This is a genomic window from Staphylococcus sp. HMSC069E10, from assembly GCF_001809205.1.
In the GTDB taxonomy this organism is placed as follows: domain Bacteria; phylum Bacillota; class Bacilli; order Staphylococcales; family Staphylococcaceae; genus Staphylococcus; species Staphylococcus hominis.
The window spans coordinates 1-57671 of the sequence record NZ_KV796483.1 but is presented as its reverse complement, the minus strand read 5'-3'; the positions used below and the strand labels follow the sequence as shown (position 1 = coordinate 57671).

Here is a 57671-nt window from a genome sequence, read left to right as displayed (position 1 = left end):
GATTTCATTGGTCAAAATCCTGAATCTATGCACGCAGTATTCTGGGCAATGAGTGATAGAGGTATTCCTAAAAACTTCCGTCAACAAGAAGGTTTTGGTGTACACACATTTAGACTTGTAAATAAAGAAGGTCAATCTTACTTTGTTAAATTCCACTGGAAACCTAAACAAGGTTTAGAAAGCTTAGTATGGGATGAAGCACAAATCTTACATGGTAAAGACATTGATTTCCATCGTAAAGATTTATATGAATCAATTGATAAAGGTGACTATCCTGAATGGGAATTAGGCTTACAAATTATCAAACCTGAACAAGAATTTGACTTTGATTTTGATATTTTAGATCCAACTAAATTATGGCCAGAAGATCAAGTACCTGTGAAAATCGTAGGTAAAATGACATTGAACCGTAATGTAGATAACGTTTTTGCAGAAACTGAACAAGTTGCGTTCCACCCTGCGCATATCGTTCCAGGTATTGATTTCTCTAATGACCCATTATTACAAGGTCGTTTATTCTCTTACACAGATACACAAATTTCTCGTCTTGGCGGACCAAACTTTAACCAAATTCCTATTAACCGCCCAGTTGCAGAAGTTCATAATAATCAACGTGATGCAATGCATCAATCATATATTCATCAAGGTCAAACAGCCTACCATAAAAATGGCTTGAACAATAATAACCCTCATACAACACCTAAAGAACAAGGTGGTTTCGAGCATTATCATGAAAAAGTAGAAGGTTATAAAGTACGTCAACGTAGTGATAGCTTCAAAGATTACTATACTCAAGCTAAATTATATAAAAACAGCTTAACTGAAGCAGAACAGCAACATTTAGCCGATGCCTTTTCATTTGAAATTGGTAAATGTAAATCACCAGAAGTAAAACAAAATGCTGTTAATCAAATTAATAAAGTTGATCGTAAATTAGCTGAATACGTAGCAAACAATGTAGGCGTAGAAGTTCCAGCAGAAAATGAAGAAGTGCAATCAGATGCTAAAGATAGCCAATTAACATTAGAAAAATTTGATATCCCATTAAAAGGACACTCTGTAGCAGTGCTTGTAAATGGTGATATTAGCGCTGAAACATTAAAATCATATGCACAAGTATTTGTTAACAACGACTTAAACTATGCATTTGTTGGACAAACAGCTAAAAACCTTAATGATGACGAAATTGGTATTACTGAAACTTATAGCACAGCAAGTTCAACAGTATTTGATAGTGTAATCGTTCTTTCAGATGGTAAAGAAATGTTACCAGATGCTATAGATTTTGCTGAAATGAGCTATAATCATAAAAAACCTGTTGTAATCACTGAAGAAGCGAAAAATGTATTACAAAGCAATCGTATTGATTTAGATGCGCCTGGTGTTGTAGTATCTAGTGAACCACAAGCTATCCTTGACGCATTCAAACGTTACAGATATTTTGATAGAAAATAAGAAATGATTGTTTGAAAAAGCCTGAGACACAATGCGTTGTCTTAGGCTTTTTTAATATATTGGCAGTCGATGATTGAATTGAACATGCGTTGGTTCCAAATTCGTTTCAATTGTAGTCTCGGTGTCCAACATACAGACTTTCAATAAGAAAGTCTACGTCCAATGCAAGTTGAAGATACGTTACTGAGGTGAACGACAAATTCAAAATGAATTCTGTCTTGCACCTTTTGATTAAGGAGGAGATATGATGAATCGAGGTATTAATCATATTGGTCTTACGGTTCCTAGTATTGAAGAAGCCACTGCTTTTTTTAAACAGGGACTCGATGGAAAAATTGCATATGATAGTCAAACTAAAAAAGATGAGCCAAGAGGTGGCGAATATGTCGAGCATATCTTAGGACTAGAAAAAGGAGCTTCAATTATTCATAAACGCATGATGGTGTTTGGTTGTGGTCCTAATATTGAAATGTTTGAATTCCAACACGCGCAACAACATGAACCACAATTACTACAAGATGTAGGTTTTACACATATTTCTTTTTATATTGAAAGTGACGCATTTGACCATGTATTAGAGCGTGTGAAACAGGTAGGAGGAGAGCCATTATCTGAACCACATTCTAATACAAAATATGAGGATACAGAGAATAATAAAACCGTTTATATTCGAGCGCCATGGGGAAGCTTAATCGAACTTCAAACTGTACCTAATGGTTTTTACTATCCTGATGATAGTGAAGCGAAGGTATTTATTCCTAAAAGCAATGATGAGTAATAAAATGGACTCAATCATGCATAGAGTTTTTCGACAGTGACGATTTTGTGTATTTTTTCTCGAAACAGGGTAATAAACTAGAAAGCCTAGCAAAAGGTTTAATGACAGTTTAAGGGAGTAGAAAAAATGATTGATATTCAAATTCAAAAATGTGACTTAATTGAAGTCATTGGATCAATAATTAATGAAAAAGTTGAAGTTGAAAATCAAGATGCATGTGAATATTTAGCAACTGAAATTGTGAATGGATTGGAAGATTACAATAGTGAAGAAACTCAAGCCAATAATTTATTAGGCTTGAACAGTGAATTACGTCATGAAGTCAAAGAATCAAATCACGCAAAAAAAGTAATCCTTTCAGCAAATGAAGAAGCATTCTCGTCAAACGATAATAATGTAGATGTACATTCACCTAACTAGATTGAAAAACTTACCACACTTTATAACATCATTTTCTTCTAAATTTTACATAATAAAAAGCACTTCCTAACGAGTGAAAATGTCTTCATCTCATTTGGAGGTGCTTTTATTTATATTAAATTAGAAAAATAATGCTTTAACTATTCTGAAGAAAGAACCAAGTAATTGAAAGAAATCACCAGACATTAGACAACCACCTTTCCATAAAAATGATATTAAGCTTCGTTAGTTGACGTTAGCGCTTCTGTTTGAACTAAATCATCAGCTAAATCATACCAAAACTGTTGTAATTCTTCTCGTGTACGTTTTGTATCTGTACTATCTTGACCCACAAAGTCGACATGATCCCAGTCATGTTTAGTAGGTGTTACTTGCCAAATGCCTTTTTGATTTGTATCTGTTGCTTCTGTATAAGCTTGATTGAAAGGATGTTGAGATGAAATAACAGAGACAAGACCATCATTTTCTCTCCATTCTTTTTCAGTAGCTTTACCAATGACATTAGCAGTAACTGTGAATGGTAAGAAGAGATTGTAATCTGCTTTATATTTACCAAATAATGTAGGGTGTGTTGCTTCGCCTGTATATGTTTTATAAACAATATTTGGATTAAGTGACGTTTTGCGATTAAGATCCGTCGCGCCATCACGTGTTAAATCGTATAGAGCATTATCTTTCGTTTGCCATAACTTAGATGTTTTAGTACGTGAAAGGTATGATAAATAAGATTCATCAGGTTGTTGTTTTAGACCCCATTGAGACAGACCGAAGTCTACTCGAGAGTTTTTATTGCCTAGTCGCTTACCTAAATCAAAGGCGATTTGACGAACGATGGCTTCATTACCTATTTTATCAGAGGCATGTGTACCATTATGTGGTGTGCCTAGTGTTGTGATTGAAGAAACCATATTATCATGATTACCTTGGAATAATGGAGAAATGTCGCCTCCGTGTTCTTTTTGGTATTCAATTTCTTCTTGACTACCATTTCTTAATAATTCTTCTAATTGACGAACAGTTTGGCCTCCCATACTATGACCAACTAGATGCACTTTTTGACCAGGTTGCCAATCTTTATAAACACCTTCGTATGTTTTACCATAGCGTTCATGACCATATCTTTCTGCATGTGCAGCACCATAATCTACAGTACCACCTTTAATATAGTAATAAAGTTCAACAGCACGATCATAGTTACTACCAAACGCACTGATACTTGCTTCATAAGCGTTATAACCATTTTGTTCTAAGTCTTGACGAATGTTTAATTTATCGCCACCCCAATAATGTGATAAAACATTAGGATTAATATCATCTGTAAATCCATTAAAACCATGAACAAGAATAATTGGGTCTTGGTTTTTGTATTGACCTTGTTTAGCAACTTTATTAGTTTGATCTTTTGTTTCTGTTGTACCTTGTTGTTGAGATGTATTATTTGTTGTTGCTACTCCATTGTTAGCTAATGTCTCTATGCCGGCTTGTGAATTTTTTTGATCTTTAGCATCTTTATTTCCAATAGTTTCATTTGTTGTACCATCAATTGAGATCGCTTCATCTTTAGTGTTTAAAGTATTCTCTGTAGGTGTAGTAGAATCTGTTGGTTGTTTAGCTGTCACTGTTTGTTGTGTTTCAGTTGTGTCTACAGTATCATTTGTTTTTCCAGTAGACGGCGCCTCTACATCATTATTTTTTATTGCATCCTGATTTACATTTGAATCTTGTTGAGTTTTTGATGGTGTTAATTCTTTACTCTCTGTTAGAGGTGTTGACTGAGATGTTTTTGTTGAATGACTGTCAGTTGTTTTTGAAGTATTGTCTTTTGTAGATGATGTGTTGGTTTCAGCAGTCGTTGTTTGAGTTGTTGAATGGTCATGAGTTGTTGTTTTCTCTTCTGTCGGACTTTCATTTGTCACGTTTTCTGAAGAGTGAGATTGATTTTTAGTAGTTGACGTTTCAGTTGTGTTATCTTTTTTATCTGAAGTGATTGTGTCTTTTTGAATTGTGTCTTTAGTATTATTTTGAGATTGCTCAGAAAACGCTTTGCTCTCTTTTGTTGAAGATGATTGTGATTCATCTGAAGGAGTTTCTTTAGTTAATGCGTCTTCAGATTGATTTGATTGATGTTTAATAGTTTGATCAGTTAGGTTATGTTCAATTGTTTCTTCATTAGTGTTTAATTGATCAGTATCATCTTTAACTTGAGTTGAAGTTTTATTTTCATTATGTAAGCGTTGTGTTTCATTTTCATTAGTTACTGATTGAGATGTAGAAGTAGCTTGTTCGTCAGATTGAACATTGTCTTGTTGTGTTTCTTGATTATCAGATTGTTTTTTATTATCCCCAATAGATTGTGCTACAGCTGATTCAGGATTTCCCTCTTCCTGATGTGTTTCTGCTGCCTGTGCAGCACCGCCTCCCATAAATAGCAATGTTGCTACTAAAATGGATGATGCACCCACACTGAATTTACGAATACTGTATCTGTTTTCACTTTTTTTCATAAATAGCACCTCTATTAATTGTTTTTTGTTATAAAATATATAGATTAAATAAAAATATTAATTATTGAACGTGGAATAAATCCAAAAAGTTTACTAAATATCGCTTTAATATTTTCCAAAGTAACCATCCTTTCTTAACCGACAATTTAGAAAGCGTTTACAAATGTGATGAAAAATTGTCGTATGTAGAACAGAGCTACATACGAGATTTAACCATCAACGTTGTCTATTGAATGTAAATAGATAGTAACGCTATATGAAAGCGTTGTCAATAATCTGTCATAATTACATAGAGTAAATATACATTTTAAGAGTATATGAAATTGAAATGTGTAATAACATCGTAAACTAAGGAGCGAAACCCTAATAAAGTAAACTGTTCCTTAAAAATCATTACTTGTGTGTATTCAAATGTAACTCGGGGTTTTTAGGCGAACGAGGTGGTGTAATACGTCTCCCTTTTCCAAGAGACATTTGAATAATCGATGATACTAACATAATCGAATTGAAAATAATCATTAGTAGAAATACTTTATGATCAGCATCAATAGCAATATCTTTTATACGCTTAATATAAATTGAAGTGTTTGTAATATTTTCTGTATAAACAGATTGTGTTCCTTTTTGAATATTATATTTAATCAGATAGGCAATCACTGGAACAAGAAATGCTGCCGCGTAGTTACGTATTGTGTGCATCGTTTGAGAACGCTGACCAGCTTGAAGTAAATCGCCATCTAATAATGTTGCCATAGCACCACTTACAAGTGTCATACTTGCACCAAAACCAAGTAGGAAACCTTGAATGTAAAGTAAATGAATATTTACGATATCATGTAAAATCATCCAATGAACACTGACATAAAGTAACGCTGATGAGCCTAATGTGCCTAAAACACCAGCTCCTACTGCACTATAGATAAACATTTTAATCAATCCTGTCACAATGACACCTATGAAAAAGAATAAATAAAAGTGTAAAGATATAGTGAAAGGTAATTTTAAGATTCTAATTATATACACATTAATTCCTGCAATACCACATAATAAGGCTAAATGTGAAGATATAGCCATTGTTGCACCAACAAGTGGTTTCTTTGTTAATAACGTTTTAAAGTGAACAAATGGATGTTTTGCTTCATGATTAAAGACTACAAAATTTACAATGAATAAAATTGCTATAATTAGGATAGGCCAGACCCAGAGAGACCCGTACCCTTTTTGTGTAAGCATCCCCATCGGTAGCGTAAGAGCAATCGTACTAAGAACTAATGAAATAATCATAGGACGACTAATATGAATAGGTTCAGAATGTTGATATTCTTCTTTTGTTAAGAATATTGAACCTAAAATAAGACATAAGATAGCTGAAATAATATTAATAATAAAGATCCAATGCCAACGATCTAATTCTAAAGATAGACTACCTGATAGACCTCCCAATGCATTTGCGCCAAATAAACCTACAATAACCATTAATAAGAATACATTGCGGTATTGTTTAGGGAAATTGAGAAAGAGTTTTGGTAAAAGTGTGAAGAATAAAACGCCGGTACTTAAACTTTGTAACCCTTTAGCAATAGATAAAATAATTAAGTCGAAGGAAAAAAGCCCAATAATCGAGCCGATTAAAAATAGAGTTACAAAGAATAAAAAATTACGTCTAAACCCGAATTTGTGTGTCAATGTATGTCCAAGTGGCACGCCAAGTGCAAAGGCAAAGTTAGCAATCACAGAAGGTATAATGAGATATTGAGAACCTATACCAAATGATGTTTGTAAAATACCTTGATTTAAACTATAAGCCAAATTTGAAAAATATTGTGAACCAATGCCGAAGATAGTTAGTATGCCAAGTATTGATATTTCTAGCATTTTTCCTTTTTTAGATGACCAAAAGTCCATTTTTTTCACTCCGATATATGAATATGGTGTATCGTCATTTCGCAACTTAACTATTGTACTCTTATAAATGGAAAAAATAAATAAGAGTGTCTTATATATAAAATATGAAATAAAAAGAAACCTAAGAATTTAATCTTAGGTTTCTTAGATAGCGGAGGGAGAAGGATTTGAACCAACGCGAGCTAAAAGCTCCTACTAACCATAAAATGGTTAGCCTCTTAAGCCAGGCTTGAGTATCCCTCCATAATTTTACTTTAATACTATACTATATATTTTGAAGTTTGTAAAGAAAAATATTTTTTACGTAAATAATTTATAAATGTACATTAAAGTTAAAAATAAATTGTTTTATAAAAAAGACGCATACTGTCCTTTGTTTGTTTTATAATATTGATGTACATATTTTATTTTAAACATAAAACCAATTCATTTTTAAATGAAAGAAAGCAGGGGACAAATTAATGCTAAAATCTAAATTTGGTAAATCATTAGTAGCGAGTGTCGTTATTGGTGCCAGTGTACTAGGATATTCTGCCCAACATCAAGAGGCTAAAGCTGTAGAAACCAACTATTATTATGACGGGATACAAAGAGGATCATATCAAGCGTATTTAAAAGCGAAAAAAATTAGTAACAGCAGTATTTCAATCCAACGCTATCCAAATGCCTCACAAAATAATTTAAAGGCGATTGGCCGTGTATCTAATTTAAATGGCTGGAAAAAAGGCTCTCGCGATGCATCTGTAAGAAAGCAAGATTCTATGGGAACAGGAACAGTGATTGGGGCACATACATTTGTAACCAATGCACATGTTATCGATGATCAATATGGTCGTGCAGCGGCTCCGAAATATATTAAATTTCAAATGAATCGTGATGGAAGTCGTATGCCATATGTTTTCCAAGCAACAGAAGTGATTAAAGTACCACAATATGATATTGCAGTGGTTCACACAAAACAAAATATGTCTAAATATGTGAAACCAGTTAAAATTGCAACGGATTCAGAGATTAAACAATTGAAATTCAATTCGCCACTTTATTCATTAGGATATCCATGGCAATATAACGACAACACAAAAGCGTATTTTAATAAACTTCGTGTAACTCAATTCTCAACAAATGGTACAGAGATTCAAACGAAAGATATTTTTAGATCAGGTGCTTCAGGCTCACCAATGTTAAATAGTACATTTACAAAAATGTATGGCTTAAGAACATATGGATATAACTTAATGGGTGGTTCAACGGATGCTTATGCTAAACAAGAAATGTCTGGTGGCGAATCGTTTAAAGGATATGCTGGTCGTTTCGTACGTCAACATATTAAGTAATTAATATAAAAAGTACATGCTTTAGATAATGAAGTGTGTACTTTTTCATAACGACATACAGTGTCTGTTTAATATTGTAAGTTAAGGTATATATTTTTTTATTTTAAAAGGAGCGAAACAAATGAAGAAACATTACTTAGCTATCGGCGCTATAACGGCGACAACTTTACTTGCAGGTTGTGATTTAGGAGATATGATTGGGCTCAATAATTCTAGTGAAAAATCAGAACATACGACATCACAAAGTAACCAATCATCAAATAAAAACACTTCAGATAATGATAACAATAATACCCAACAAGATAGTAATAAAAGTTCAAATGATAACAATCAACAAGAAAATAAAACAAATAGTAATGTCGACAACTTATCTCAAGCTGAAAAAGTAGCGTTAGCTTTAAATGATCCTTCAGTGTCAGATTATGCTATTAACGCAAATGAATTAAGAAATCATAGTTATCTTGAACAAGGAAATGTGAGTAAAATTCATAAAAATATTGATACATACAAACTAGCTTCTATGGATTATCCTATTAATGGTTCACCATCTGGAATGGTATTTTACAGCGCATCTCCTTCGAGAGGAGCTTTTGTAACAGTTATTGGAGTAAGTAACGATAAAGTACTCGTGGCAGGTACACAATACGATGCAAACTATCAACAATTAAGAGATAACGGTAAAGAATTGGATGTAAGTACATTATATGATAAATATAATAATTCTGATTATGAAGAAATAGCAAAACAAATAGTATTTGCAGGAAGTCAAAGATCGTTAAATACTGATTCTGACGAATCTTCATCTACTGAAAAGGTAACACGTGCAAACGTCATTGATAAGGTAGAAGATTATGAAGGTCATCAATTAGATACAGAGACGTACACATATAAAGAACCAGAACAAGATGAAAACGGAGATTGGGGCTTCTCAATTTTAGATAAAAATGGAGATTTAGTTGGCTCATATATCGTTACTTCTGACGGTATAGTGACAAAATATGATGAACACGGAGATCCAATTGATTAATAAAAAGCAACAGCTGATTTTAATGGTCAGCTGTTGTTTTCTGTGTAAGTACGTTTAATTTCATCTAAACGGTCAATAAAACTATCGATATATGATTCCGGAGCGATAATTTTTGCTAAAGGAGCAAGTTGATAAGCAATGTAATAAGCATCAAACCGTGTGCAATTTACCCATGCCAAAATGGTGTCTTCATTACGTGAAACAATCTCTTTAATTGAAAATTGTTGTTTAAATTGATTCCAAATGGTTGTACTCGTTTCAAATAATACTGCATTATTCGCGAAGTCTTTAGAAAATTTTGTATCTAGAACGTGTAAGGATTGTATCGATTTCAAAGAAACGGTATGTATTTTATGTTGAAATTCGTAAGTAAACCAATAATCATAATGCATATACAAAATAGATAATGGTTTAATAGTCATTTTGTTATGATCTACTTCAATACGCACTCTATGTTTATTGACGATTGCTTTTTGAAGGTCCATTAATATTTTTCCAGGAAGTAAATCATCACGTACTTTGAATTGATGTAACATCGTCATCAAAATATGTTTATCTTCTATTCTGACAGACGACATCGCATGTAAGAAAAATTTGTAAATATCGTAATGAAGAATAGGTGTGAGACTTTGTAACTTAATGAGTAAACTTAGTACACCAAGACTTTGTTTGTTCGTAGTATCATGGGTGAGTTCATAACCACCTAATTGATAATTATAGACAATTTTAGTATGATTGCTTCTCCAAAAATGACTTTCATAAAAAAATGTATTAATTGTATTAATATCACGTTGAATAGATTTTTTGCTGACATTTGTAAAGCGATCTAAGTCTTCTTGAGTGACAACATGACCATTTAATAATAATGTCAAAATATTAAGTATACGTGTTGCTTTATCCAAAGATATATCTCCCTTTTATTAAAGTGAAAAATTTTTCAAAAATAATTATATAGCTTGTAATAGAGTTTGTTACTATATAATTTGACAAAATATTAATAGTTAAACATTGATTTTAACATTAATATTGAATGGATAAAGAATGGTGAGACCGTAATAATGCATAAACTGTATCTAACGATGGCGTAGAGAGGTGATGTGTTCTAGCCTTACGGTAAATAAAACCTTGAATTGCTTCTACTTCAAGGGGCTGATGATTTATAACATCATAATACATACTTGTCCCCATATGATCTGGATAACCAGCATAGATATGCATAATATCTTCAACAATCGTGTCGGGTAATGTAATACCTTCTGCCATAGCGACTTGTTTACCTTCTTCTAATAAGCGTGTGCATAATTGATAGACTTCTGAAATTTTTAAAATTTGTGCAGTGTTGCCACCTAAAGCAGTAATCGAATTAATACCAAGATTGACAAGTAATTTATACCAAATCGTTGTTTCTATGTGATCTTCTAATATAAGTTCTATTTTAGTATGTTCTAAATAGTGTTTAAGTTGTTCAGTACGACGATCATGCTGAATATGCAAACGGTAATCTCTGAAATGGATTACTTCATCGTCTTTTTTCTGCCCACTAATATAGACCACAGCTTGGTAGACATATTTAAATGGTAAAGTTGAACGTAAACCATATCCATTTTGAGCTAAAATAATCGTTGTCTCCTCATGAGTAAGACGGTTTAAGTCTGGAACTAAAGATTCAAGTTGATGCGTTTTGACTGCCACGATAATCACATCGAAGGAGTTAGTCATAGACTTAATATCTTTAACAATGACATGTTGATTTGCAGGTTGAAAGTGAATGGACTTATTTGTTCTTCCAAGTAATGTGATATGAGGTAATACTTGTTGTAATTCGTAGGCAATCGTCGTACCTACAGCGCCTGGTCCAATAATCGCAATACGCATTTATAACTTTCCTTTCTTTAAAATATTACATATAATTATACGTGATATTATTGAGATAATGTTATAGGAGATCGATAAAATAATGAAAAATTTGTCAAAACTTATGGAAATGAAGCAAAATGGTACAAAAATTTCAATGGTTACAGCATACGATTATCCCAGTGCAAAACAAGCGCAACAAGCCAATATTGATATGATTCTAGTTGGTGATTCGCTAGGAATGACAGTTTTAGGTTATGATACAACCACTCAAGTTACTTTAGATGATATGATTCATCATGGTAAAGCTGTTCGTCGAGGCGCCGATGATACATTTATCGTTGTAGACTTACCTATCGGAGCGGTAGGCGTAAGTGCGGAACATGATTTAAATCATGCGATAACGTTATATCAACAAACCAATGCGAATGCATTAAAAGCAGAAGGTGCCCATTTAACTGACTTCATTAAAAAATCGACACAAATGGGTATTCCAATTGTTGCACATCTTGGTTTAATGCCACAAAGTGTCGGTGTTATGGGTTACAAGTTACAAGGTGGTACAAAAGACGCAGCAGAACAACTTATTCGTGATGCACATGCCGTTCAAGAAGCAGGTGCAGTGGCGTTAGTATTAGAAGCTATTCCAAGTGACTTAGCTGGATTAATTAGTAAACAATTAGACATTCCAGTTATTGGTATTGGGGCAGGTAAAGATACAGACGGACAAGTATTGGTGTATCACGATATGTTAAATTATGGCGTAGAACGTTATGCTAAATTCGTAAAACAGTTTGCAGATTTATCTGTAGGCATTGATGGTATGAAGCAATATGATAAAGAAGTGAAAGCAGGAGCATTTCCTGCAGAAGCACATACGTATAAGAAAAAAGTATTAGATGAGGTTAATAAAAATGACACAAGTAATTAATACTGTAAAAGAGATGCAAACAATCGCACAACGCATAAAAGCGTCTGGTCAATCAATAGGTTTCATTCCAACAATGGGTGCGCTTCATGAAGGACATTTAAGTATGATGCGACGTTCAGTTGAAGAAAACGATGTGACAGTCATTAGTGTATTTGTAAACCCATTACAATTTGGACCTAATGAAGATTATGATGCATATCCTCGCCAAATTGATAAGGATGTTTCTTTAGTTAAAGCTATTCATGTCGATTATGTATTCCATCCTTCCGTTGAAGAGATGTATCCAGATGAATTAGGCATCACATTAAAGGTGGGACGTCTAGGGGAAGTCTTAGAAGGCCCACAACGTCCTGGACATTTTGATGGTGTCGTTACAGTAGTTAATAAATTATTTAATATCGTAAGTCCTAATAAAGCCTATTTTGGTAAAAAAGATGCACAACAATTAGCAATTATTGAGAAAATGGTAAAAGATTTTAATCATCCTATTGAAATTGTCGGCGTCGATATAGTACGTGAAGACGATGGACTGGCGCGTAGTTCTCGGAATGTGTATTTAACTGATGAAGAACGTAAAGAAGCGGTTCATTTAAGTAAAAGTTTAACATTAGCAAAAGATATGTATGAAGAAGGTGAACGTCGAAGTCATATGCTTGTAGGTGCAATAAAAACATACTTACAAGAACATACAAGCGGTCATATCGACGAAGTCGCAATTTATAGTTATCCTGAACTTGAAGTTGTTAATGAAATAAATGGGCAAATTTTTATCGCTTTAGCTGTGAAATTTTCTAAAGCACGTTTAATAGATAATATTATTTTAGGGAGTAAATAGAGAAAATGATTAGAACAATGATGAATAGTAAAATTCATAGAGCACGTGTCACAGAATCCAATTTAAATTATGTAGGAAGTATTACGATCGATGCCGATATTTTAGATGCGGTTGATATTCTTCCAAATGAAAAGGTTGCTATTGTAAACAATAATAATGGAGCACGTTTCGAAACATATGTGATTGCGGGTGAACGTGGTAGTGGAAAAATTTGTCTCAATGGTGCTGCATCTCGCTTAGTAGAAGTAGATGATATTGTTATTATTATGACTTATGTACAGTTGGACGAACGTGAATTAATCGATCATGCACCTAAAGTAGCGATTATGAACGAAAATAATGAAATAATTCAAATGATTCATGAAAAAGAAAATACAATAATTAAGTAATTAAGTGAGCGTGCAGTCTTAAAGAGATTATTTTGGAAAGACTAGCACGCTTTTTATATATTAAGAGTATAGAGTTATGAGTTTTTTAGAAAGTTTTGATGCATAGTGATGTTATTATGGGAAAAATAAGAGGAAAACCATCAAACGAAATAAGAATATTAAGAGGTTTTATATGTGTTTATTCTAATTAACGAAGGGTAGATACGAGTAAAGGTAAATAAAAGGGATGATAGAAATGAATTATATAAAATATTTAGAATCAAAAGATGGAACTAAACTCTATACAAAGGTTAATGAAGTTAAAGAAAGTAAAGCAAATATTATAATTGCACATGGTCTTGCAGAGCATCTAGACCGTTATGATGAATTGGTCGCGTTTTTAAATGAGCATCATTATAATGTCGTTCGTTTTGATCAACGTGGTCATGGGCGTTCTGAAGGTAAGAGAGTATTTTATAGTCATGTGGATGAAATCATTGATGACTTGGATAGGATAATTAACTACACTAAGGAGAATTATAGTGGAAGAGTATTTTTAATCGGACATAGTATGGGAGGTTACGCGGTAACTTTATTTGGTACCAAATACCCTAATAAAGTAGATGGCATTATTACTTCTGGCGCACTAACGCGCTATAATAAACGTACATTCGGAGAGCCAGATAAAAATATTTCAGCAGATACATATGTCAAAAATGAACTGGAAGACGGTGTTTGTTCTGACGAAGAAATTATCCAAAAATATAGAGATGATGATTTAGTCGCTAAAGAGATTTCTATAGGCCTCATATTTACCCTGATGGATGGTATTGCCTATCTAAAAGAACATCCAAGCCATTTTATAGATCCAGTACTCATCTTACATGGTAAAGAAGATGGTCTCGTAAGCTATAAAGATTCTATCGATTTATATAATGAAATTGCTTCTAAGAAAAAGTCTCTGTATATTTATGAAAATTTACAACATGAAATTTTCAATGAGTCGTCATATAATCAAAGTATTTTTAGAGATATCATTGATTGGTTGGATAGTAAAAATAGATAAAATATGATGTTTGACGTGAAACAATGAAGTTAATATTAAAACAACCATGAGTAGGAGTATTCTCACTCATGGTTTTTAATTGACTAATAATATGTGTGGCGAAGTTATTTTAATCCTACATATTCTTCTAAAGTTTTACCAGATTGATATACTTTGGTTGCAGTATCTTTTCCTAAATAACGTAAATGCCATGGTTCGTATTGATAACCAGTAATTTTTTCTTTTCCTTTAGGATATCTCACGATAAAGCCGTATTTATGTGCGTTTTTCGCAATCCATTGACCTTCTTTTGTTTTTCCGAAACTTGCATATAAGTTTTTATCTGAATTAACGCCACCGATGTCAAATGTAAGACCTGTTTGATGTTCTGAGTAGCCAGGACGTGCGCTATATTTATCTGCAGCTTTTTTACCATCGCGTGCAGCATAACGATTGTATAGTTGAACTTGAGTAGGATAACTTCTGTAGCCACTCATTTTGTATAAGTTAATACCCTCTTTTTGTGCAGCACTAAATAATTGTTGTAAGGCTTGTTGGGCTTTTGGATCTTCACCAGGATTATAATTTGAAGGAAGACCTATATTTTTATTTACAATTAAAATACCATCCATATATGTACGACCCTCTTTAATAACTTTTTTATGTTTTTGTTGATTGTCATCACTTTTATTAGTTTGAGATGTTTGTTTAGTATTATTTTCATTTTCATCATTACTATGTGAGCAAGCTGAAAGTAATAAAGCGCTTGTCATTAGGACTGCAGAGAATTTTTTCATGCTTAAACTCCTTTAAATTTTAATTACTATAAACAATAATGAAACATTGTACACAGTGTAACATAGTTTTTTAATTATATAAGACGCAACTTTTATGAAAAAAAGTGGTATTTTAACAAAATTTATATTTATCTTCCCCTTCAAATAATGTATAAATAATGTATAGTATATTAGTAAAATAAGAAGAATGTATGAGGGGCCAATAGATGAAAAAATTTTTATTTTTGGGTAGTATCATGATGATGTTATTAGCTGCTTGTAGTACGCATGAATCTTCAAAAGAAGATAATAAATCAAAATCAAATCAAAATAACGTTCAAAAAGCTAAAAAGAACGAATCAGATAAAAAAGATGAAACGTCATTAACCAATACGTCTAAATTATCAACGAAAAAACGATTAGCATTAGCATTCTGTATTGATGGTGTCGATCAATATACATTGACTAAAAATGAAATTCTAACTGGAATTTATGAATATAGATTACCTACGGGCAAACATAATTATAAATTAGTTGATTTTACATTAGTTAAAGTGAAACAACCAGTAAAACATGCACCAAAACATATGCAGTTCTTTACGGTTTATCCAGATAAAAGTACCTATCAAGCGCTAATTGGAGTTAATAAAGATACAGTTTATGTAGGACGTATGCAAAAAGGTACATTGGATTATAACGATTTACTTGATAAAGGAAAAGAAGCTAGTTTAGAAGAAGTATATAAACATAATAAAGATAATAAAGCTTTACCAGAACTTATAAGTAAAATGCATATTTCAAACTCGTTACCTGATAGTGCTAATGATAATGGGAATCCGTTAGCTTCAAATGATTTAGAAAAATCTGGTAGTGTAAATACGCGTTATCGTAACGAAGTGTATCAATTAATTTCTGATTTTGATGACGTAGAATTAAAAAAATCAGGTTATTTATGGGATGATGTCAAAATGACAGATCATAATGGTAACTGGATTGTGAACTATCGTAACAAAAAAGGCGAGATTCTAGGTACATATAGAATGAAACACGGAAAAATTCAAAAATTAGATGAAAATGGAAAAGTGGTAAAAGAAGAAAAATAAATGAATTGTTAATAAAACGTTGTGAGATGTTTAAATTAAGACATTTTACAACGTTTTTCTTTTTATTATGATACGATGAATAAGATTGTAGGAGGTTCGGAGCAAATGAAATATAAAAATACAACATTTCATTTTTCTAGGGATACATGGCATTATTTAAAGCATAAAAGTGGTGATGATAGATGATGACTTTTTTAGCCATTACCATTTTTGTACTCACATTAATTTTTGTAATTTGGCAACCCAAAGAATTAGATATTTCGATTACTGCTGTTATTGGTGCAGTTGTAGCACTTCTGACGGGCGTAGTAGGATGGTCAGATGTTATGGAAGTGACGAGTATAGTATGGAATGCAACGCTAACATTTGTGGCTATTATTCTTATTTCACTAATTTTAGATGAAATTGGCTTTTTTGAATGGGCAGCACTTCATATGGTAAAGGCATCTCAAGGCGATGGACGAAAGATGTTTATTTTCATTATGATACTTGGAGCGATAGTAGCTGCATTTTTTGCAAATGATGGTGCAGCACTTATTCTCACTCCTATAGTATTAGCAATGGTACGTCACTTAGGTTTCAAAGAAAAGATGATATTTCCATTTATTATCGCCAGTGGTTTTATTGCGGATACTACATCTTTACCGTTTACAGTGAGTAATTTAGTAAATATTGTTTCAGCAGATTATTTTAATATTGGATTTGTAGAATATTTAAGTCGTATGATACTTCCAAATATATTTTCATTAATCGCAAGTATTATTGTATTGTGTCTTTATTTTAAAAAGGCAATGCCAAAGCAAGTGGATATAAAAAAATGAAGGCACCTCAATTAGTTATTAAAGATGCTTCATTATTCCGTATATCGTGGTTCGTATTAGTTTTATTACTTATAGGTTATATGATGAGTGAGTTTGTTCGTGTGCCTGTCTCTATTATTGCAGGTAGTATTGCTCTTATTTTTCTTATTTTAGCGGCGAAATCGAATGCTGTTCCAGTTAGAAAAGTTGTAAAAGGCGCACCATGGAATATTGTTATATTTTCACTGGGAATGTACTTAGTTGTCTTTGGTTTGAAAAACGTGGGAATCACTCATGTGTTAGGTCATATATTTTCAAATATCGCGCATCAAGGTTTATTTACTAGTATTATGGGTGTTGGTTTTATCTCAGCTATACTCTCTTCAATAATGAATAATTTACCTACCGTACTCATTGATGCGATTGCCATTCATCAATCAGCAGTTACTGATGTACTCAAAGAGGGAATGATATATGCTAACGTAATAGGTTCAGATTTAGGACCTAAAATTACACCGATTGGTTCTTTAGCTACATTGTTATGGCTTCATGTTTTAGCTCAAAAAGGAATTAAAATATCATGGGGCACCTATTTTAAAACAGGTATCGTTATTACCCTTCCAGTTTTATTCATGACCTTACTAGGTTTATATTTAACATTAAAATTGATATAGACAGACTTATTAAAAAGAAGCCAAAAATGATATGATTTTTGGCTTTTGTTATATAAAACAAAAAGTTTAAAATTATTAAAAATGTAATATTATCATTTTTGTTTAAATAGGTTATGATAAATTATATATATTTTGATTTTTGATTCATATGTAATGAATAACAAGGGGATGACATAAATGAAAAAGAATAAAACTGGAAAGTTTAAACTAGAAATGCCGCACACCTATGCAATATTAATGTTGATTATAGTAATTTCCTGGTTACTTACTTATATTATTCCTGCTGGAGAATATGCGAGAGAAAAGAAAAACGGACAAACCATAGTTATTCCTGGTACCTATCACACAGTATCTTCAGAACATCTAAATTTTTTGAATATATTTAGAGCTGTCCCAGAAGGATTGATTAGTGGGGGAGAAATTGTTTTTTATGTATTTTTAGTGGGTGGCGCTTTTGGAATTGTCCACAAAACAGGTGCTTTTGAAAATGGTGTAAATAAAGCTATGAGAGTTTTGGGAAAAGCCAACTTTTTAATGATCCCACTAACGATGATCATCTTTTCAATATTAGGTTTTACAATAGGTTTAGCTGAAGAAACTATTATATTTGTTCCCATTGGTATTATTATTGCTCGTACCTTAGGTTATGATGCATTAACTGGTGCTGCCATGGTTATTTTGGGGGCAGCTAGTGGTTTTAGTGGGGGCATGTTAAATCCTTTTACAGTTGGGGTGGCTCAAACAGTTGCTGAACTTCCAATGTTTTCAGGTTGGGGCCTTCGAACTATCATATATCTTTTTATATTAGCAACGGCCATTTCAACTGTAATGTTATATGCTAGTAAAGTTAAAAAAGATAAAACTAAAAGTATTGTGTATCATTTAGAAAAAGAAGAAGGACAAGTTGATCAAGATCTCGATTATCAACATTTTAGTAAAAAACAAGCATTTAGTTTAATGATTATTATGGCAACTATCCTCTTCAATATATTTGGTATTTTTAAATTTGGATGGAGTTTCAATGAAATGAGCGCTAATTTCTTATTTGCAGGAATTTTAGCGGGCTTAGTAGGTGGCTTAGGGTTTAATGGTACGTTTGATGCTTTAGTAGATGGAATGAAAAATATTCTATTTGGAGCAATGATTGTTGGTGTCGCAAAAGGAATTATCGTACTGTTAGAAAATGGGAAAATCATAGATACCATTGTTCATGCATTGACGACCTTATTATCAGATGTACCAACGTCATTAGTGATTATAGCTATGTTTATTTTACAATTCATTCTTAATTTCTTTATTCCATCAGGTTCGGGTCAAGCATTAACGACGATGCCTTTAATGGTTCCTATCTCTGATTTGTTACATATTAATCGTCAGCTTACTGTCTTAGCCTTCCAATATGGTGATGCAATCAGTAATATTCTATTTCCTACATCAGCAATTTTAATGGGAGCCCTAGCTGTAGGTAAAATTTCTTATACGGAATGGGTAAAGTTTGTATGGAAACCTATATTAATATGGATAATGATATGTAGCGTTGCTATGTCTATTGCTTTAGTAATAGGATACTAAAAAAATCAGGTAAGACTGACGGTTGTCTGAAGTTAGTGAGATGGATGTCTTAAAAATCTTGTGAAAATAACGAAAGAGCGTGTGTTCGTGTTAAATGAACGCACGCTCTTTTTTATACATTAACCTTTTGATGAAGTACTGTTTTGATAACGACCATGTACAAAGAAATATAAAATCATTGCAATAATAATTAGACCTGCCATTGCAAGATATAAATAGCGATAGCCCATAAATGGAATGAGTAGACCTAAAATGAAAGGACCCATGCCTGCACCAAAGTCCACAAAAATATAGAACGTTGATGTAGCTAATCCCATCTTACTAGTGGGTGATTGTTGAATGGCAATGGCTTGTGCAGTTGGAACGATGGTTCCATAACCAAAGCCAATAAATGCTGCAGATAGTAATAGTAAAAATGGAGAACTTACTATACTTAAAATAGCTAATCCTATTGCAAAACTTAGAAGTACAGGATACATGACTTTATTTTCGCCAAAATGATCATAAATCTTTCCAGTGAATGGACGTGTCACAAAGGTCACAACTGCAAATACAATAAAGAAGAAACTAGATGCAGTAACTAAATGTAACATTTCACTGTATATTGATAAGAATGAAAGTACACTTGCATAAGCAATTCCTACTAAGATGACGACACATGAAATAGGCAATGCTTCTTTTTGTAAGAAAGCACTGAGACCTTTAGGACGTGATTGTTCTTCAGTAACTATGTCATGATTCATCGGTAATTTTTTAATTAATAAAGTAAAACTAAATGAAACGACAATGCTAATCAAACTGATGCCAAAAATTGAAGAAAATCCTAAATTATTATTTAATACTAGTCCTAAGAATGGGCCAAAAGCGGAAGCAAGCGTCACGCTTAAACCGTAGTAACCGATACCTTCACCTTTACGTTCTTCTGGAATTAATCTAGAAGAAATTGTACCCGTTGCTGTTGAAGAGAAACCAAAGGCAATTCCATGAATAAAACGAACAAACATCAAAATAAGAATACTATGAATTGTAAAATATAAAGCGATAGCTATAATAGAGCCAATGACACCGCCAATGAGCACGTTCTTAGGTTGAAGATGATCGATGATTCTTCCAGCGCCTAATCTTCCAGCTAGCATGCCAATGATAAATACACCAGCTGCTAATCCGCCAATACTTTCTGAAGCATGGTACGTTTCGATTGTGAATTGTGTAATTGTCACAATAAGCATGTAGTGAATTAAATACATAAATAAATTCACAATCGTTACAAAGATAAAGTCTTTCGACCATAAACGTTGCGACATGTTTAACCTCCTCTATTTAATCCTATTTATCTTAATTTATACTTAATTATTATAATATTAGTAAGACTTAATGTATAATTAGAATAATTTAATTTAATATAAGTAAAACTGATATAAAGGAGGAGAACATATGAATTTTGAACAGCTAATATATGTTAAATCAGTATACGAACAAGAATCAATGATTCGTGCAAGTGAACTAATGCATATTAGTCAATCTGCCATGAGTCAATCGATTGCTAATCTGGAAACAGAATTAGGATATTCATTATTTTATCGCTCCAGAAAAGGGACAATACCGACAGAAATTGGCAAACGATTGATTCCAAAAATATTGGAAATTTTGGAAGCGAAAGAACATCTCATGCTAGAAGTAGAACGTTTACAAACACATATAACAGGAAAATTAACCATAGCCACTATACCAACGTTATTTCACAAACTACTTCCTAAAGTCATTTCTCAATTTAAAGTGGATTATCCAAACGTAGATATTGAAGTTATAGAATCTGACCGTGAAAATATTATAAAAATGTTGAGAAATAATGAGATAGATTTAGGATTAATTGGTAAAAAAGAATCAGATAAAACAATGTCCTTAATTCATGAATTTCCTCTTAATTTATCGACGAATTTTAAACTTATTGTACCTGCTAAATCTAAACTTACGTTTAAAGATACTGTTAATTTAGAGGATATTAAAGACTATCCATTTATCCTCTATGATCGTAGCTTTTACCATCATCATTTGAAAAAATTCGAAGAAGAAAATGGAGAATTAAAAATTGTATTTCGTACGCATAATCCCATCGTTTTATTAAGAACTGTTGCAGAAGGCTTAGGTGTAGGTATGATTTCTAGTTACATGATCGAAGACGAACCCATTTTAAATGACGAATATATTGAGGCCATACCTCTAGGCCATCCTTTTGATTATTCAGTGTATTTTACAGCGATAGTCAATGACAACAGAAAAAATGAAACCTCTTTATTACGATTTATTGATTATTTAAAAAGTAATCATTAACAAAACTTTGTTCAAAAGTTCACAAACTTTTCATGGTATTTTACATACAAAGTGCTAACATAATAATTGAAAGTTATATTACTTTAAGAGGTGTAGTAAATGGGCAATTCTAAAAAAGTAGCACTTGTTACAGGTGCAGCACAAGGTATTGGTTTCAAAATAGCAGAACGTTTATTTAATGACGGTTTTAACGTTGCTATTGTCGATTTTAATGAAGAAGGCGCAAAAAAAGCTGCTGAATCACTTTCAAGAGAAGGTCAAGAAGCAGTAGCATTTAGAGCTGACGTATCCGACCGTGAAAATGTTTTTGATGTGACACGTAAAGTTGTAGAACATTTTGGAGAGTTAAATGTAGTTGTAAATAATGCTGGTTTAGGACCAACAACACCTATTCATACAGTAACACCTGAACAATTTAATCAAGTTATCGGAGTAAATGTTGGAGGCGTATTCTGGGGCATTCAAGCAGCTTTAGAACAATTTGAAAAATTAGGTCATGGCGGTAAAATTATAAACGCAACATCTCAAGCAGGTGTTGAAGGTAATGCGGGATTATCTTTATACAGTAGTACTAAATTCGCAGTTCGTGGATTAACTCAAGTTGCTGCACGTGATTTAGCTGACAAAGGTATTACAGTAAATGCATTTGCACCAGGTATCGTTGAAACACCTATGATGGAAGGTATTGCTAAAAAATTAGCCGAAGAAAATAATCAACCAGAAGAATGGGGTTGGAAACAATTCACTGATCAAATCACATTAAAACGTTTATCTAAACCAGAAGATGTAGCCAATGTGGTTGGTTTCTTAGCTAGCAGTGATTCTGATTACATTACTGGTCAAACTATTATTGTTGATGGCGGTATGAGATTCCACTAATTTAAACAACAAATATATATTATTATTTTTAAAACTGATACGCACCCCAAAAGTTGGACTTAAAATCTAACTTTTAGGGTGCATTTTTATATTCTTTTAGTAGATACTATCTGCATATTGATGAAATACTTAACCTTATTGTTTTTTTATGTACTAGTCTAATTGATGACAACGTTACCTTTCCTATAAATATAGACCAATAATGATTGGACTCATCGCAATTGTATAACTCATTAAAAATGAGTAATTAGCAAAAATAATAAGCAATAAAAGCTAATACACCTACAAGTAACAAAAAGATTTAGAGACGCAATCAAAGATAAAATACGCTTACTTAGATATTTATTAATGAGAGTGTTTTATATTTTTAAAAAATAATGATATATAGTAAATTTAAATGTAAATATAGTATATAATGTTATTAATATCTTACAGAAAGGAAGACATCAATGAGAATAAACAATATGAATATAGTTTCTGGTATCTTATGTGTATTATCATTTCTACTTGCAGTTTCGATTACATTTACAGATATGTTTTGGTATTTACCTGGCTTTTTTGTCATGCTATTGTCAGTGGTTTCAAGTGTTGTAGGTCTAATGAGTAGCAGCAAAGTATTTAATGGTATCACGTTATTTTTAACAATTATTTTCTTTCTTATTTTTTCAAGTCCATTATTACTTGCTTAGAAAAGAAAACGATTTTATATAATATTAATATGAATGGTAATCTTTACAGCTATTGGTGTACTCGCGATGTTCTTTGTGATTAAGCATCTTTCAGAAACACGGGGTCGCAATTTAGCTAAAATTGAACATGATTTATGGTGACGAACAGATGTTAAATCTGAATAACGTATATATATCGCTACTTCAATGATTTGGAGTAGTGATTTTTTATTTTTTTAAAAAAGGGTAAACATAAAAAAGCAATGTTATGAACGGAGGAATTAAGATGAAACAGTCAAAAGATTTAGAACGATTACTTAAATCTTTAGACGGACAAAAATATGGCGCTTATAAACGAATGAAAGGGATATATCAATTTGATCAATTCCATCTAGCTATCGATCATGTCCAAGTCGATCCTTTTGCGTCACCTTCAAAAATGCGTGTCATTATTGAGAAACATGAGACTGAAATTCCTAATGAATTATTAGACACTAAAGATAAACGTATAGCGACTTCAGACTTTTTAACTCGAACAGTGGATACCCAGTTAAAACATTTCAATCGTACAGTGAAAGGTTCGGGTAAAAATGGGAAGATCTTTATCGATCATCCAGGACAAGAGATACTCGAACGTACATCTGTAGTGATTAATGATAAAGAGATTGAAATACGTATTGAAGTTGGACTACCGGCAGCTGGACGTAAGATTCTAGGAAAAGCAGCAGCATATACGATAATACATGGCATTCCTCAAATAGTAGAAAAAGCGATACGATATAAAAATTTAAATCAACAAGCATTGAAAGAACAAGTTGTATTAAAACTAGACCAGACCTATATTAGACAACAACTTGAAACAGAGCATTTAGTCGCATTTGTGGCAAATGGTTCAATCTTGCCAAGAAAAAGTGGTGTTTCAGACGCTCCAATGAAAGGTGCCATTCAATTCACAAGTCCTAAGAAATTTGAACATACATTCAATCTTCCAAGTGGTCGGTCAGTCACAGGGATGGCTATTCCACAAGGGATTACACTTATTGTCGGTGGAGGTTACCATGGTAAATCGACACTATTAGAAGCGCTTGAGCGTAGTGTATATGATCACATTCAACATGACGGTCGAGAATTTGTGGTGACTCAACATGATGCAATGAAAATACGTGCTGAGGATGGTCGAAACGTTGAAAATGTCGATATTAGTCCATTTATTGATAATCTTCCAGGAAAGAAAGATACGACACACTTTTCTACAGAAAACGCAAGTGGTAGTACATCTCAAGCCACAAATGTAATCGAAGCTTTAGAAGCAGAAAGTTCATTATTATTAGTCGATGAAGATACATCAGCTACCAATTTTATGATTCGTGATGGTCGTATGCAACAACTGATTGCTCCAGAAAAAGAGCCGATTACTCCATTTTCTAATAAAGTAAAATCATTATATGAAGATTATAATGTTTCTACTATTCTTATTGTGGGTGGTTCAGGAGATTATTTTGATGTTGCTGACCAAGTGTTAATGATGGATGAATATCATTTAAAAGATGTAACAGAAGAAGCAAAAGAAATTACGAATACTGACGGCTATAAGCGAGAAATTGATGGTGAGCAGTCATTTGGAGTGCTATCTCATCGCATACCGTTAACAGATTCTTTCTCTATAAAAGGAAAAGAAAAACGTTTTAAAGCAAAAGGATTACATTCTATTATGTATGGTCATGAGCCTATTAACCTAACAGGATTAGAACAACTTGTGGATGATAGTCAGACCAATGCTATTACGGTGATGTTAGATTACTTTAGACGTCATGGTATCAATAATCAGAATTCCATAATTCAAGCAACAAATGAAATGTATCATTTAATTGAGCATGAAGGGTTAGAAGCGCTCTCTCATTTTAATGGACATCCAGGACATCTTGCCTTACCTCGTAAACAAGAATTTATCGGTACCTTAAATCGATATAGAGGATTGAAAGTGAAATAAAAAGAGTATATCTTATCTTTTTTAGTAGGCAGGTAGTCTTACTTTTAAAAAATTAAAAGTCTGATTAATAGTGAAGCATCTGAATTAATACCGGAAGAATACGGGAAACTACGAAAAAAAGATTAAAAAATAAATATTTGTAGATTAAACATAAGTAAATCATAGACTCACTTTTCTTTTTATTAAAGGAAAGTGAGTCTTTTCTAATTAAAATAGTAAAAGTATTAGAGAGTGGAACAGTAAATTTAAAATAAATTCTATCTCTCACCTTCAATATTTTAGAAATGTTTGGATATTTATCATTTGATTAATCGCGCACGATTGTTTATACTAAAATCAATCGCGAACGATAGAAAAGAGGTGCTGTGTTGAAAAAGGATGAAATGACATTAGCGAATCAATTATGTTTTTCGGCATATAATGTGAGCCGCTTATTTGCACAATTTTATGAACAACAATTAAGGCCATTTGGATTAACGTATTCTCAATATTTAGTGTTACTGGCTTTATGGGAAGAAGATAATCGAACATTACATGAGATTGGTAGACAACTTGATTTATCAAGTAATACGTTGACACCACTTTTAAAAAGATTAGAACAATCAGGATGGGTCATAAGAGAACGTTCTGAAACTGATAAACGTCAACTGATGGTGACACTTACTGAAAAAGCACACCAACAACAAGAAGCAGTTTTTGAAGCTGTAGCCGAATGTTTACCTTCAAATTTTGATAAAACGAATTATAACCAAGCAAAAGACGTATTAGAACAATTAGAACATGGTTTGAAACAACTCAATAAAAAATAAAGAAGAGGATGAGTTAAATGAAAACATACGACGTTACATTTATTGGTAGTGGACATGCAGCTTGGCATGCAGCTTTAACATTAAAACATGCAGGTAAAGAAGTAGCAATTATCGAAAAAGAGCGTATTGCGGGAACATGCACAAACTGGGGCTGTAATGCTAAAATCTTACTTGAAAATCCATTTGAAGTGTTAGAAGAAGCAACACACTATCCTGGTATTGTTGAATCACAAAATCTTAAAGTAAATTGGTCAAACTTAATGGATTATAAACATAAAGTGATTGATCCAATGGCTGGTCAGTTAAAATCATTATTTGAACAACAAGGTATTGATGTATATGATGGTACAGGTGTAATTAAAAATGAACATACAGTTGAAGTAAATGGTGAATCGATTGAAACTGAAAATATCGTCGTTGCGACAGGTCAACATAGCAATAAATTACCTATCGAAGGTAAAGAATATACACATGATAGCCGTGACTTCTTATCGATGGAAGACACACCAAAAAGTATCACATTCATTGGTGGCGGAATTATCAGTATCGAATTTGCATCTATCATGATTAAAACTGGCGCTGACGTTCATGTGGTTCATCATACAGATGAGATTTTACCAGGATTTAACCGTAATCATGTAGATAAATTAGTTGAAAAATTAGAAGATGAAGGCGTTAAATTCTATCTAAATGAAAATACAGTTGCAGTTAAAAAAGAAGGAGACGCGTTTACACTAACAACTGAATCTGGATTATCAATCAATACAGAATATGTACTTGATGCAACAGGAAGAGTTCCAAATGTTGAAGGTATTGGATTAGAAAATGTCGGTATCAATTATAGTAAAAAAGGTATTGAAGTAGATGAGTACTTAAGAACAAATGTTAAAAATATTTACGCAAGCGGTGACGTTTTAGATAAAACGATTCCTAAATTAACGCCAACAGCAACATTCGAGTCAAATTATATTGCTGCACATATTTTAGGTATGGTACAAGATGAAATTAAATATCCAGCTATTCCTTCGGTACTTTATTCGCTTCCACGTTTATCACAAATTGGTGTAACTGTAGAAGACGCAAAAGAAAATGATCAATATACAGTAAAACATGTGCCATTCGGTAAACAAATGGTATTCGAATATAAGAATGAAACAGAAGCTGAAATGTATATTGTACTAGATGAACATAAACACTTAGTAGGTGCTGAAATCTATGCAGATGCTGCCAATGATTTAGTAAACTTACTTGTATTTATCATTAATCAACGTTTAACAGCCAAAGAATTAAGTCAATTGATTTTTGCTTTCCCAGGCGCTTCAACAGGCGTGATCGATTTATTAAGATTAAACATGCTATAGGTAATAATAAAACGGTTAGTCCATGTGGCTAATCGTTTTTTTTATAAAAGAATGAAATGTTTAAATTTCTCTAAAACGTAAATAACTATATTGTACGAAAAATGAAACGTCATCTCATTTGGAGGGATTTATATTATGGGTAAAGAATTTGAATCGAATGGTGTTAAAGTAGAAATACCAGATGAATTAGAATCAGTCGTTGCGTTAGAATATTCTTTTGTAGAAGCATTAGCTAAATTAGAATTGAATGTCACAGGTATTGCTGATGACAAAGATAAAAATAACTTAGAAAATTCTATTAAACACTTAGTAGGTAACTATACATCTGTTGGTTCACGTTTGGAGCCTGATACAGAATTAATTAAAAAAGCAGAACCACAATTAATCTTAGCAGATAAAACAAGACATGAATCAATATTTGAAAAATTAAATACGGCAGCACCGACAGTATTATTAGAAAGTTTTGATGCTAACTACGATCAAAGTATTGAAACATTTAAACAAATTGCAGAACTCGTATCTAAAGAAGATAAAGGCCGTGAACTTGTTGTTCAACACAATGAAAAAGTTGAAGACTTAAGCAAAGATATTAAACTTGATAAAGACGTATCAACTATTGCTGCTGTACCAACACATGATGGCTTATATGTTCATGCATCACATTCATATGTTGGACAATTCTTGCAAAAAGTTGGTTTTAATGGTTCTATTCCTGAAGATATGGAGAACCACCTACCTGAATATATGGGTGCAGATTACTTAAAAGTAGATACAGACCGATTTGCAAGCTTCAATCCAGAACGTATATTGATTATGGTAGATGAAGATAACAAAGCAGATTATGAAAAATTAAAAGAATCAGAAGCGTGGTCAAATATTGAAGCAGTTAGAAATGATCGTGTACACGATGTAAACCGTGAACGTTGGGCAAAATATAGAGGCTTAATCGCATCAGAATTAATCTTAGAAGACTTAACAAATATTGAAGAATAATCTGATAAACCCAGCATGTTATATGTAATATGCTGGGTTCTAATTCATTTAAATAGTAAAACCACCATCAACATATAAGGTTTGTCCAGTTATGAAGTCACTCCATTGTGATGAAAAAAAGAGAACAGAGCCTGCAATATCATTAGGTGTAGCTATTCTTCCTAGAGGTGTTTGATGTATGATTTCTTCTTTTAAAGATTCTTTTGTATTTATGGTTCCTTTAGTAGGATAAACTAACCCTGGAGCAATACAATTAACGCGAATGTTATATTGTCCAAGTTCCCTGGCGAGATTTTTAGTATAACTTTCTAAAGTGGACTTAGCAATATTATATTGATGATATGGAATTATAGGTCGTTTAGTTAAATTACTTGTAATATTTATGATAGAACTATTGGATTGTTTTTTTAAATGAGGCAGACAATATTTTACTGTATTGTGAGTATATTTTAGAGCTCCTTCAAATTGGGAAAGATAATCATTCCACGTTATTTCTTCAATTATCTTACGATTTTCAGAATTAAATTCGAAAGAAGCAAATGCATTATTAACTAAACAAGTTAACTTTCCGTAATTTTTAATTATATTATCAATCATTTTTTTTACTTCAACTTCGTTTTTAATATCTGCCTTAATCGCTTCAGCATGTCCTCCTAAACTTTTACAATCTTCCACAGTTTTAAGCGCAGCTTTTTCATTTGCTAAATAATTAATTATAACCGTAGATTTTTCTTTAGCGAACGCCAGAGCAATAGAACGTCCTATGCCCCTACTGGATCCTGTAATTAATATTACGTGTTCTTTAAATGTCGTCATTATATAATCATCCTTAATTAATTATATTTCGTAAGTAGTGTATCGCTCACTTTTCTGCAATAAACTTTGTTCTATATCAACGTAAAAAACTAAATCTTTTAAATTAAAACCACCATCGTGATGCCAAGCTGCTTCTGGTAATGTCATAGAATTTATACTTGAAAAGCGGTTAGCACCTATATTAGCCAATTTTTCACACCATTTAAAGGTAGTTTCGACAGAAGCAGCTATACCAACTGTTTGTAAATAATTTTTGAATGGACTAAATATATGTACAAGATTATGAATATCATCAAAAGGCATGATACGAATAAATCTATTTAAAGGACTTGGGGTAAATTGTAATTCTTCTTGATAAATTAAAACCCAAGAAGAATCTTTATTAGTATATACCTCTCGATTATTATTAAATAATGATTTCATTTCTTCATCTTTCAATCGATTAAGACGTTCCATACTTTCATCAATTGATAATGTATGAAGAGGGTATTGAAGTTCTAACTGCTGTAGTGCACTCTTGATCATTTGAGCAAACATTTTAGGTGTTATCTTAAGTGAACTTTCTATAAATATCATTTGAGGAGAATAACAACCTTGTTGATCATAACGAATAATTTCAAGTGCGATATCTTGAGCTAGGCTTTTAACTTTATTAGGTTTTAAAGCTTCTTTACTAATAATAGCTAAACTAATTTTCTCATTATAAGATAAAAATCTTTTAGTAACAGGGATACGTTTAGAAACTTCATTTAGAGTATTGTTGTCACCATAACCAATGATAATATCTGAATGTTTAATCGCTACACGTTCTATATCAGTAACGCCTCCTTGCCAATATAGCACAGCAATACAAGCTCCAATTGTTGGATCAATTTCATTAATTATCTGAGCGAACCAACTTCCTATAAATGGTTCTGATTTAGGTAATTTGCAAATATTTCCAGATTTTACTAATAAACTACTAATTAAACTCCATAATGGTAGACCAGGGACATTTCCAGACCATAAATGCGTAACAATATCTGAACTAATAGCTTTTGAGTAACCGCCTTTAGAATTGGGGACAAATTGATTTAAAATATTGGGATTAGTAAAATCTTCTGTTAAAAAACGAGAAAGCTCATGTTTTCTAAATCTAGATAAATATTTCGTGAATCCTACTTTAATTGTTTCATAGCTATATCCAGTGATTTGAGGAATCACTTCTTCAACTTGAGAACGCCAAGGACTATTACGATCGAGTAGAATATGAATAGCTTGATCAATAACATTAATAATATAATCAGTAGAATATTCGGATAATTTTTTTTTATTCTTTTTTATTTGTAGAGCAACAGTTTCTAATTGTTGTTCGCTTAAAATAGGAACTAAACCGGTTATGTCTGCAAACTCTAATCTTTTATAATTTAGTTGCTTTTCTACAATAAAAGGAATATGTCCTAATTTAAATTCCATATTAAATCTCCTTATTGTGTAGCATTTAGAAAATCTTCCATCGCTAATGAGCATCCTTTAGCTAATGATCCTTTAGTTCTACCATGTAAAACGAAACCTTTTTCTTTATATTCTCCTATATCTTCCATTAAAATTGCTGCAACTGAATTGTAGTTAGCTAAATCATAGTGAATAAGAATACCTTTCTCTCCTTCAGATACTTCTTCCATTGTTAAAGGATTTACAATTCTACTTCGACACCAATGAGGACTATATTTAGTTGAAGGAGAAATGGTATTACCTTTATCGTAAAATTGGGTACTTAATTCTGTAACACCATACATGTTGACACAATTTTCTTTAGGAATACCAAAAGTAGTTGTTAATCGTTCGTAAAAATCATGTTGAGGTAATTCTTTGGAACGATTTTTGTAACCTCCTGTATCTAATATGCGACTACCTTTGGGTAAATGAAATTTAATGTTATGGTCATCAAGATATTCTAATAAATGTACCATACTATAAGTTGCCCCTAAAAGAGCAAATGGTTTTTGATTATCCTCTGAGTTTTTCAAATCTTTTATTAATGATTCATATTGAATACCATGTTCATCGATATAATTTTGACTATCTTTCGTTCCAAAGTTAGTTCTAGCCACTTCAAGATAATGAGCCAATGAAGAGTTAGGCATAGCTTGAGGAGTGGGGAACAAAACGCCTATTTTTATTTTCTCAATATCCGGTATGAACATCTTTTTAAAAAAAGTAGTTAATGCTAAGTCATAAACCTCTAAATCCATATGATAGTTTTTTCCTTTAATACCACTCGTTGTTCCACTGGTCATATATGTATATTTAGTATCCTTAAGTGGTATAGCGCTAAACGTAGCATATTTAAATGCATTGATTGGAACAGCAGGTATTTCTTTCCAATTTGAAACATTTTGTGGTGTTTTACCTTTAGAGATACTGAATTTTTTATAATCTTCGTTTTCATTAAATTGAAATTTGTAAATTTTTAAAGCCATTTCTGGAAAATCATCTGAATTACCACGTTCAATAAAATCTAAAACACTTTCTTTAATTTGATTAATGTCCATATATTAATCTCCTTTCATAAAAAAAGAGAGCAACAAAAAGTGCTCTCTGTGTAGTAGTAATGACAACAATTACTAAATCACTTTCCTACGTTGGTTTTAACCATAACAGGTTCAATGGTTGAAGCGACATATTAGCTTCTCTCAGCAAGTAGCACCCATAGTGATATATATTCAATCTAATATCTGTATTATATTTTAAAATAAATAAAATAGCAAAATTGTTCTTTGACAAAAAAATAAAAAAATTTTATATTTATTTTATAATAGATATAAGTACTAGGGGTGTTTATAAACTGAGATGGAGTTATCCAAACCCTTTGAACCTGAACTAGTTAGTACTAGCGTAGGGAAGTATATAATAGGTTTTTACATACATATATATACTTTTAAATGCGCAAACTATCTAGAAGGGATATGTTTGTGTTTTTTTATGTGTTTTCACTTAAAAATTCAGATAGGAGTCTAAATATTATGAAAAAATTAAAATTAGCGGATATTCTAGCAACAGTATTGATTAGCTTTATATTTGGCTTATTTTATAAAGTAGTTGGATTAATGGTTGCTGGTTTAAAACCAATAGGATTACATTTAGATCAAATTGCGTATGGATTATGGTTCGTTGCCGCAATTGTTGCGTTCTTAATTATTAGAAAACCAGGAGTAGCCTTGTTAGCAGAGTTAGCAGCTGGGGCAGGAGAAACAATATTATCTGGGGAATTAAATATGTCGATTTTATTACATAGTTTTGCTCAGGGATTAGCATGTGAATTGATATTTTTAATTTTTAAATATAAATCTTATAAATTAATAGTGGCGATGATAGCTGGAGCTACTGCAGGAATATTTACTATACCAGTAGATTGGGTATTTAATTATTTAGGAGATTTGCCTACTTGGAACGTTATATTACTTTATACGATAAGAATTATTAGTGGCACAATTTTATCTGGTATGTTTGGTTATTATATTGTAAAAGCATTAGAAAAAACAGGAGTTACAAATTTGTTCCAAAGTTCTTCGAAAAAAGATATTGATTCTTTATAATCATTAATAATATATAAAGATCAGAAAAACCTATTAAAATCTACGAAACTTTATGGGTATGATTTTAATAGGTTTAATTTACTAATAAAATACTTTAATAATTGTAAAAGTTATTCCAGATAGACAAATTGAAGTTATACATATCACTATGAAAGGTTTAAGTGCTTTTGAAATAACTTCTTTTAAAACGATATTCAATCCTAGAGCAACCATCGCCATTAACATACATACCGTTGTAATAACATTTATAATATTCATAAGTAATGAAGGAATAGGAACAAATGTATTGATAAAAGCCATTATGATAAATCCAATGAGAAAGTAAGGAATATCGATTTTTTGTTGTACTTGGCTTGAGTGTGACTTATAACGCATATACAAAATTAAGACAATGCTTAATGGAATAAGTAAAAACACACGGCCTAATTTTCCAAGTAAAGCAAATGTCATTGCCTCTGGCCCGCCAATATCTGCTGCTAAGACGACATGAGCGATTTCATGCAAACTCACACCTGTCCAAGCGCCATAAGTTATAGTAGGTATGTTAAAAATAGCCTCGATAGCTGTATAAATAAGTGCAAATATAGTTCCAACTAGTGCAATAATACCTACACTTATTGCAATGTCTTTTTCTTTAGATTTTAAGATTGGTGCTGTAGCTGCAATAGCTGCAGCTCCACATACTCCTGTACCAATACCAAGTAGTATAGAGATATCTTGATTTCCTTTAATAATTTGATTCAAAATTAAAGTTAAACTTATTGAAAAGATAATTACGATAATATCAATAAGTAGTAATTTCCAGCCTTTACCTAGAATATCTCCCATATTTAATTTTAACCCATATAAGATAATCGCAAATTTTAATAAACGTTTCGATGCGAACGTAATACCTGGACGAATGTGTTCTGGATATCCCATCACTTGGCGATATAGCATCGCAAAAATGATAGCAATAGCTAATGCCCCAATCGTATGTAAAATAGGAAATTTAGCTAATATATAACTGATCATTGCGATCATAAATGTAAACATAATACCTTTCATAAATGAAGGCTGCGTGATTGATTTCATAGTACTTTCACCTCGATATGAAATCTTAGCACGTTATTGTTATAACGTTAAATAAATAATAAGTATAGTATATATATCAAAAATGTTATATTAGACTTAAAGGAGAATGATGCATGGATCCGTATAAGGTATTAATTGAAGTAATCAAAACAGAAAGTTTTACTAGAGCAGCAGAAAATTTATATACTTCGCAGCCTTCTGTGAGTCGTGATATTAAACGTTTAGAATTAAAATATAATGTTAAAATATTTGAATTTAAATCTCCATATTTAAAACTAACTAGAGATGGCGAAAAGCTATTACAATACGCATTGCAGCGGGAAAGTATTGAACAAGAATTATGGCAAAACTTAACATCGGAATCTGAGATCATCTCAGGCACTTTAACAATTGGAAGCAGTTATACATATGGTGAATATTTATTATCAGAACAGCTTACCAGTCTTATGCAACAATACCCTAAGTTACATATTCATTTACGTGTTAATAATTCAGATTCTGTTATAAATGATATTAAACACAACAGAGTAGATATAGGTATTGTAGAAAAGGAAATTCAAGACAATGTAATAAAATGTAAGAAAATAATAGAAGACGAAATGGTGTATATTTACAAAAAATCGGTTCAACCTAGAATGGATATATGTTTCGTTAGAGAAAAAGGGTCTGGAACAAGGTTTTATCAGGAAGTAGGTCTTTCTGAGTTAAAATTAAATCCATATTTGATAGAAATTAATAATATTAAGATTATCAAACAAATGGTAGAGGCTGGAAATGGGTTTGCGATTATTTCAAAATCAGCAATTCATCCCGAGGATTATGAAAAATTAATGATAACAACTTTAAATGTGAAACGTCACTATTACCTTGCTCAACATGTTGATAAATATATTGATAAAAATATTAGAGCTGTCATTGAAATGATTATGAAGTAGAGTATGTAAAAAAGCTGGATCTTTCTAAAGATTGAAAGGTCCAACTTTTTTATTAACACTGCGGGGTGTCTTATTTATTGTTTTTTAATTCAAAGAATTTTTCAGCTACAGCTTTACCAGATTGTGGATTTTGACCTGTGATAATGTGACCATCAATAACAGCGAATTGGCTCCAGTTGTCACCTTTTTCGTAATTTGCACCACGATTTTTAAGTTCATCTTCTGTTAAATAAGGTACTTTATCTGCTAAGCCAACTGCTTCTTCTTCAGTATTAGAGAAACCAGTTACAGTTTTACCATTAATAATAGAATTACCTTCACTATCTGTAACATTTAATAGTCCGATAGCACCATGACATACTGAAGAAACTGCATCGTTATTTTCATAAATTTTACGTGTTAATTCTTGTAAATCTTTATTATCTTTGAAGTCCCAAATTGTTCCGTGACCACCTGCGTAATAGATAATATCATAATCTTCAGCACGTACAGCATCTGGTGTAAGTGTACTACCAAGACGTGTCATGAAGTCTTTATCTTGATAATATTTCCAATCTAACTCAGACATCATATCTTCTTGTAGACTTGCAGGATCAATAGCTGTATAGCCACCTTCTGGACTAATATAGTCGATATCATAACCATTTTTGTACAATACATCTGCAAAGTGAACGACTTCACCTAACCATAATCCAGTTGGACGATTCATATCAGGATATTTTGAAACACTTGTAACAACTACTAATGCTTTACTCATTGTATACCTCCTAAATTGTTTACGTAATTCATAATTACCCATTTTTAAGGAGGAATAACACATGCTAGGTATATTTTTTATATTAAAATTATAAATTAATGTGATTGAAAATAATGTTACAAAAATTGTTTAAAAACGTTAAATAGTGGTACATATTAATATACAATTTACCAATTCTATGAATTCGTAAAAGTGGCCTCACTAATCAATCGATTAGTGAGGTTTTTTGTATTCCAATAATAGATAAATTATACTTGTAGTAATCTTTAAATATAAAAAGGAGAGATAATAATGGCCCAAGATAATGGAAAATTAAATTGGTCAAGTTTAATCATTGGTACGTTATTACTAATTATTGCTGTGGTTATATTTAGTAATCCAGTGCAAAACTTTTATACACTTACTTGGCTGATTGGCTTACTCATTATGATAGGCGGTGTCATTCAACTTTTATTCCGTCGTACGGCAAAAAAACTCGTAGGTGTAAATACAAAATTAATTTTAATTAATGGTATTATCGATTTAATCTTTGGCATTCTTGTTGTATTTAATGTTGGAGCAAGTTCAGTATTCTTTGTATTTATGTTTGCGTTTTGGTTTATTTTCAGTTCGGTTATCGGTCTGTTTACCATATCACAACAACATCAATTACGCGGTTTATCAATTATTATAAATATTCTAGGCATTATTTTAGGGATTATCTTATTATTTAACCCAATGATGGGTATGATTTTTGTTTCAACATTAATTGCATTTACATTCGCAATCCTAGGTGTGACATACGTGATTGATGGTCTAGCATAATGTATTTATGTCAAACGTATTAAATTTTAAACTCTTCACTGCTGTAAAAGTGAGGAGTTTTTCTTTTAAAAAGAATATCTGTTGCGTTGAATGAAAAGTAAAGTTGATATACAGAATATGACGTAAGTATTAGAATGATAATTGATAAAACACATGAACATGTTTAGGAGGAACTATCGTGAATTACAATTTTGATGAAATCATTGATCGTCGTTATACAAATTCAATGAATGTGGAAGGCTATAAAGGTTATCTTTTTGGTAATACAGATACGTCAGATTTAAAAGATAATGATGAACTGATTCGTATGTGGGTAGCAGATATGGACTTTAGTACACCAGAAGTCGTATTAAATGCGATTCGTGAACGTTTAAATAAGAAAATTTTAGGCTACACAAACGTCTTCGGTTCTGAATATTATGAAGCTTTTGTTTCTTGGACAAAGAAACGTTATGGTTTTACTTTTCCTCAAGAGCATCTTGTATTCTCTCATGGTATTGTGGCTGGATTAATTGAACTTGTAGGTTATATTTGTGATAAGGATGATAAAGCACTAATTTTTACGCCGAGTTATGGTCCATTTAAAATGGCATGTGATAAAAATCATATTTCAACAGTATATTCTCCACTAATCAATCATCATGGATATTATGAGATTGATTTTGACGATGTACGTAAAAAAGTAGAAACAGAAAATATTAAATTATGCATTTTTGCGAATCCACATAATCCAACGGGACGTGTCTGGTCAGAAGAAGAGTTAGACACATTGGGTCAAATTATGAAAGACAATGATGTATGGCTCATTTCAGATGAAATCCATTGTGATATCAAACGTTCAGATCAATCACATGTGCCATTTGCCAAAGCTGTCCCAGATTACGACAAAATCATCACTACTATGTCTCAAAGTAAAGCCTTCAACATTGCAGGTTTGATGTTTTCAAATATCATTATTCAAAATGAATCACTTCTAAAAACTTGGAACACCCATCACTTTGGTACGGAAAATCCTCTAAGTGTGGTTGCCACGCAAGCTGCTTATGAAAAAGGCGAAGATTGGTTACAAGTAATGAATCATTATTTAGACGATAACTTTAACTATTTAGCAGATTTCCTAAAAAAAGAACTACCGCATGCAGAATTTAAAATTCCAGAGGCGACGTATTTAGCTTGGGTAGATTTAAGCTATTATATTAAAGAAAAAGATATTGATGAATCAATGGCAAAATTCTTTATTAAAAACGCTGGCGTCATTATTGAAGGCGCAGAGCAATTTGTTCATAACGCAGAGGGTCATATTAGAATTAATATTGCAGTTCCTAGAGAAGTAATGAAAAAAGGACTACAAAAAATAAAAGCGGCTTTAGTCTAAATAGAGGAGAAATATCATGGTTATTATTGAACCCTCACACATAGGTCATACACCATTTCAACAATTATTAGGTCATCATGAGGACATTATGAAGACGTGGACCGCATTGAGTGACACACTAGAAAATACTAGTGCTTTAAACGCAGAACTCAAAGAAGAGATACGCCGTATGCTAGCGCAGAAAAATGGATGCCAATATTGTAAAGCAAAAGGCAAGCCTACCGGGAGTCTAACAGATGAAAAATCAGCAATATGTATTGGATTTACAGAAGTCTATATCAAACTGGGAGATCAAATACCTACAACGTACACAGAGGTCTTAAAGTCTCATTTATCAGATAAAGAAATTGTCGAACTTATTACGTTCATCACATTTACAAATGCCCAACAACAATTTGGTGCGATGATGAAATTGCAACCTTAAATAAAAGGACTCTAGCTTAGGTTAGAGTCCTTTTATAGTTTTAATTTAAAATAACATTCCCCAAATCGTCTGCAAGGTATGGTTTTCGATAATAATAAATAAACCAAGTCCAATATAGACCACTGCCATGATCCAACGACTGAACTTCTCTACAGTTTCTCCGATTTCAGGAATAGATGCAAGCTTCTGTGCAGTAAACACTAAGACATAGATTAAAATTAAAAAGACGATTAATGTCACAATGAGTTCAGAGACACTTAATGTGACAAAGTAAGGGACAAATAATCCGATGTTATCTGCTCCGCAACTTGCGATCGTCACTAACGCAACCGTGCCAATTAGTTTAGTTAATCCGTGTTTGTCTAGTTCTTGTTTCGCTCTTTTTTCTCCTTCACAATCATCAAAAATAGCTACTTTTAATCCTAAATAGATAGGAATAAGACCAAGTAATCCTAAAATCCATTTTTCAGGCACATAATTTAAGACAAAGGCAAAGAATAAACTTACGACAATCAATGTCACAGATCCTACATATTGACCAATATAAATATTTCTATATTCTTTTTTTGTCTGTGCTCGCGCGAAAAAAATAAGCAAAATAACAAGTAAGTCGACTGCAGTTGCGATATACAATATCGCAGCAGTAATGATAGTTTGAATCATAGTTTAACTGTCCTTTTAAAAGTGATATTGAATAAAGTATAACGCATTTCAAATAAGAATTATATAGATTTTATTTTAAAATTTTCACCAAATTTTTAATGTCTACTTGCATGGAAAAAATAAAAAACAATAAATACTAAATAATTTGAAAATTCAAAATATAAAGTGTAAAATGAAAATGAAGAGATTAGAAAGCGCTTACAAATATCTCTTTATAATAAAATGATAAAAGTTCTCTTACGGAAGGAGGCGTTCATTCATGAGTGAATCATATGATTTGATTGTGATTGGTGCAGGACCTGGAGGGTATGTATCAGCCATTCGTGCCGCACAATTGGGTAAAAAGGTGGTAGTCATCGAAAAATTCAATGCTGGAGGCACTTGTTTAAATGTGGGTTGCATTCCATCTAAAACATTATTAGAACACGGGGAAAAAGCACATAGCATTCAAGTTGCGAATGACTGGGGAATGACGACGAAAGAATTAAATATCGATTTTCCTAAATTTGTACAACGTAAAAAGAAAGTCGTACAAACACTTACGGGTGGCGTTAAACAGTTACTAAAGAAAAATAAAGTAGCTTATATTGAGGGAGAAGCAAGCATTTCAAAAGACTTAAACGTAAAAGTAAATAATGAAACGTATCAAGGTAAAGATATTATTTTAGCGACAGGTAGTAAACCATTTGTACCACCTATTGAAGGATTAGATAACGTCGATTATGAAACAACCGATACATTTTTCGATTTAAAACAACTACCTAAACAGTTAGCAGTGATTGGCGGTGGTGTCATCGCAACAGAACTCGCTTCATCAATGGCCGATCTTGGGGTGAAAGTAACCATTGTTGAAGTGGCAGATGATATTTTACTTACTGAAATTGATGATACACGTGAGTTATTAAAAGCTCATTTAGAAAATCAAGGCATTAACATTATTACAAAAGCGAAAATTAAAACAGTAGATAAAACCAAAATTGTACTCGATGGTCAAGATGACGTCAGCTTCGACACGTTACTTGTCGCGACAGGTAGACAACCGAATACACAAGTGGCTAAAGATTTAAATTTAGAGATGGATGGCAAATTCTTTAAAGTGGATGACCATTATCAAACAAGTCAAAAACATGTCTATGCGATTGGTGATTTAGTCAAAGGTTATCAACTTGCACATGCTGCAAGTGCACATGGTATTCATGTAGCAGAAACACTTGCTGGAGAACACCCACCACTTGTTCGTCAAGAGAACATTACACGTTGTATTTATACACGACTTGAAGCGGCATCCATTGGCTTATCAGAAGAGCAAGCCAAAGAAGCGGGATATGATGTGAAAGTCACACAATCAGCGTTTCAAGGTAATGCGAAGGCGCTCATTAAAGGGGAAAATGAAGGAATTATAAAATTAGTTATTGATCAAACATATGGGGAAATACTCGGCGCCTTTATTGTAGGACCTCATGCGACAGACTTAATTGGCGAAGTCCTAGGAGTAAAAGCGTCAGAAGGTACCATCTATGAATTATCCGAAATAATTCAACCACATCCAGCATTATTAGAAGCGATTGGCGAAGGTGCGGATGCATACTTTGGTTCTGCAATTCACATGTAGTTATTACACTTACGCCCTATGAAAGATAGGAGGAATTGACAATGAAAATGGAAAAAGAACAAGCACGTTGGATTTATAAAACAATGAATGAAATTCGATTTTTTGAAGAGAAGGTACACAAAATTTTTAGTGATGGTCAAATCCCAGGATTTGTACATTTATATGTCGGTGAAGAAGCCGTTGCCACAGGTGTCATGTCACAACTGACTGACGATGATTATATTACAAGTACACACCGTGGTCATGGACATGCTATCGCAAAAGGTTGCGATTTAAACGGTATGATGGCAGAAATCATGGGTAAACGTGATGGTTTAGGTCATGGTAAAGGTGGCTCAATGCATGTTGCCGAAATTGACAAAGGGATGCTCGGTGCCAATGGTATCGTAGGTGGCGGTTTTGGTCTTGCGATTGGTGCAAGTATTTCAATTATTAACCAAGGTAAAGACAATGTCGCCGTATGCTTCTTTGGTGATGGTGCTGCAAATGAAGGGACATTCCATGAAGGTTTAAACTTCGCTTCAATTTTAAACTTGCCAGTTATCTTTGTCTGTGAGAATAACCAATTCGCTGAAGGTACGACACACGACTATGCAAGTGCATCTGAAACGATTGCAGAACGTGCTTCTGCATATAATATGCCAGGCGTACGTGTAGATGGCATGGATGTCTTAGAGGTTTATAAAGCAACACAAGAAGCAGTAGACCGCGCTAAAAAAGGGGAAGGACCTACATTAATCGAATGTGATACGTATCGTAAATATGGTCACTTTGAAGGTGACGAACAAAAAGTTAAATCACCAGATGATCGTAATGCGGATAAAAATGCCACTGTAGAATTCAGAAAACAAGCGATTGAAGAAGGTTGGTTAACTGAAGAAGAAGCAGATGATATTGAAAACACAGCTGAACAAGCCGTAGAAGATGCTGTGAAATTTGCGGACGAAAGTGAATTACCAGATGAAGATTCACTATACAAAGATGTTTTTGCATAACAAACCTTTAAAGCACTAAAATGAAGAAATAGATAAGAACGAACCTAACCAGACGAGGAGGTTTTTACGATGAGTGAAGAACGTAAATTAACATTTATGGGCGCGATTAATGAAGCGATTGATCAATCTATGGAGAAAGATGAAAATGTCATCTTAATTGGTACAGACGTTTCAGGTGGCGCAAAAGTAGAACATATTCAAGACGACGATACATTTGGTGGCGTATTCGGTGTTACAAAAGGACTGGCTAAAAAATATAGTCGTAAACGAGTGATTGATACACCTATTTCTGAACATATTACATTAAGTGCAGCTGTAGGATCAGCAGCTACCGGATTACGTCCAATCGCAGAACTCATGTTTAACGATTTTATTGGCTTTGGTTTAGACCCAATTTTAAACCAAGGTGCAAAAATGAGATATATGTTTGGTGGTAAAGCTAAAATTCCATTAGTGGTACGTACCGTTCATGGCGCTGGCGCAAGTGCGGCAGCACAACACTCTCAATCTCTATATAATATGTTCGCAACAATTCCAGGTGTTAAAGTAGTTGTACCATCAAATCCATATGATGCAAAAGGATTATTAATGTCAGCGATTCAAGACGATAACTTAGTTGTATTTTCAGAAGATAAAACATTACTTGGTCAAAAAAGTAATGTCCCTGAAGAACCTTATACGATTGAGATTGGTAAAGCCAATGTTACACGAGAAGGTGATGATTTAACTATTGTCGCAATTGGTAAAATGGTTGCAGTGGCTGAAGAAACAGCTGACCGACTTGAAGAAGATAACGTTTCAGTAGAAGTCATTGATTTACGTTCAGTGTCTCCATGGGATCAAGATACAGTGTTAGAATCAGTGAAAAAAACAGGTCGCTTAATTGTTATTGATGAATCAAGTCCACAATGTAACATTGCTGGCGACGTCGCTTCTGTCATCGGTGATATTGGATTCGATTATTTAGACGGTCCAATCAAAAAAGTAACAGCACCAGATACACCAGTACCATTTGCATCAAACTTAGAAGCGGCATATATTCCAAATGCAGATAAAGTATTAGACGTAGCATCTGAATTGATTGATGACTTAAAAAAGGCTAAGGCGTAGGGAGGTGTATCACAATGAGTGAAAATATTATTATGCCAAAGCTTGGTATGACAATGAAAGAAGGTACTGTAGAAGAGTGGTTTAAATCAGAAGGCGATACAGTAGAAGAAGGCGAAAGCATTGTCACAATTAGCTCTGAAAAATTAACAAACGATGTCGAAGCACCTACAAGCGGAACATTACTAAAAATTAAAGTACAAGCAGGCGAAGATGCAAAAGTAAAAGCAGTGCTTGGTATCATCGGAGAAGAAGGCGAAGACTTAGGAAGCGATGACGATGATTCTGGAGAAACTAACCAAGAGAATAAAGATAACGACACAACTTCTGAAAATCAACAAGCTTCTTCAAATGAAGAACAATCTGATAAAAAAGATACAGAAAAAGAAGCGAAGCCTGAACAACGTGACCGTATCTTTATTTCTCCGTTAGCACGTAATATGGCTGAAGATAAGGAACTTGATATCACAAGAATTAAAGGTACAGGTGGAAATGATCGTATTACAAAATTAGATGTTCAACGTGTAGACTCAGAAGGCTATGATTATGAAGGTGAAGCGGGTACGTCTGACGAAAGTGTATCTTCAACGGCGCAAAACTTCGATGTGTCTAGCATTGGTGAAGGTCTAAACCCAATGCGTCAACGTATTGCTCAAAATATGCGTCAAAGTCTTAATAATACTGCTCAATTAACATTACATCGCAAAGTCAATGCAGATCGCTTATTAGACTTTAAAGCTCGATTATCTGAAGAATTAAAAGATGCAGATCAAGATGTAAAATTGACAGTCACAGCTTTATTAGCTAAAGCAGTAGTCCTAGCACTTAAAGAATATGGCGCAATGAACACTCGTTATGAAAACGGTGAATTAACAGAATACGATGATGTACATTTAGGTATTGCGACATCACTTGAAGATGGTCTTATGGTGCCAGTCATTGATAATGCAGATACTAAAAGTATTGGCACTTTAGCAAAAGAAATTAAAACATCAGCTGAAGCAGTACGTGAAGGAAATACAGGTGACGTTCAACTGAGTGACGCTACATTTACAATTACGAATATGGGTGCAAGTGGTATCGAATACTTCACACCAATTTTAAATTTAGGTGAAACAGGTATCTTAGGTGTCGGTGCTCTAGCTAAAGAACTTGTTCTTGAAGGAGATAATGTAAAACAAATCTCTCGTATCCCATTAAGTTTAACATTCGATCATCAAATCTTAGATGGCGCAGGCGCAGCTGATTTCTTAAAAGTACTTGCTAAATATATTGAAAATCCATATTTATTGATGTTATAGATAATAAATAACTTTTTATCATGAAGTCCCCAGGAGTCTAAAGTACTTCTGGGACTTTATTTATACTCAACTATCTTACATTATAAGTTAGTTGACGGAGCTATTATTTTATACTATCTTATATTATAAGATAGTTAGTAAAAGGTGATCACATGACAATATCTAATCAAATGATGAAAGGACTTTTAGATGGGGCAATATTAGGTCTTATTGCAAAAGGAGAAACGTATGGATATGAAATTCTTGAGAAATTAAAGGAACATCAATTTCCCGAAATTAGTGACGGCAGTATTTATCCGGTACTTTTAAGATTAGATAAAAAGGGCTATGTACATACAACCATGCGTAAATCCGACAACGGTGGACCTAAACGTAAGTACTATACTATTTCAGAAAGTGGACTCAAAGAACTACAACAGTTTAAGAAAAAGTGGCAAGCGCTTAATGAAGGTATGAATCATATATTCAGGAGTGATAATAATGATAAGTAAAGAAAAAGAAGACTACTTATTTAAGTTAAAGGCTGAACTTTTATTTAGAGGCAAAGATGAACATGAGGTTAATGATATTATAGAAGAGTTAAGAGATCATTTCGAACTTGCTGAAAAGAATCACGATGATGTTAGTGATATTCTAAATACGCCAGTAAAAGATTATGCTGATCAATTCTCAGAATATATAATTTTAACTAGGGGGTTATTTAAATATTTAGCTTTATTTTCAGCATTTATGCTAGCTATTTTTATTATCCCAAACTTTTTTACAGAACAACTTAATGTGACAATTGGTTTTATTATTAATATCTTATTTATCTTTTGTATAACTACGATTTTACCTTTTTTCTTAATTAGAAACGGTCTTGTAAAGTATGGAGAGCAACGACGAGTATATATTTATGCTTTTATATGGGGTGCAGTTATTTTTGGTCTCATCTTATTAAGTACGTATCTTACAAAACGCTATTCCATTTATCATATCATTACACTAACTGAATCAAAGAGTGTGATCATAGGACTGATTCTGTTATTAATTGTAATGACTTTATGTTTTATGTTGAAACAGCGTTTGTTTGCTTTAGTGATATTCATTGTTTGTTTACCAGATATAATTGGGTGGGTAGTTAAAATATGCAGTCGCTCAGAATCTCAATCTATTATTGTTTCATTAATCGTAGCCATTGCTTTATTGTTAATATTGAATATTGCATTTTTCATCTCTACATTTAAAAAACGTAAAAATAAAGTGAAGGAGTGATTCATTATGTCAGAAAACCAAAATCAAGGTTGTATAAAATGTGGTCATACAGAAGTAGAAGAAGGTACATTATCTGCAACAGGCTCAGGATTGTCTAAATTTTTAGATGTACAACATAATAATTTTAAGACGATAACTTGTAAAAATTGTGGATATACCGAATTTTATAAACAAGATAGAAACAGAAGTAGAGACTTTATTGATTTGTTCTTTGGAGGATAAGTCAAAGGAATAAAACAGCAGTAACCCTTATGGGTACTGCTTTTTCAATCTTTGGGTAAGACTTCGGGTTGTGTGAAGTTAGACTTTCGGATGTCTAAAAGTTATAAAAATATTTAATATAATGACTTGATATTCTTGGAATTTTAAGTCATTGTATAAGTATAGGTTAAGTAACCTATAATTTAATAATCTCTGCTAGGGGTGCTTTATATTGCTGAAAGGAACATCATGTTCCAACCCTTTGAACCTGATCTAGTTAATACTAGCGTAGGGAAGCCAGTGAGTCACTTTACAATGACATATGGATGTTTTCATAATTTGATGAAAAGGTCAATTTAACGATGAATCATTTTCTTCATTATGATACTTACATATATTTTCGTATATATTCACTTATTCTTATGCATTCAGTATTAAGCTGAATGCTTTTTTTATGAATCATATAATCAGTGATATTTAGACCCTTCTAGTATTTAGGAGGCAATGTCAATGGAGCAAGAAAAAATCAATTTTAAAAGAACTTTTCCAGCAAGTAAACGTATTTTTAAAAAAGGCGAGGGTAATGATAGTGATATTTTTGTACCATTTCGAGAAATTGAACTTTCTGATACCCAATTAGAACAACGTAGTTTTCAAAATGAACCTGTCGTAGTGTACGATACAGCAGGTCCTTATCATGATGACAGTTATGTGGTTGATATCAATCATGGACTTCCAAAGGTTCGCGATGCATGGATTGAAGCACGTGAAGACGTTGAACATTATGAAGGTCGCCGTATTCAATCGATTGATAACGGTTTTTCAAAAGAAGGCCATAAAAACTATGTAGCTCATCCATTCGAATATCAACCAAGACGTGGCAGTAAAGATACACCAGTTACACAAATGTACTACGCTAAACAAGGGATTATCACTAAAGAAATGAAATTTGTAGCAATTAGGGAACAAGTGGAACCAGAATTTGTAAGGGAAGAAATTGCGAGAGGACGCGCGATTATCCCTAATAATATCAATCATCCTGAATCTGAACCAATGATTATTGGTAAAAACTTCTCAGTAAAAATCAACGCAAACATTGGTAACTCTATTGTGTCATCATCTATTGAAGCAGAAATTGAAAAATTAGTTTGGGCCACACATTGGGGTGCAGATACGATTATGGATTTATCTACAGGAAAAAATATCCATACAACTCGTGAGTATCTCTTACGTAACTCACCTGTACCAGTAGGAACAGTGCCAATCTATCAAGCGTTAGAAAAAGTAAATGGGGTGGCAGAAGATTTAACATGGGAAGCGTATAGAGATACATTAATTGAACAAGCTGAACAAGGGGTCGATTATTTTACTATTCACGCAGGATTACGTCTTCATTATATTCCATTAACTGTTGATCGTTTGACTGGGATTGTTTCTCGTGGTGGCTCAATTATTGCACAATGGTGTCTTGCACATCACGAAGAAAGCTTTTTATATACACACTTCGATGAGATTTGTGAAATTTTAAGTCAATATGATGTTGCTATTTCTCTAGGAGATGGTTTGCGTCCTGGTTCAATTTATGACGCTAACGATGAAAGTCAATTTGCGGAGTTGAAAACTTTAGGTGAGTTAACGGATATTGCTTGGAAATATAATGTGCAAGTTATGATTGAAGGTCCAGGGCATATTCCAATGCATAAAATTAAAGAAAACCAAGATTTAGCAGATTTCTATTGTAAAGAAGCACCATTTTATACATTAGGACCTCTTGTAACAGACATCGCACCAGCATATGACCATATTACGTCTGCCATTGGTGCTGCTCAAATTGCGAGCCATGGTACGGCAATGTTATGTTACGTGACACCTAAAGAACATTTAGGTTTACCAAATAAAGATGACGTACGTGAAGGTGTGGTCACTTATAAAATTGCAGCACATGCAGCAGATTTATCTAAAGGATTACCAGGCGCAACAGAACGCGACGACGCAATTAGTAAAGCACGCTTTGAGTTTCGTTGGATTGATCAATTCAACCTTGCATTAGATCCTGATCGAGCAAGAGAATTTCACGATGAAACATTACCCGCAGAATCAGCGAAAATTGCACATTTCTGTAGTATGTGTGGACCAAAATTCTGTTCAATGCGCTTATCACATGATATTCGCGATTCCTACAAAGAACAACTTGAAGGCATGAAAAAGAAAGCCGAAGAATTTAGAGAAGGCGGCAATACAATATATCATTAATGATAATGGTAAAGAGGTAGTGATATAAAATGGCTACCTTTTTTCAAAAAATTCTCCTAGATATACCCATTTCGTTTAACTACTGATACGATAGTGTTATACATATTTCCAGGGTAATATTGCTAGGAGGGTTTAGCATGGATAATCATGCAGAATTTAAAAAAGGAATTTTATTTGCGTTAGGGGCGCATTTATTATGGGGGATCCTCCCTATTTATTGGAGATTCATTCACGGTATTAGCGCATTTGAAATTTTAGCGTATCGCATTATCCTTGCGATGGTTTTTATGATTCTAATGATTTTTGTATTAAAAAAATCACAAGTGCTTAAACATGATATCAATCAACTCATAGCACATCCGATTCAACTGGTTGCGATTATCATTGCAGGTTATGTGATTACGATTAACTGGGGAACGTTCATTTGGGCAGTGTCTAATGGTCATGTGCTACAAACTAGTTTAGGTTATTACATTAATCCATTGGTGAGTGTCTTACTCGCATTTATTTTCTTAAAAGAGCGTTTCAATAAATTTGAAACGTTAGCAATTGTATCAGCCGCAATTGGCGTCATTTACATGACAATGAAGATAGGAGAATTTCCAATTATTTCTTTAATGCTGGCATTCTCATTTGGGATTTATGGTTTACTAAAAAAATTGGTACGTGTTGAAGCGATGAGTGGGATTGCGATTGAATGTATTGTGACAGCACCAGCAGGACTGATTTATATCATTTATTTATGGCAAGCACACCAATCATCAGTCGGTTTGAATATAAGTACATTTTTACTCTTATTTTCTGGAGCGGTGACAGCTGTACCACTTATTTTATTCTCAGCGGGTGCTCGTCGCATTCCACTATCACTGACAGGATTTATTCAATACGTCAGTCCAACGATTATCTTTTTACTCGGTATCTTCGTATTTAAAGAAAAATTCGATATCCACCAATTCATTACATTTATTTTTATTTGGATTGGTATTGCGCTTTATAGTATCTCTCAATATATTAAAATGAAACGTAGTCCTAGACCAGAATAAAAAACAAGCCGCCCCTCACTACTTAATGAGTGAAGGGTGGCTCTATTTATCATCTATAAAAGTTATTTAAATTAGCCTAAAGAACCGTTACCAGTTTGGTTTTCATTTTTAAGATTTTTATAAAAAACGCCAGCAAATACTGCTATGATAGCAATAATGCCAATATATTCAGAAATTTTACGTCCTGGTGATTTATATCCAGCCATAATATGACCTCCATTTATTAAGTTTTACGTAGTTAAAGCGTATAGTAAAGTATTCCCGTTTTTATAAAAAAAAACATGTCCATCGTTAATTTTGATAAAGGTATTGTGGAGTGAACAAGATACATAGCTACACCAATGATCTTTATTATAGACAATACCTCCTTTACATCTAAGAAGTCTGCATATATCCATGCTACATATTTTTTATTATTTACATTTCTAGCAATTGATACCATGTCATGATGCTTTTTAATATTTCATAGGAATACTACTGATATAGAAAGAAGTACCGTTAATAGAATGAAGCAGAAGTATGACAAATAAACATAGGCATTATCTATTAAGTTTCTTCGCAAAGTAAGCAAAATAACTCATCATTATAGCGAAAATGACGGATGAAATGAAACAACGCACAATACCTAAATCTAATTTTAATAGTCGTTGTGCTAAGTAAAAGATTATAAAATAAACGATAAAAAAATATAGGAAATAACGTATTGTTTTCATTAGTAATCTCCTTATCAATTAAAATATGTATGATTTAAGGCTAACATGTATTAAATATAAATTAAAAATAATGAAAGAATAAAAAAGCAGAGTAATATTATAAGTATTATATAATTAATTAGTCTTTCAATTAATTATGTTTAAATAAAATTATATTTTAATTTATAAAAATTTTGAATGTATGAGTGTAATATTATATATTAAAGATGGAAGTTCATTTTAATTCTATAAGAGGAGTGATCCATAATGAAGAAATTTGCAAAAGCAATGGTCGTTGGTGGTATTACTTTAGGAACAGTATTAGGGTTTAATGTAACTGAGCATAACGGTGTATCAAATGAAGCACATGCACAAACACAAACGTCACAAGGCTATCATTATCATTATCATGGTTATACAAAGTCAGGTGGCGAATTCGTATTAAATCACACGTTCTATAATGCGTTAAAAGCTGGAAATATGACATTTAACGAAATTAAAGTGAATAATCAGTATCAAAACGGTCCATCAACAAAAAAAGTATATGACCAAACATTTAATCAAGTCAAAGGCAACACAGCAGCAATGATTGATTTTAAGGTCGCACCTAAAAAAGTAAGCTTAGAACAAGTAAAAGACGTTTACGGAGCTCATTATCAATATCAACCATCACTGACTGAGAAACAAACAGATGAAACAAATGGATTATACGGTTACACAGTAGGTAAAGGTCATATTACATTCCATGTTACGGATGGCTACGTGGATCATGTTACTGTGTCATAATAGAAGATATAAAAGAGCAGCACCTCATTGTGAGGTGCTGTTTTTTTGTTAATCGAGTGTATTGATGAATGTCATAATGAAAGTCAATATACAAGCAATGATAATGACTAACTTTCCTTTTTCTGTTTTCTCATGTCCATGTTGGTATTCTCGTAAAACAAATAACCATGAAATGATAACTAGCAATCCTAAAACAATACTAATAAATTTCATGTAATGATCTCCTTGTACATCTAGAATTCTTGTTTCAAACATAACGTGATTTAAAATAACAATCAACTATCATTTTCGTGCAATTACAATAATGATAAAAGGCATTACGATTATTTATTATAGCTGAAATTTTAAAAGTATATTTAGAAAGCTACGTATATAATTTGTTAAAACTATAATTTAAACATACCTAAGACACTTATTTATATTCTAAATTTTTACATATGAGAATAAAATATAATGATACAAATAGTTTTAGAAATAGATTAATATAAAATGTTAACCTTAATATATGGATAAAAAAATATTATTAAAGGAGGATATTCATGAAAGATTCTATCTTTTGGAAAAAAGCATTTATTCCTGTGTATTTCATCGTGGCTTTCTTATTGTTTCTTCTTTTTAAATTTTACATACAGACTGATAACTTTTCTATATACATACTCATTTTTATTATAGCCAGTTTTGGAATAGCGTCTGTAATTTATAATTCTAAAAGTAAATATTGGAAATGATAAATAAAGAGATCATCTAAGAAGTTAAGTATCTTAGAAGGTTGGGATATTTTAATGATGAAAAAGTATTAAGTATAGCATTAATTAGTACTATATTATTAAGTGCATGGTCGATAAACATTAGTTGATGAAAATCGAGAGGATAAGAAACAGACACAAGAATCACATAATAATAAAAACCATAATCAAAATACTCTGCGAAAGGGATATTTAAAATTATGTTTGTGATAACGTTTTGTTGGAAAAGGAAGATTAATTTTGAAATTTGTTTTATATTTCGTATATTTCTTTGTTTCTTTTTTTATTTTAAATTTGCTACTTGATTTAGTGATACCCCTCCTTGATTTTGATGTATATCCAAGTCTTATTTCTGCATTGTTTTTTGCAATATTTATGACTTTATTTACTTATGTTTTAAAAGGAAATAAAAGTAAAAAATAAAATGCACATTTATGACAAGAAGATTTGTTTTGTGTTGAGAAGAACCCTTAACTAAACTTGCAAACGAATGTTGGCATAGCGTGACCTATTAAGTCGACCATTCGACAAGTTTTGGGTTTGTTATGGGTTCGGAGATTCAACGTCAATAAAGCAATTGGAATAAAGTAAAAATTTTGAAATAATATAAATATCAAGAGGTGATTTATTATTCAAAATAACAGAATTGATATTAATAAGCTCAGTACATTTCATCGTATTTCGTTTGTTATGAATATTTTCTTTTTAATTTTTATGGCTCCAATTTATAGTCTGGATAATGTCTACTTATCAGTTGCTTGGACTATTTTGGGTTTAATAAATGGTGTTTATTTATTAGTTAAACAAAGACATGGAAATACTAATAATCGTATGTGATGTATTGATAAAAAGAGCCTAAACACAGGCTCTTTTTTATTTTGAGCATTTTTCACATAAAACGTTTTGATTTTTAGCCCAACTTTTTAGATTTGTTACGCCATTAAGATTTTTTGAATTTGTGTGTATTGTTATATTTTCGTTTTTGTCGATTTCTTTTTCACAATGACTGCATTTTAATTTTTCAAGAAACATAAAATGACCTCACTTTTTGCGATTTTGTATTTTTTTGATTGTAGTTAATTCATTAAATTTGAGAGCATATCAGCTACATATGTTTCAGTAAATGCTGCTAATATAACCAATGGTAAACAGACGAATAAATATGCTTTTAATAAATTAATTAAACTTAATTTGAAAGAGTAGTTTTGCTTTTTTTCTTTTCTGAATAGATTGATTATTTTTCTTAAGATTGATTTATTTAGCATATAAAGACCACTAGTAAATATACAAAAACTCATCATTTCCAAAGTGTAATGGGGTATATAAGCGATTAAGCTAGTTAGACCTTTGTAAGTATCAAAATGGATGAAAAAACCGAATAGTATGCCAGGAATAATAAGTGATACTATTAAGTTTAGAGTATATAAAAATGGTATGGGTATTAAAGCTAACAAAAGCATTTGTATTGGTACATGAAAGCCATTATTTTGTATAAACCCCCAAACTTTTTTTAGACCTTGTGATTTACTAACGCTTTCAGGTGAATTGGATCCTAATTGTTTTATAAATTCTTCTGAAGGATGAAAAAATAAAGCGATTGGAATTGTCATTAGTAGTAGAATTGTTGATAGTATAAAGAAATTTAATGCTCTTTTAAAATAATTTTGGTCTTTAATATTTAGCATAATTAACCCTTTCTTTTTTGTTTTTTGAAACGAGTATCATGAGTTTCTTCCTGTCCAGGTAATTAATAACTTTATAATAGAAAGTACTATATATTGAAGTGTATTTTATTTAAAAGTTCTATAAACATTTAAAGTACTGACATCTATCTTTTAATATTTGATATAACTCATTTTTACATAGCTCCTGTTTTTAAACAATACTGACAAATGAGTCATATTTTAAATTTTATAATTCTATTTATATCAATATGTTCGTAGATGACAAAAATTTCAGTATTAACAAATATTAACGCTATTGATATAAATATAGTGTAATTGAATTTTGAAAACATTTTTATATTACTCGTTGATATTGTAAATGTATGAAAACAAGAACAGCCACAGTTTCCTAATTATGCCTCTGGAAGCTATGGACCTAAAGAAAGTGAAAAAATTATTTAGTGAAGACGGATTAAATTGGTGGAATAATTTGTAATATAAAAGACTTAAAGTTGTCGTCTTTTGAATGAGTAGTTAATCATTGATTAATATGCAATAATCAATGTTGTAAAGATTATAAAGGGAGGATACTTAATGGATTTTATTAATATTACAGGTGCTTCACAAAATAACTTGAAAAACATAGATGTAAATATCCCAAAACACTTAGTAACTGTATTTACAGGACGTTCTGGTTCAGGGAAATCATCTTTAGTGTTTAATACTATTGCTGCGGAATCTGAACAGCTACTAAATGAAAGTTACTCCAGTTATATTCAATTTCATTTAAATCAACAACCCAGACCGAAAGTAAAAAAAATTAAAAATCTTCCTGTAGCAATGACAATTAATCAGAAAAGATTCAATGGGAATTCTCGCTCTACGGTAGGAACAGTTTCGGATATATATGCCTCCGTTAGATTATTGTGGTCTAGAATAGGCGAACCGTTTGTTGGCTATTCAGATGCATATTCCTTCAATAGTCCTAAGGGCATGTGTAAAACTTGTGAAGGATTAGGATATATTGAAGACATTAACTTAGATGAATTGCTAGATTGGGATAAGTCTTTAAATGAAGGTGCCATAGACTTTCCTTCTTTTGGACCAGATAAAGAGCGTGGTAAAGCCTATCGAGATAGTGGTTTATTTGATAATAATAAAAAATTGAAAGACTATACAAAAGATGAATTAGAGTTATTTTTATATCAAGAGCCAATGACGTTAAAAAATCCTCCTAAAGAATGGAGAAAGTCAGCTAAATATGTAGGGCTAATACCTAGATTCAGTAGAATATTTTTAGGCGATAAAGAATTTAATAAGAAACGCTACGCCAAACATCTTAAAAATGTAGTAAATAATAAAATATGTCCCACATGTAAAGGTCAACGTTTAAACTCGAAAATATTAAGTTCTAAAATTATGAGTAAAAATATTTCTGATTTCACCCAAATGACAATTAAGGAAAATTTAGAGTTTCTTAATAAATTAGAGGATCCAACAGCTAAATATATTATTGATCCTCTCAAAAAGCAGTTAGAAGCACTAGAATATATTGGATTAAGTTATTTAACGCTTAACCGTGTCACAACGACATTATCAGGCGGTGAAGCGCAACGTCTTAAATTAATACGTCATTTAAATAGTTCTTTATCGGATTTGGTTTACATTATAGATGAACCAAGTGTTGGCTTGCATCCGGAAGATATAGCTAAAATCAATGAAATTTTAAAATCTTTAAAAGACAAAGGCAATACTGTGTTAATTGTTGAACATGATCCCGATGTTATTAAAGAAGGAGACTATATCATAGATATGGGACCAGGTTCAGGAAAAAATGGTGGTGAAATCACATTTGAAGGAACATATAATGAATTACTCTCTTCAAATACTTCGACAGGTAACGCATTACGTCACAAACATAATTTAAAAGAGAATATTCGTGAAGCGAACCATTTTTATAATATCGGTCCTGTGACACAAAACAATTTAAATAACGTAAAAACGTCTATACCTAAACACGTATTAACAGTCTTAACAGGCGTTGCTGGTTCAGGTAAGAGTACCCTTGTTAAAGCAGGTTTTGAAAATAATGACCATACCATCTTTATTGATCAAAAAGCAGTTCAAGGATCTAATAGATCTAATCTGTTAACGTATTTAGGTGTTTTTGATAGCGTAAGAAGCTTTTTCAGTAAAGAAACAGGCTTAAATAAAGCTATGTTTAGTTATAATTCAAAAGGTGCCTGTCCAAATTGTGGTGGAAAGGGCTATATTAAAACGGAACTTGCTTTTATGGGTGATTTTTCACAGACATGTGAAGTTTGTCATGGCAAACGTTATAAACAAGAAGTATTAGATGCTACCATAGATGGATATTCAATCGCCGATGTTCTCGATTTGACGGTTGACGAAGGTATTATTTTCTTTGATAAAAAGAATGATATTAAGTCAAAATTACAATCTGTAAGTAAAACAGGTTTGAATTATATGTCACTTGGACAACCTTTATCCACTTTGTCTGGTGGAGAGATTCAACGCGTGAAACTAGCACAACATTTAGATGAAGAGATAAAAAATAGTATTTTTATTTTTGACGAACCAACCACAGGCCTACATGAATCGGATATCCCTATATTGATGGAGTGTTTTGATGATTTAATTGATCAAAACAATACAGTTATTTTGATTGAACATAATTTATCGATTATGTGTGAAGCAGATTGGATCATCGATGTCGGCCCAGGCCCTGGGTTGGATGGCGGAAAGGTCCAATTTAGTGGAACACCTAAAAACTTTATTGATAGTTCAGAAACATTGACATCTAAACACTTGAAACGCTATATCAATCAGTAGAAATAGAAGAGTTGGATGAGTTTATATTTATTATATTCATTCAACTCTTTTCTTATCATAGATTCTTTCAATATAGAAATATTGAAAGAATTGTCTATCCAGTAGTTCCACCAAAAGTTGAGTATAAGTTAACAAACATAGGAAAAACACTCGATAAAGTAGTTTATGCAATTTGTGATTGGGGGGGATGAATTTCTGGAAGAAATTTCTAAATAGAAAAATGTTAAAATTTAAATATATAGGTAAAAGACGCCTCAACTTTGAACGAGTTATTCAAAGTAAGGCGTCTTTATCTATATAGTATTGTGGTTTTAAAATAACTTTAATAGTATTATCTTTTTTTTGATCAAAGATGTCATAAACTTCTTTTACATCTTCTAACGGCATAGTATGAGTGATAATTTCTGTTGGATTATTTACTTCACATACTTCCATATTTTTATATCCTTGATAAGTAACTGATTTCATACAATCATCCTCTTTTAGCAAATATGCGCCTGTTATTAAAATACAAACTCAAACGAGTAAATTAAGTAATTATTATTTTGTGTTAAATATACATAATTTACATATAAATCATGTCAATTTATTAAATATAATCATCTTTTTTAAAAAATAGTATCTATAACAAAAGGAGGATATTCCCCATTCATTCACCATCAAATTTATTTTCTTATACGCCTCACTATCTCAGAATATCAATGTAAATAATTTTTCTATTATTTACCCCAAAATAAAGTTTGAAAGTATATATATTAATATTACTCCAACAATGATTTTGAACCATATAGAAGAATTTGAAAAAATACAAGGAAAGAGAAAAACAGAAAATAATACATAATTTAACTTATCGGAAGTTATATGTAACTCATCTAGTACAGATGATATAATATACAGGTCGCCTATCTCTCAGGCGTCAATTTAGACGCAGAGAGGAGGTGCATATTAGATGGTCGAAGCTCTTGTTCACATCACGACCACAGTCATCAGTGGTTGTATTGTTGCGTTATTTACGCATTGGCTACGTACACGTAACAATAGGAAAAAATAGGCGATATTAGCCAACACCTAAAAACCCCCTCACTACTCGCAATAGTGAGGGGGTTGGTGCATATAATGCACGAAGCTCTTGTTATCTAAATTATAACACTGGTTAGTAGAGGAATGCAAAGCAAAGTGATATGTACGGTATTAGTTACAAGGTATCGTTTTAATATTTTTGACGCTAATTGTCAATAATTTAAAGGGTAAATTATGAATGTTATATATTGAGAATTTATCTTTTTTTAAATAGATTGTCATTAGAACATGCATTAAATTTAGAATAAATAATACAAAGATCAAAATTTATGAAACCAAATTTTTGATAACTTCATTAAGCTTCGTATCAATATACTTATCTTTATGTATGACTAAATAGAAATAGCGTGTGATGTCTAAGTTTGTTACTTCTAGCTTTTCTAAATCATAAGGTGTTAATGTTGATTTAGAAACAATAGAAAAGCCTTTATCAGCATGAACCATATTTTTAATTAGATTTGTGTTATTAATTTCTACTAAATAAGAGGATGAAGTCATTTGTGATAACGCATTTTCTTGATAGACTCTTGTACCTGATCCACGTTCTCTGATAAAACATATTGATTTATTTGAAGATGATGACTTTTTACGAATTAGTACTATTTCATCTTGAGCAATACGTCTACTGTGTATAATATTACTTTGAACCTCTTTTTCGATTATACCTAAATCGATAGTGTTATTCTTAATATGTTGTAATACTGTATCAGAATTATTTAAATACACATGAATGTATAATTCAGGATATTTTTTGGCTAAATCAGTAAGATGTTGTGACAATCGATATTCGCCATAAGTGTAACTACTCCCTATCGTTACATCTCCCGAAATTGTATCAGGTTGCATTTTCAAATCGTGTCTTAAGATTTGTTCTAAACGCTCACGTTGTAAAGCATATTGAAATAGTTTCTCCCCATCACTTGTTAAAGACATTTTAGAATGTCTAAATTCGAAAATTTTTATATCATATTCCAGTTCTAATCGTTTAATATCACGACTTATTGATGGCTGTGAAGTATATAAATTTTCTGCAGCTTTAGTAAAACTTTGCGTTTTAACTACTTCATTTAGAACTTTTAATGAATCCATTAACTAGGTCTCCTAACATTTGAATACCTCTATTATAACAAAAATGTTATGAGTAATATAATAAATATTTATTTCACGTTATAACTATGCGATGCTAAGCTTTGGATAAAGGAGGAGTTAAAAAGTGAGGTTCTGTTGCAAAGTTGAATTTATAGTA

At 32.1% G+C, this 57671-nt stretch carries 53 protein-coding genes, 1 tRNA gene, 3 pseudogenes and 3 riboswitches (1 of these 60 running past the window's edge); of the genes and pseudogenes, 39 read left to right on the top strand and 18 right to left on the bottom strand.

All coding sequences use genetic code 11. From position 1 onward, the window contains the following. The 3 genes from HMPREF2561_RS06320 to HMPREF2561_RS06310 all read left to right on the top strand — a co-directional run. Positions 1-1455: the 3' portion of a catalase gene (locus HMPREF2561_RS06320; RefSeq protein WP_070468561.1), read on the top strand. Its footprint begins 555 nt before the window's first position; the window shows 1455 of its 2010 coding nt (coding positions 556-2010); the start codon falls outside the window, past its left edge; it ends in the stop codon at positions 1453-1455. 244 nt (positions 1456-1699) lie between these two features. Continuing rightward, the gene (locus HMPREF2561_RS06315; RefSeq protein WP_049419880.1) at positions 1700-2233 is read left to right on the top strand and encodes a VOC family protein; all 534 of its coding nucleotides are present in this window, start codon (positions 1700-1702) and stop codon (positions 2231-2233) included. A gap of 126 nt (positions 2234-2359) precedes the next feature. Then, positions 2360-2653 carry a hypothetical protein gene (locus tag HMPREF2561_RS06310; RefSeq protein ID WP_019835036.1) on the top strand — a complete coding sequence of 98 codons (294 nt, stop codon included), beginning with the start codon at positions 2360-2362 and terminating at the stop codon, positions 2651-2653. Between the two features lie 215 nt (positions 2654-2868). On the opposite strand, the gene lip is transcribed toward HMPREF2561_RS06310, so the two are convergent. The 3 genes from lip to HMPREF2561_RS06295 form a co-directional block, all read right to left on the bottom strand. Beyond that, positions 2869-5157: a YSIRK-targeted triacylglycerol lipase gene (gene lip / locus HMPREF2561_RS06305; RefSeq protein WP_070436550.1), complete on the bottom strand. Its 2289-nt coding sequence runs from the start codon at positions 5155-5157 to the stop codon at positions 2869-2871. A gap of 393 nt (positions 5158-5550) precedes the next feature. Beyond that, positions 5551-7062, bottom strand: coding sequence for an MFS transporter (locus HMPREF2561_RS06300; RefSeq protein WP_048761068.1), 1512 nt, complete (start codon positions 7060-7062; stop codon positions 5551-5553). Between the two features lie 152 nt (positions 7063-7214). Beyond that, positions 7215-7305, bottom strand: a tRNA-Lys gene (locus tag HMPREF2561_RS06295). A gap of 218 nt (positions 7306-7523) precedes the next feature. Between HMPREF2561_RS06295 and HMPREF2561_RS06290 the strand changes: the two genes are divergently transcribed. Beyond that, a complete protein-coding gene (locus tag HMPREF2561_RS06290) occupies positions 7524-8396 on the top strand; it encodes a trypsin-like serine peptidase (protein ID WP_048761071.1) in 873 nt (290 codons plus the stop codon). 121 nt (positions 8397-8517) lie between these two features. Further along, positions 8518-9423, top strand: coding sequence for a hypothetical protein (locus HMPREF2561_RS06285; protein WP_017174738.1), 906 nt, complete (start codon positions 8518-8520; stop codon positions 9421-9423). Positions 9424-9449: 26 nt separating this feature from the next. On the opposite strand, the gene HMPREF2561_RS06280 is transcribed toward HMPREF2561_RS06285, so the two are convergent. Together HMPREF2561_RS06280 and HMPREF2561_RS06275 are read right to left on the bottom strand one after the other, a co-directional pair. Beyond that, positions 9450-10325: an HTH domain-containing protein gene (locus tag HMPREF2561_RS06280; RefSeq protein ID WP_070436549.1), complete on the bottom strand. Its 876-nt coding sequence runs from the start codon at positions 10323-10325 to the stop codon at positions 9450-9452. 118 nt (positions 10326-10443) lie between these two features. Further along, entirely contained in the window at positions 10444-11298 is an 855-nt protein-coding gene (locus tag HMPREF2561_RS06275) for an oxidoreductase (RefSeq protein ID WP_070436548.1), read from the bottom strand. A gap of 82 nt (positions 11299-11380) precedes the next feature. On the opposite strand from HMPREF2561_RS06275, the gene panB reads away from it, so the two are divergent. The 4 genes from panB to HMPREF2561_RS06255 all read left to right on the top strand — a co-directional run bounded on the left by panB (position 11381) and on the right by HMPREF2561_RS06255 (position 14477). Continuing rightward, entirely contained in the window at positions 11381-12208 is an 828-nt protein-coding gene (panB, locus tag HMPREF2561_RS06270; protein ID WP_017174741.1) for a 3-methyl-2-oxobutanoate hydroxymethyltransferase, read from the top strand. Then, positions 12192-13043, top strand: coding sequence for a pantoate--beta-alanine ligase (gene panC / locus HMPREF2561_RS06265; RefSeq protein WP_070436547.1), 852 nt, complete (start codon positions 12192-12194; stop codon positions 13041-13043). The genes panB and panC overlap by 17 nt, the downstream gene beginning before the upstream one ends. A gap of 5 nt (positions 13044-13048) precedes the next feature. Continuing rightward, complete coding sequence (panD, locus tag HMPREF2561_RS06260; protein ID WP_002449536.1) at positions 13049-13432, top strand: aspartate 1-decarboxylase; 384 nt, start codon at positions 13049-13051, stop codon at positions 13430-13432. A 235-nt stretch (positions 13433-13667) separates the two neighbouring features. Then, entirely contained in the window at positions 13668-14477 is an 810-nt protein-coding gene (locus HMPREF2561_RS06255; RefSeq protein ID WP_049416069.1) for an alpha/beta hydrolase, read from the top strand. Between the two features lie 104 nt (positions 14478-14581). Here the strand turns inward: HMPREF2561_RS06255 and HMPREF2561_RS06250 are convergent, their stop codons facing one another. Continuing rightward, complete coding sequence (locus HMPREF2561_RS06250; protein WP_070468559.1) at positions 14582-15253, bottom strand: M15 family metallopeptidase; 672 nt, start codon at positions 15251-15253, stop codon at positions 14582-14584. Between the two features lie 206 nt (positions 15254-15459). Between HMPREF2561_RS06250 and HMPREF2561_RS06245 the strand changes: the two genes are divergently transcribed. The 3 genes and pseudogenes from HMPREF2561_RS06245 (at position 15460) to HMPREF2561_RS06235 (ending at position 19381) form a co-directional block, all read left to right on the top strand. Then, a complete protein-coding gene (locus HMPREF2561_RS06245; RefSeq protein WP_070436546.1) occupies positions 15460-16335 on the top strand; it encodes a hypothetical protein in 876 nt (291 codons plus the stop codon). Positions 16336-16520: 185 nt separating this feature from the next. Further along, positions 16521-17809: pseudogene (gene arsB, locus HMPREF2561_RS06240) on the top strand (arsenite efflux transporter membrane subunit ArsB). Positions 17810-17986: 177 nt separating this feature from the next. Then, entirely contained in the window at positions 17987-19381 is a 1395-nt protein-coding gene (locus tag HMPREF2561_RS06235; RefSeq protein ID WP_070468557.1) for a YfcC family protein, read from the top strand. A gap of 119 nt (positions 19382-19500) precedes the next feature. On the opposite strand, the gene HMPREF2561_RS06230 is transcribed toward HMPREF2561_RS06235, so the two are convergent. Further along, on the bottom strand, positions 19501-20685 hold the full coding sequence (locus HMPREF2561_RS06230) for an MFS transporter (RefSeq protein ID WP_017174748.1): 1185 nt from the start codon (positions 20683-20685) through the stop codon (positions 19501-19503). A gap of 130 nt (positions 20686-20815) precedes the next feature. Between HMPREF2561_RS06230 and HMPREF2561_RS06225 the strand changes: the two genes are divergently transcribed. The 7 genes from HMPREF2561_RS06225 (at position 20816) to HMPREF2561_RS06195 (ending at position 28412) form a co-directional block, all read left to right on the top strand. Next, positions 20816-21712 (top strand): LysR family transcriptional regulator, encoded by an 897-nt coding sequence (locus tag HMPREF2561_RS06225; protein WP_070436545.1) that lies wholly within the window; start codon positions 20816-20818, stop codon positions 21710-21712. Between the two features lie 99 nt (positions 21713-21811). Beyond that, positions 21812-22591, top strand: coding sequence for a (S)-acetoin forming diacetyl reductase (locus HMPREF2561_RS06220; RefSeq protein WP_070468554.1), 780 nt, complete (start codon positions 21812-21814; stop codon positions 22589-22591). Positions 22592-23040: 449 nt separating this feature from the next. Continuing rightward, on the top strand, positions 23041-23280 hold the full coding sequence (locus HMPREF2561_RS06215) for a hypothetical protein (RefSeq protein WP_017174751.1): 240 nt from the start codon (positions 23041-23043) through the stop codon (positions 23278-23280). Between the two features lie 265 nt (positions 23281-23545). Then, entirely contained in the window at positions 23546-25249 is a 1704-nt protein-coding gene (locus HMPREF2561_RS06210; protein ID WP_070468552.1) for an ABC-ATPase domain-containing protein, read from the top strand. A 368-nt stretch (positions 25250-25617) separates the two neighbouring features. Further along, positions 25618-26058, top strand: coding sequence for a MarR family winged helix-turn-helix transcriptional regulator (locus HMPREF2561_RS06205; RefSeq protein WP_048761099.1), 441 nt, complete (start codon positions 25618-25620; stop codon positions 26056-26058). 17 nt (positions 26059-26075) lie between these two features. Beyond that, on the top strand, positions 26076-27419 hold the full coding sequence (locus HMPREF2561_RS06200; protein ID WP_070436541.1) for a dihydrolipoyl dehydrogenase family protein: 1344 nt from the start codon (positions 26076-26078) through the stop codon (positions 27417-27419). A gap of 135 nt (positions 27420-27554) precedes the next feature. Then, on the top strand, positions 27555-28412 hold the full coding sequence (locus tag HMPREF2561_RS06195) for an ABC transporter substrate-binding protein (RefSeq protein ID WP_017174755.1): 858 nt from the start codon (positions 27555-27557) through the stop codon (positions 28410-28412). Between the two features lie 48 nt (positions 28413-28460). Here HMPREF2561_RS06195 and HMPREF2561_RS06190 read toward each other — a convergent pair whose 3' ends face one another. The 3 genes from HMPREF2561_RS06190 to HMPREF2561_RS06180 are packed head-to-tail and all read right to left on the bottom strand — an operon-like array spanning position 28461 to position 31762. After that, positions 28461-29228: an SDR family oxidoreductase gene (locus HMPREF2561_RS06190; RefSeq protein ID WP_017174756.1), complete on the bottom strand. Its 768-nt coding sequence runs from the start codon at positions 29226-29228 to the stop codon at positions 28461-28463. Between the two features lie 21 nt (positions 29229-29249). After that, a complete protein-coding gene (locus tag HMPREF2561_RS06185) occupies positions 29250-30683 on the bottom strand; it encodes an acyl-CoA reductase (RefSeq protein ID WP_070436540.1) in 1434 nt (477 codons plus the stop codon). An 11-nt stretch (positions 30684-30694) separates the two neighbouring features. Next, a complete protein-coding gene (locus HMPREF2561_RS06180; protein ID WP_017174758.1) occupies positions 30695-31762 on the bottom strand; it encodes a LuxE/PaaK family acyltransferase in 1068 nt (355 codons plus the stop codon). Positions 31763-31827: 65 nt separating this feature from the next. Beyond that, positions 31828-31931: riboswitch (TPP riboswitch) on the bottom strand. Between the two features lie 99 nt (positions 31932-32030). After that, a riboswitch (TPP riboswitch) is annotated at positions 32031-32129 on the top strand. Between the two features lie 104 nt (positions 32130-32233). Between HMPREF2561_RS06180 and HMPREF2561_RS06175 the strand changes: the two genes are divergently transcribed. Continuing rightward, a complete protein-coding gene (locus HMPREF2561_RS06175; RefSeq protein ID WP_017174759.1) occupies positions 32234-32806 on the top strand; it encodes an ECF transporter S component in 573 nt (190 codons plus the stop codon). Positions 32807-32887: 81 nt separating this feature from the next. On the opposite strand, the gene HMPREF2561_RS06170 is transcribed toward HMPREF2561_RS06175, so the two are convergent. Further along, positions 32888-33880 carry a YeiH family protein gene (locus HMPREF2561_RS06170; protein ID WP_049420678.1) on the bottom strand — a complete coding sequence of 331 codons (993 nt, stop codon included), beginning with the start codon at positions 33878-33880 and terminating at the stop codon, positions 32888-32890. 113 nt (positions 33881-33993) lie between these two features. Here HMPREF2561_RS06170 and HMPREF2561_RS06165 point away from each other — a divergent pair, with 113 nt between their 5' ends. Next, positions 33994-34815 (top strand): LysR family transcriptional regulator, encoded by an 822-nt coding sequence (locus HMPREF2561_RS06165; RefSeq protein WP_002454638.1) that lies wholly within the window; start codon positions 33994-33996, stop codon positions 34813-34815. A 70-nt stretch (positions 34816-34885) separates the two neighbouring features. Here the strand turns inward: HMPREF2561_RS06165 and HMPREF2561_RS06160 are convergent, their stop codons facing one another. Then, positions 34886-35572, bottom strand: coding sequence for a type 1 glutamine amidotransferase domain-containing protein (locus HMPREF2561_RS06160; protein ID WP_017174761.1), 687 nt, complete (start codon positions 35570-35572; stop codon positions 34886-34888). Positions 35573-35863: 291 nt separating this feature from the next. On the opposite strand from HMPREF2561_RS06160, the gene HMPREF2561_RS06155 reads away from it, so the two are divergent. The 3 genes from HMPREF2561_RS06155 to HMPREF2561_RS06145 all read left to right on the top strand — a co-directional run bounded on the left by HMPREF2561_RS06155 (position 35864) and on the right by HMPREF2561_RS06145 (position 38175). Continuing rightward, the gene (locus HMPREF2561_RS06155) at positions 35864-36376 is read left to right on the top strand and encodes a DUF308 domain-containing protein (RefSeq protein ID WP_017174762.1); all 513 of its coding nucleotides are present in this window, start codon (positions 35864-35866) and stop codon (positions 36374-36376) included. A gap of 178 nt (positions 36377-36554) precedes the next feature. Then, positions 36555-37751: a 3M3SH-releasing C-S lyase gene (locus tag HMPREF2561_RS06150; RefSeq protein ID WP_070443474.1), complete on the top strand. Its 1197-nt coding sequence runs from the start codon at positions 36555-36557 to the stop codon at positions 37749-37751. A 16-nt stretch (positions 37752-37767) separates the two neighbouring features. Continuing rightward, positions 37768-38175: a carboxymuconolactone decarboxylase family protein gene (locus HMPREF2561_RS06145; RefSeq protein WP_070443476.1), complete on the top strand. Its 408-nt coding sequence runs from the start codon at positions 37768-37770 to the stop codon at positions 38173-38175. Positions 38176-38220: 45 nt separating this feature from the next. Here the strand turns inward: HMPREF2561_RS06145 and HMPREF2561_RS06140 are convergent, their stop codons facing one another. Beyond that, positions 38221-38838, bottom strand: coding sequence for a CadD family cadmium resistance transporter (locus HMPREF2561_RS06140; protein WP_002449206.1), 618 nt, complete (start codon positions 38836-38838; stop codon positions 38221-38223). A 259-nt stretch (positions 38839-39097) separates the two neighbouring features. Here HMPREF2561_RS06140 and lpdA point away from each other — a divergent pair, with 259 nt between their 5' ends. The 9 genes from lpdA to rarD all read left to right on the top strand — a co-directional run bounded on the left by lpdA (position 39098) and on the right by rarD (position 48604). Next, the gene (lpdA, locus tag HMPREF2561_RS06135; RefSeq protein ID WP_070468550.1) at positions 39098-40450 is read left to right on the top strand and encodes a dihydrolipoyl dehydrogenase; all 1353 of its coding nucleotides are present in this window, start codon (positions 39098-39100) and stop codon (positions 40448-40450) included. 41 nt (positions 40451-40491) lie between these two features. Then, positions 40492-41445 carry a thiamine pyrophosphate-dependent dehydrogenase E1 component subunit alpha gene (locus tag HMPREF2561_RS06130; protein ID WP_002454646.1) on the top strand — a complete coding sequence of 318 codons (954 nt, stop codon included), beginning with the start codon at positions 40492-40494 and terminating at the stop codon, positions 41443-41445. A 69-nt stretch (positions 41446-41514) separates the two neighbouring features. Beyond that, positions 41515-42555, top strand: a complete 1041-nt coding sequence (locus HMPREF2561_RS06125; RefSeq protein WP_049382217.1) for an alpha-ketoacid dehydrogenase subunit beta — start codon at positions 41515-41517, stop codon at positions 42553-42555. Between the two features lie 14 nt (positions 42556-42569). After that, a complete protein-coding gene (locus HMPREF2561_RS06120) occupies positions 42570-43853 on the top strand; it encodes a dihydrolipoamide acetyltransferase family protein (protein WP_070468548.1) in 1284 nt (427 codons plus the stop codon). Positions 43854-44005: 152 nt separating this feature from the next. After that, on the top strand, positions 44006-44344 hold the full coding sequence (locus tag HMPREF2561_RS06115; RefSeq protein ID WP_048680855.1) for a PadR family transcriptional regulator: 339 nt from the start codon (positions 44006-44008) through the stop codon (positions 44342-44344). After that, a complete protein-coding gene (locus HMPREF2561_RS06110) occupies positions 44334-45107 on the top strand; it encodes a membrane protein (RefSeq protein WP_048680853.1) in 774 nt (257 codons plus the stop codon). The genes HMPREF2561_RS06115 and HMPREF2561_RS06110 overlap by 11 nt, the downstream gene beginning before the upstream one ends. A gap of 6 nt (positions 45108-45113) precedes the next feature. After that, on the top strand, positions 45114-45329 hold the full coding sequence (locus HMPREF2561_RS06105; protein ID WP_017174769.1) for a zinc ribbon domain-containing protein: 216 nt from the start codon (positions 45114-45116) through the stop codon (positions 45327-45329). A 187-nt stretch (positions 45330-45516) separates the two neighbouring features. Next, a riboswitch (TPP riboswitch) is annotated at positions 45517-45621 on the top strand. 197 nt (positions 45622-45818) lie between these two features. Beyond that, positions 45819-47561, top strand: coding sequence for a phosphomethylpyrimidine synthase ThiC (gene thiC, locus HMPREF2561_RS06100; protein ID WP_070468546.1), 1743 nt, complete (start codon positions 45819-45821; stop codon positions 47559-47561). 137 nt (positions 47562-47698) lie between these two features. After that, on the top strand, positions 47699-48604 hold the full coding sequence (rarD, locus tag HMPREF2561_RS06095) for an EamA family transporter RarD (protein WP_049419903.1): 906 nt from the start codon (positions 47699-47701) through the stop codon (positions 48602-48604). A gap of 71 nt (positions 48605-48675) precedes the next feature. Here rarD and HMPREF2561_RS11010 read toward each other — a convergent pair whose 3' ends face one another. Next, positions 48676-48810, bottom strand: a complete 135-nt coding sequence (locus HMPREF2561_RS11010; protein WP_256262502.1) for a hypothetical protein — start codon at positions 48808-48810, stop codon at positions 48676-48678. A gap of 753 nt (positions 48811-49563) precedes the next feature. Between HMPREF2561_RS11010 and HMPREF2561_RS06090 the strand changes: the two genes are divergently transcribed. Next, complete coding sequence (locus tag HMPREF2561_RS06090; protein WP_070468544.1) at positions 49564-50082, top strand: immunodominant staphylococcal antigen IsaB family protein; 519 nt, start codon at positions 49564-49566, stop codon at positions 50080-50082. Between the two features lie 48 nt (positions 50083-50130). On the opposite strand, the gene HMPREF2561_RS10875 is transcribed toward HMPREF2561_RS06090, so the two are convergent. Continuing rightward, complete coding sequence (locus HMPREF2561_RS10875) at positions 50131-50295, bottom strand: hypothetical protein (RefSeq protein ID WP_176743829.1); 165 nt, start codon at positions 50293-50295, stop codon at positions 50131-50133. 326 nt (positions 50296-50621) lie between these two features. On the opposite strand from HMPREF2561_RS10875, the gene HMPREF2561_RS11005 reads away from it, so the two are divergent. Together HMPREF2561_RS11005 and HMPREF2561_RS11000 are read left to right on the top strand one after the other, a co-directional pair. Beyond that, the gene (locus tag HMPREF2561_RS11005; protein ID WP_002454655.1) at positions 50622-50810 is read left to right on the top strand and encodes a hypothetical protein; all 189 of its coding nucleotides are present in this window, start codon (positions 50622-50624) and stop codon (positions 50808-50810) included. A gap of 258 nt (positions 50811-51068) precedes the next feature. Next, positions 51069-51251: a hypothetical protein gene (locus HMPREF2561_RS11000; protein WP_019835089.1), complete on the top strand. Its 183-nt coding sequence runs from the start codon at positions 51069-51071 to the stop codon at positions 51249-51251. 653 nt (positions 51252-51904) lie between these two features. On the opposite strand, the gene HMPREF2561_RS06075 is transcribed toward HMPREF2561_RS11000, so the two are convergent. Further along, complete coding sequence (locus HMPREF2561_RS06075; RefSeq protein ID WP_049419905.1) at positions 51905-52513, bottom strand: stage II sporulation protein M; 609 nt, start codon at positions 52511-52513, stop codon at positions 51905-51907. 573 nt (positions 52514-53086) lie between these two features. On the opposite strand from HMPREF2561_RS06075, the gene HMPREF2561_RS06070 reads away from it, so the two are divergent. After that, on the top strand, positions 53087-55345 hold the full coding sequence (locus HMPREF2561_RS06070; RefSeq protein WP_070468542.1) for an ATP-binding cassette domain-containing protein: 2259 nt from the start codon (positions 53087-53089) through the stop codon (positions 55343-55345). A gap of 80 nt (positions 55346-55425) precedes the next feature. Next, positions 55426-55536, top strand: a pseudogene (locus tag HMPREF2561_RS10930) (winged helix-turn-helix transcriptional regulator); the annotation flags it as partial. A gap of 82 nt (positions 55537-55618) precedes the next feature. Here the strand turns inward: HMPREF2561_RS10930 and HMPREF2561_RS06065 are convergent. Next, a pseudogene (locus HMPREF2561_RS06065) lies at positions 55619-55768 on the bottom strand (alcohol dehydrogenase); the annotation flags it as partial. 526 nt (positions 55769-56294) lie between these two features. On the opposite strand from HMPREF2561_RS06065, the gene HMPREF2561_RS10750 reads away from it, so the two are divergent. Continuing rightward, on the top strand, positions 56295-56396 hold the full coding sequence (locus HMPREF2561_RS10750) for a type I toxin-antitoxin system Fst family toxin (protein WP_141743260.1): 102 nt from the start codon (positions 56295-56297) through the stop codon (positions 56394-56396). A 296-nt stretch (positions 56397-56692) separates the two neighbouring features. Here the strand turns inward: HMPREF2561_RS10750 and HMPREF2561_RS06060 are convergent, their stop codons facing one another. Beyond that, positions 56693-57514 carry a LysR family transcriptional regulator gene (locus tag HMPREF2561_RS06060; RefSeq protein ID WP_032606536.1) on the bottom strand — a complete coding sequence of 274 codons (822 nt, stop codon included), beginning with the start codon at positions 57512-57514 and terminating at the stop codon, positions 56693-56695. Positions 57515-57671 lie beyond the last annotated feature (157 nt).

Excerpts from the sequence above, each read along its gene's own strand:
- HMPREF2561_RS06315 (WP_049419880.1), top strand. The coding sequence starts at position 1,700 with ATGATGAATCGAGGTATTAATCATATTGGTCTTACGGTTCCTAGTATT.
- HMPREF2561_RS06310 (WP_019835036.1), top strand. The coding sequence starts at position 2,360 with ATGATTGATATTCAAATTCAAAAATGTGACTTAATTGAAGTCATTGGA.
- lip (WP_070436550.1), bottom strand. The coding sequence starts at position 5,157 with ATGAAAAAAAGTGAAAACAGATACAGTATTCGTAAATTCAGTGTGGGT.
- HMPREF2561_RS06300 (WP_048761068.1), bottom strand. The coding sequence starts at position 7,062 with ATGGACTTTTGGTCATCTAAAAAAGGAAAAATGCTAGAAATATCAATA.
- HMPREF2561_RS06290 (WP_048761071.1), top strand. The coding sequence starts at position 7,524 with ATGCTAAAATCTAAATTTGGTAAATCATTAGTAGCGAGTGTCGTTATT.
- HMPREF2561_RS06285 (WP_017174738.1), top strand. The coding sequence starts at position 8,518 with ATGAAGAAACATTACTTAGCTATCGGCGCTATAACGGCGACAACTTTA.
- HMPREF2561_RS06275 (WP_070436548.1), bottom strand. The coding sequence starts at position 11,298 with ATGCGTATTGCGATTATTGGACCAGGCGCTGTAGGTACGACGATTGCC.
- panB (WP_017174741.1), top strand. The coding sequence starts at position 11,381 with ATGAAAAATTTGTCAAAACTTATGGAAATGAAGCAAAATGGTACAAAA.
- panC (WP_070436547.1), top strand. The coding sequence starts at position 12,192 with ATGACACAAGTAATTAATACTGTAAAAGAGATGCAAACAATCGCACAA.
- panD (WP_002449536.1), top strand. The coding sequence starts at position 13,049 with ATGATTAGAACAATGATGAATAGTAAAATTCATAGAGCACGTGTCACA.
- HMPREF2561_RS06255 (WP_049416069.1), top strand. The coding sequence starts at position 13,668 with ATGAATTATATAAAATATTTAGAATCAAAAGATGGAACTAAACTCTAT.
- HMPREF2561_RS06250 (WP_070468559.1), bottom strand. The coding sequence starts at position 15,253 with ATGAAAAAATTCTCTGCAGTCCTAATGACAAGCGCTTTATTACTTTCA.
- HMPREF2561_RS06245 (WP_070436546.1), top strand. The coding sequence starts at position 15,460 with ATGAAAAAATTTTTATTTTTGGGTAGTATCATGATGATGTTATTAGCT.
- HMPREF2561_RS06235 (WP_070468557.1), top strand. The coding sequence starts at position 17,987 with ATGAAAAAGAATAAAACTGGAAAGTTTAAACTAGAAATGCCGCACACC.
- HMPREF2561_RS06230 (WP_017174748.1), bottom strand. The coding sequence starts at position 20,685 with ATGTCGCAACGTTTATGGTCGAAAGACTTTATCTTTGTAACGATTGTG.
- HMPREF2561_RS06225 (WP_070436545.1), top strand. The coding sequence starts at position 20,816 with ATGAATTTTGAACAGCTAATATATGTTAAATCAGTATACGAACAAGAA.
- HMPREF2561_RS06220 (WP_070468554.1), top strand. The coding sequence starts at position 21,812 with ATGGGCAATTCTAAAAAAGTAGCACTTGTTACAGGTGCAGCACAAGGT.
- HMPREF2561_RS06215 (WP_017174751.1), top strand. The coding sequence starts at position 23,041 with ATGAGAATAAACAATATGAATATAGTTTCTGGTATCTTATGTGTATTA.
- HMPREF2561_RS06210 (WP_070468552.1), top strand. The coding sequence starts at position 23,546 with ATGAAACAGTCAAAAGATTTAGAACGATTACTTAAATCTTTAGACGGA.
- HMPREF2561_RS06200 (WP_070436541.1), top strand. The coding sequence starts at position 26,076 with ATGAAAACATACGACGTTACATTTATTGGTAGTGGACATGCAGCTTGG.
- HMPREF2561_RS06195 (WP_017174755.1), top strand. The coding sequence starts at position 27,555 with ATGGGTAAAGAATTTGAATCGAATGGTGTTAAAGTAGAAATACCAGAT.
- HMPREF2561_RS06190 (WP_017174756.1), bottom strand. The coding sequence starts at position 29,228 with ATGACGACATTTAAAGAACACGTAATATTAATTACAGGATCCAGTAGG.
- HMPREF2561_RS06185 (WP_070436540.1), bottom strand. The coding sequence starts at position 30,683 with ATGGAATTTAAATTAGGACATATTCCTTTTATTGTAGAAAAGCAACTA.
- HMPREF2561_RS06180 (WP_017174758.1), bottom strand. The coding sequence starts at position 31,762 with ATGGACATTAATCAAATTAAAGAAAGTGTTTTAGATTTTATTGAACGT.
- HMPREF2561_RS06175 (WP_017174759.1), top strand. The coding sequence starts at position 32,234 with ATGAAAAAATTAAAATTAGCGGATATTCTAGCAACAGTATTGATTAGC.
- HMPREF2561_RS06170 (WP_049420678.1), bottom strand. The coding sequence starts at position 33,880 with ATGAAATCAATCACGCAGCCTTCATTTATGAAAGGTATTATGTTTACA.
- HMPREF2561_RS06165 (WP_002454638.1), top strand. The coding sequence starts at position 33,994 with ATGGATCCGTATAAGGTATTAATTGAAGTAATCAAAACAGAAAGTTTT.
- HMPREF2561_RS06160 (WP_017174761.1), bottom strand. The coding sequence starts at position 35,572 with ATGAGTAAAGCATTAGTAGTTGTTACAAGTGTTTCAAAATATCCTGAT.
- HMPREF2561_RS06155 (WP_017174762.1), top strand. The coding sequence starts at position 35,864 with ATGGCCCAAGATAATGGAAAATTAAATTGGTCAAGTTTAATCATTGGT.
- HMPREF2561_RS06145 (WP_070443476.1), top strand. The coding sequence starts at position 37,768 with ATGGTTATTATTGAACCCTCACACATAGGTCATACACCATTTCAACAA.
- HMPREF2561_RS06140 (WP_002449206.1), bottom strand. The coding sequence starts at position 38,838 with ATGATTCAAACTATCATTACTGCTGCGATATTGTATATCGCAACTGCA.
- lpdA (WP_070468550.1), top strand. The coding sequence starts at position 39,098 with ATGAGTGAATCATATGATTTGATTGTGATTGGTGCAGGACCTGGAGGG.
- HMPREF2561_RS06130 (WP_002454646.1), top strand. The coding sequence starts at position 40,492 with ATGAAAATGGAAAAAGAACAAGCACGTTGGATTTATAAAACAATGAAT.
- HMPREF2561_RS06125 (WP_049382217.1), top strand. The coding sequence starts at position 41,515 with ATGAGTGAAGAACGTAAATTAACATTTATGGGCGCGATTAATGAAGCG.
- HMPREF2561_RS06120 (WP_070468548.1), top strand. The coding sequence starts at position 42,570 with ATGAGTGAAAATATTATTATGCCAAAGCTTGGTATGACAATGAAAGAA.
- HMPREF2561_RS06115 (WP_048680855.1), top strand. The coding sequence starts at position 44,006 with ATGACAATATCTAATCAAATGATGAAAGGACTTTTAGATGGGGCAATA.
- HMPREF2561_RS06110 (WP_048680853.1), top strand. The coding sequence starts at position 44,334 with ATGATAAGTAAAGAAAAAGAAGACTACTTATTTAAGTTAAAGGCTGAA.
- HMPREF2561_RS06105 (WP_017174769.1), top strand. The coding sequence starts at position 45,114 with ATGTCAGAAAACCAAAATCAAGGTTGTATAAAATGTGGTCATACAGAA.
- thiC (WP_070468546.1), top strand. The coding sequence starts at position 45,819 with ATGGAGCAAGAAAAAATCAATTTTAAAAGAACTTTTCCAGCAAGTAAA.
- rarD (WP_049419903.1), top strand. The coding sequence starts at position 47,699 with ATGGATAATCATGCAGAATTTAAAAAAGGAATTTTATTTGCGTTAGGG.
- HMPREF2561_RS11010 (WP_256262502.1), bottom strand. The coding sequence starts at position 48,810 with ATGGCTGGATATAAATCACCAGGACGTAAAATTTCTGAATATATTGGC.
- HMPREF2561_RS06090 (WP_070468544.1), top strand. The coding sequence starts at position 49,564 with ATGAAGAAATTTGCAAAAGCAATGGTCGTTGGTGGTATTACTTTAGGA.
- HMPREF2561_RS10875 (WP_176743829.1), bottom strand. The coding sequence starts at position 50,295 with ATGAAATTTATTAGTATTGTTTTAGGATTGCTAGTTATCATTTCATGG.
- HMPREF2561_RS11005 (WP_002454655.1), top strand. The coding sequence starts at position 50,622 with ATGAAAGATTCTATCTTTTGGAAAAAAGCATTTATTCCTGTGTATTTC.
- HMPREF2561_RS06075 (WP_049419905.1), bottom strand. The coding sequence starts at position 52,513 with ATGCTAAATATTAAAGACCAAAATTATTTTAAAAGAGCATTAAATTTC.
- HMPREF2561_RS06070 (WP_070468542.1), top strand. The coding sequence starts at position 53,087 with ATGGATTTTATTAATATTACAGGTGCTTCACAAAATAACTTGAAAAAC.
- HMPREF2561_RS10750 (WP_141743260.1), top strand. The coding sequence starts at position 56,295 with ATGGTCGAAGCTCTTGTTCACATCACGACCACAGTCATCAGTGGTTGT.
- HMPREF2561_RS06060 (WP_032606536.1), bottom strand. The coding sequence starts at position 57,514 with ATGGATTCATTAAAAGTTCTAAATGAAGTAGTTAAAACGCAAAGTTTT.